This is a genomic window from Brevibacterium sp. RIT 803 (assembly GCF_016892625.1).
Classification (GTDB): Bacteria; Actinomycetota; Actinomycetes; order Actinomycetales; family Brevibacteriaceae; genus Brevibacterium.
This window is the reverse complement of record NZ_JAFEMW010000002.1, coordinates 576,717-634,387: the sequence shown is the minus strand read 5'-3', so window position 1 is coordinate 634,387 and position 57,671 is coordinate 576,717. Positions and strand designations below refer to the sequence as shown.

The following is a 57,671-nucleotide window of genomic DNA, read 5'->3' as shown; positions in this document are numbered from 1 at the left end:
TGCTGACTGGGCTGCTGTCGATGATCGGTTCCAGGTCAGAGCGCAACAAGGACTATCAGGGGGCCCGAGGCACCCGCTTCGCGATCTTCCCCGGTTCTGGTCTGTTCAAGAAGAAGCCCGACTTCGTCATGGCCGCGGAGCTGGTCGAAACCTCCAGGCTGTGGGCACGCACCGTCTCAGCGATCGAACCCGATTGGGTCGTCGAGGCGGCCGGTGACCTGGTGACCAGACAGTATTCGGACCCGCACTGGTCGAAGAAGGCCGGCGGCTCGATGGTCTACGAGAAGATCTCGCTCTACGGCGTCACCCTCGTCTCCGACCGTCGCGTCGGATACGGCGCCTTCGACCGGGAGGCCGCGCGCGACATGTTCATCCGCAAGGGCCTCATCGAAGGTGACTGGCACGAACGCTTCGGATTCCTCGACCACAATGCGACGGTCATCGATGAGGCAGAGGCGCTGGCCTCACGCACACGCAACCGCAGGGTCCTGGATCAGGACGACGCCCTCTTCGAGTTCTACGATGAGCGGATTCCGGCCACGACCACCTCGGCGGCGGACTTCCGCTCCTGGTGGAAGAAGCAGAAGCGTCGCGACTCGCACCTGCTGGATCTGACCACGTCGATCCTGCTCAGCGACGACAGCGAGGAACTGACCGCCTCGGTGGCCGACGACTTCCCGATGGAATGGGAACTGGTCGACGGTTCGATGGCGAAGCTGCGATACTCCTTCGAACCAGGCAGCACCGAGGACGGGGTGACCGTCGAGCTGCCTGCAGTCTCCGTGCCCCTCGTGGATTCCGACGAATTCTCTTGGCAGGTCCCAGGACTGCGGGAGGAACTCGTCGCAGCCTACATACGGTCGCTGCCGAAGAACAAGCGCCGCTACTTCGTGCCAGCACCGGACGTCGCCCGCGACATCCTGCCGGTCCTCACCCCCTATCGCGGGGCTCTGCCCGAGGTGCTCGCTGCTCAGTTGAGCGAACGCGCAGGCGGGGGAGGTCTGAATGACCTGGTGCCCATCACCGTGACCGCCGAGGACTTCGACCACGACCGCATTCCACCGCACCTGAGGATCCGCTTCCGAGTCATCGACGGGACCACGACAGTCGGTATCGGTGAGGATCTGAGCAAACTGACCGCGACGGCGAAGCCCCAGGTGCGCAAGGCTCGGGCGAAGCAAGCCTCGTTCACTGCCAAGACCGGGCTGACCTCATGGTCGTTCGCCACACTGACTGACCCAGACGAGGCAGACGTCGGTGCCGTACCGGGCCTGGCCGACCGTGGCAGCAGCGTCGACCTCATCGCCTTCGATACAGCTGCCCAGTCCCGCCTGGCCTCGCGTGAGGGACTGATCACCTTGCTGAGCCTGCGTACGAACGAGTCACTGAAATACCTGCGGGACGGACTGACGACCGATGAGAAACTCATCCTCGCCGGCCACCAGAAGTCCTCGGACGAAATGCTCCACGCACTCATCAGGGCCGGTATCCGCACTGTCGTCGAGACTGAATTAGGACCAGCAGAGACCGCCTGGGTGGCAGACGCCGATGAGTTCGGACGGCTCGAAACCACCATGCAGGCCACGCTGACCGACATATGCTCGAGCCTGCTGCCTCACCTGATGAAGTCGCTGCGGTCCACGACCGAACTCGACCGGCGTGTGTCGAGGGCTTCGTCCCTGGCGATCCTGTCCAACCTCGCCGATGTGCAGGCTTGGCGCGGTTCGCGAGTCACGGGTGAGTCGATTGCCGCGATGTCCGGGCAGATGGTTCGCGACCTGCCGAGGTGGGTGCAGGCAGAGGTGGTTCGCATCGACGGAATGCAGAACTCGCCGATGCGTGACAAACAGCTCATGGACCGCGTCAGCGGAAGCGCCGACTCCGTGATGAAGAAGGTCGCTAACAGATTCCCCGAACTGTCCAAGGCAGACTGGTCGACGATCGTGGTCTCTGTGCCCAGTCAGTGGCGGGACGTGATCATCATGCTCGAGGAGCTGCGCGTCAGCCTCTACGCGAACTCGCTGGGAACGGCCCACCCGGTGTCGGAGAAGAGGATCGCAAAGGCCCTCGCGCAACTGTGACGGGCACGCGACCTGCACGCACCCTGCGACGTCAGTCGCTGAACGTACCGCGGCAACGAGATGTTTCGGTGCTGCGGGTGAGGGGGCGCTGTGTAGTGAAGGTGCCGAGTTCCGAATACTGATGGGCACCGGACGACGCGGCTGCGAAGCTAGGCGGGGGCGGAGGTGAAGTAGCCGGCGAACAGCCACCAGATGGGGAGGATGGCCGCAGCCAGGAAGGCCGCGACAGACCACCAGATACGCCACTTCCAGGTGCGCCTTCGGGTGCCGATGAACAGGAACACGAGGTAGAAGACGAGGCAGAATGCACCGGAGAGGCTGAGCATCACCATGCTGAAGGCTTCCAAACCGGAGGTTCCGAGGTCGAAGAGGTAACTGGTGACTTGGCCGATCTCGAGGGAGAACTTGATCGCCAACACGAGGAAGGGGATGCCGAGGATCGCTGCGAGAATCAGCGGTAGGGCCTTGAGCAGGCGTTCCTTCGGTTCAGAGCGTCCGGCGTATTCAACAAATTCCTCATTCATCGCCACCCAGCTTAATCGCAGAATCCGACAGGACGCTGGACGCCCCTGCTGTACCGCTCACGCGGACTGAACTCAGCCGCAGACGCTCGCCCAACTCAGCAGCAGAAGCGCACCGACCACAACTGTGACTGACCGGACACCCGGTCAGAGACAGAAGAGAGATAAGATATTTTGGTGACTTCTGGCCAGTACTCTGACAAGGACATTCGAACCCAGGCGGCTCGCCGCCGGACGTTCGCTGTCATTTCGCACCCCGACGCGGGTAAATCGACGACCACCGAGGCGCTCGCCCTGCACGCGCGAGCCATCGGCAAGGCAGGCGCCACCCACGGCAAGGCCGGTCGCCGCGCGACTGTCTCCGACTGGATGAAGATGGAGCAGGACCGCGGCATCTCGATCTCCTCGGCCGCGCTGCAGTTCGAGTACCGGGATGCGGTCTTCAACCTCGTTGACACCCCGGGCCACGCGGACTTCTCTGAGGACACCTACCGTGTGCTCTCAGCCGTCGACTGCGCCGTGATGCTCATCGATGCGGCCAAGGGCCTCGAGGCGCAGACCATGAAGCTCTTCGAAGTCTGTGCCCACCGCAACATTCCGATCATCACCGTGGTCAACAAATGGGACCGTGCCGGTCTCGACGCTCTTGAGCTCATGGATGAGGTCCAGGAGCGCACCGGCCTCCTGCCCACCCCGCTGACCTGGCCTGTCGGGCAATCCGGTGACTTCAGGGGAGTCCTCGACCGTCTCACCGGTGAATACACGAAGTACGACCGCACCAATGCCGGTGCCGCCATCGCCGGGGAAGAGACCTACGCCGCGGACAAAGCCATCGAGCTCGAAGGTGATGCCTGGCAGACCGCGGTCGACGAATCCGATCTCCTCGACATGGAAGATCAGAACCACGATCAACAGACCTTCCTGGCCGGTAAATCGACCCCGGTGATGTTCGCCTCGGCGGTGCTCAACTTCGGCATCCACAAACTCCTCGACATGCTCGTCGACCTGGCACCTGCTGCAGAGGCCCGGCTGGACAAGGACGATGAACCCCGTGACGTGGCCGACCCGTTCTCCGGATTCGTCTTCAAGGTCCAAGCTGGAATGGACTCCAACCACCGTGACCGGCTGGCCTATATCCGTGTCTGCTCCGGCGTCTTCGAACGCGGTTCCGTGCTCACCCACGCCGCGACCGGCAAACCCTTCGCCACGAAGTACGCGCAGCAGGTCTTCGGCCGGGACCGGGATGTCGTCGACGAAGCATTCCCAGGTGACGTCGTCGGTCTGGTCAACGCCAGTGCTCTGCGAGTCGGCGATTCGCTCTACTTGGACAAGAAGGTCGAATTCCCAGGGATTCCGACGTTCTCTCCCGAACACTTCATGGTGATCCGGGCCAAGGACTCCTCGAAGTACAAGCAGTTCCGCCGCGGCATCGAACAGCTCGACCACGAAGGCGTCATCCAGGTGCTGCGCTCTGACCTGCGCGGCGATCAGGCCCCAGTTCTCGGAGCCGTCGGGCCGATGCAGTTCGAGGTCGCCGAGGACCGGATGAACAACGAATTCCACGCACCCTGTGCGCTGGAGCGCCTCAACTTCTCGTTGGCCAGGCGCACCACACCGGAATGCGTCCCGACTCTGGCAAGGGAACGATCAGTTGAAGTTCTGCACCGGTCCGACGGGGAGCTGCTGGCTCTGTTCTCGGATCGGTGGCGGCTCCAGGGTGTGCAGAAGAATCACCCGGACCTGGTTTTGGAACCGCTCGTCGTCAGCTGAGCGCACATACCGCGATCGGCGGAGGCCAACCGCCAAGCCGATCACACGTCTCGCCGTTTCGACGAAGACGTCTCGCCGTTTTGACGAGGACATTAAGATGAATAGTCGGGGTCATTCCAAGGTGGCCCCAGTCGGGGAGACTCGACGCTCGGGGAGACCCGGAATGACAAAGGAGATATCACAGACGTGGGAACGAAATCGATTCGAGTCGCGATTGCCGGATTGGGCAACTGCGCCTCTTCCCTGATCCAAGGTGTTGAGTATTACCGGGATACAGCCCCGGGCAGTAAAGTACCGGGCCTCATGCACGTTGAATTCGGGGACTATCACGTCGGTGACATCGAATTCGTCGCCGCATTCGATGTCGACGGCAAGAAGGTCGGCGCGGATATTGCTGAGGCGATCACGGCCAGCGAGAACAACACGATCAAGATCGCAGACGTGCCATCGACCGGCGTCGAGGTTCAGCGCGGGCCGACCCTGGACGGACTCGGCGAGTACTACCGCGAGACCATCGACGAATCCGACGCCGAACCGGTTGACGTCGCGCAGGCGCTGCGCGACGCGAAGGCCGATGTTCTCGTCTGCTACCTGCCCGTGGGTTCGCAGGAGGCCGTCGAGTACTACGCGCAGGCCGCAATCGATGCGAAGGTCGCCTTCGTCAACGCCCTGCCCGTCTTCATCGCCGGCACCAAGGAATGGGACGAGAAGTTCCGTGCCGCCGGAGTGCCGATCGTCGGCGACGACATCAAGAGCCAGATTGGTGCGACCATCACCCACCGTGTGATGGCCAAACTGTTCGAAGACCGCGGCGTCGTCCTCGACCGCACATACCAGCTCAACGTCGGTGGCAACATGGACTTCAAGAACATGCTCGAACGCAAGCGCCTCGAATCGAAGAAGATCTCGAAGACCCAGGCCGTGACCTCGAACACGACGGCCGAGCTCGCTCCCCGCAACGTCCACATCGGTCCCAGCGACTACATCGAGTGGCTCGATGACCGCAAGTGGGCCTTCGTCCGTCTTGAGGGACGCAACTTCGGCGATGCTCCGGTGTCGCTGGAGTACAAGCTCGAGGTCTGGGACTCACCGAACTCGGCCGGAGTGATCATCGACGCCGTCCGTGCAGCGAAGATCGGCCTCGACCGAGGTGTCGGCGGAGCTCTCATCTCTGCATCCTCGTACTTCATGAAGTCGCCCCCGGAGCAGAAGGGCGACGACGCAGCACACGACGCCGTCGAAGCCTTCATCCAAGGAAACCTCGACCGCTGAGCTGAACGCCGCAGCAACCTGAGAATGCCGATCGCACCAACGTGTGGTCGGCATTCTCTCTTTCCGGCGGGGCGTCGGTCTCTGCGTCAACCCTGCTCCACTGCGGCGGATACTGTGCGGTTGCGTCTCAGCAGTCGGTCGAGAACCCAGGTGAGGAGCCCGACCCCGGCCCCGACGGCAGTGCCTGTGATCAGGCTCGAGGCAGCGGCGAATGTTCGAACTATCAGGCTCGATACCAACGGATCGAGATCCGAGAGGTTCCCGCCGAGGCGGGGCGGCGCCCCGTCGAACTGCGCAGTCCAGAAGATCTGATGACCCGCAGCCAGGAAGACGCCGTAGAAGACACCGACCGCGAGCAGCGTGAGGAAAGCGTTCGGAACCGCCGCCCACAGTACGACTCCGATCCAGACGAGGAGCGGCACGAAGACGAAGGCAGCGTTGATGAGGGTGCCGGCTGTGATGATGTCGAGGTCGTGGAGGATGACGCGAGGCGCGGCGAGCAGGGCAAGGGCGATGATCGCCCACAGCGGCAGTCCGAGGCGCCGAGGCGGTCGTGGAGGACGTGGCGAACGCTGGGGTGGAAAAGCGGATGGGTGCCCGTCGAAGGCAGCATGTGAACTCATGGTTCGAGCCTAGGATGCGAGGCCGAGCTGCACAGTCCGCGTCCGGCGACACATGGGTACGTCGACGGGCGACACGCACTCACCACCTCGGCGGATGCCCGCAGGCGATCCAGGATATGAGATCGGCTCGCCGCAATCGGCATTGTCCACGACACTGAGAACTTGCACACAGTGGTCCCTGCCACACTCAGGTCTTGACCGGCCGCCGAGGTGAGCGGCTTCGTCCGGCTCATCTGCACACCCCATTGACGAACCACCGAGGAGCATCGATGTCGCGCAACACCGCTGTCACCGACACGAAACAGAAGAAGCCGGCCGAACTCAGTTGGCTGATGCGCCTGTTGGTCGTCATCGAGAAGGCCGGAAACAAGCTTCCTCACCCCTTCTGGCTGTTCCTGTCACTGGCCGTCGTGGTCATGATCCTCTCGGCAATCTTCTCCGCCTCCGGCTTGCAGGCCGTCAATCCGGCCACCGACAAGACGGTGACGGTGACCAACCTCTTCAGCACGGAATCCCTGCGTGAGATCGTTGCCGGAGCCACGAACAACTTCGTCACGTTCCCACCATTGGGCCTGGTCCTCATCGTGCTCATCGGCGTGGCCGTAGCCGAGCAGTCCGGGCTGATCCCGGCAATGCTGCGCGGAACCATCGCCGGTGCCTCACCGAAGTGGATCACGTTCATCGTGGCACTCGCCGGCACTGCCTCGTCGATCGCCTCCGACGCCTCATACATGATCATGATTCCCCTCGGCGGGCTCGCGTTCAAAGCTGTGGGACGCAACCCGCTGCTCGGCTGCCTTGTCGCCTACGCCGCCACCTCAGGCGGATACTCGGCAGCACCCATGGTCAACTCCTTGGATACGATCCTCGGAGGGCTCTCCACGTCTGCGGCTCAGATCATCGACCCGGAATATGTGGTCAGTCCCGTCGCGAACTTCTACTTCAACTTCGTCTCGATGTTCGTCGTCGCGGGCGCCGTCACCCTGGTCACCGAACTCCTGCTGACCAAGCGCGCCGACCAGATCGAACTCGACGAACCGGATGAGAACGACCCCGACAACTTCGACGTCAAGATGGCACTGGACGCCAACGAGAAGCGCGGAGTGCTCTTCGCTGTACTCAGCATCGTTGCCTGCGCTGCCATCCTGTTCTTCCTCGCGCTGCCCGAAGGCTCCTTCCTGCGCGATGAAGCCGGCGGATTCGGCCCCGAATCGGGCCTGATGGCAGGAATCGCTGCCATCATCGGCTTCGGCTTCTTCATCATCGGCATCGTCTATGGCTACGCCACCGGATCGATCAAGAAGACCTCCGACATTCCCGACATGATGGGAAAGGGACTGCTGCCGTTCGTCCCCGTCATCGTCCTATTCTTCGCCGCCAGCCAGTTCCTTGCGCTGTTCAAGATGTCGAGCCTCGGCGAGATCCTGGCGATCCGTGGAGCCGAGTTCTTCGGTTCACTCGAGACGGGGACATTCGTCATCCTCCTCGGCGGATGGCTGCTTGTGGCACTCGGCGCCCTGTTCCTGACCTCCGGATCGGGACTGTGGACGCTCATGGCACCGGTCCTCGTTCCGATGTTCATGCTCCTGTCCATCGCCCCGGAGACCACGCAGGCCCTCTACCGCATCGGCGACTCGACGACGAACATCATCTCCCCGATGAGCCCGTACTTCGTCGTGGTCCTCGGCTTCATCCAGCGGTATAAGAGGGATGCGGGAATCGGCACCGTGCTGTCGTTCACCATTCCGCTCTCATTCGCGATGTTCGTTCTCTGGGGACTGCTCTTCTTCATCTGGTGGGCCACCGGAATTCCATGGGGTCCCGGAGCCGCCACGAACTACCACATGGGCTGAGGCCTCTGGTTCGGCTCGCGAGGTGGGGCGGATACAACGCCTGCCGTGGATGTGGGAATAACCTGGCCGCCGACGAGCGTTACGATCGTGCAACGCTCGTTGGGTTGGGCACTGGTTCTTCAGTGACTGTCCAGCTCAGTTGACTAGACTGAGACCATGATTCAACTCTCGTGTGGCATTTCGTCTGCGCGAGCAACCTGCTCAGATCGAAAGGATCTCGACCGTGAGTAACCCCATGATGAACCGGGCGATCAACCAGGGCGCCCAGGCCGGACGCAACGAACCGGTCATGTCCGACCAGGATCTCAACAACCTGTTCAGCCAGCCAGCTGCTGAGAACCGTAACGCTGGGCCGCAGGTCGCTGACCGGGCGATGACCTACGACGACGTCATGATGAAGACCGGCATTCTCTTCACCATCCTCCTCGCCGGTGCTGTGCTCGGTTGGTTCGTTCCGCCACTCGCTTTGCCCGCGATGCTCATCGCGCTGGTCCTCGGCTTGGTGAACGCCTTCAAGAAGGAACCCAGCAAAGCCCTGATCATCGGCTACGCCGCGTTCGAGGGTGTCTTCCTCGGCGGTATCTCCGGGATCTTCGAGCGGATGTATGACGGCATCGTCGTCCAGGCCGTGCTCGCCACACTCTGTGTCTTCGGCGTCATGCTCGCCCTGTTCAAGTTCAAGGGCGTGCGCTACGGCTCGAAGATGAAGAAGTTCATGTTCATCGCCATCGGCGGTTACGCGATCTTCTCCCTGATCAACTTCGGCGTCGCCATGTTCACCGGCACCGGAGGAGCTCGCAGCATCGAGGTCTTCGGCATACCGCTGGGAATCGTCATCGGCATCGTCGCCACAGTGCTCGCAGCCATGACGCTGATCATGGACTTCCAGATGATAGAAGAGGGCGTCAAGCACAAGATCCCGGAGAAGTACTCCTGGATGTGCGCATTCTCCCTCATGGTCACCCTCGTGTGGCTCTACATTGAAATCCTGCGCCTCATCTCCTACTTCAGGAACTAGACGCCCCAGATCCCGGGACCACCCCAGCTGCGTGGTCCCGGGAGCGGTGTCTATGATTGAGCCATGAACAACGTCACGGCGGACCTCGACACAGAGGTCCGCCGTCTGCGTATCCGCATCATCGGACTCAACCCGCGACAGCTCGCCGAGGCGGGCCCGAATTCCCGTGTCACTGCAGCGGGTGCGCACTCCCGCAGAGACACGATCGCCGAGGCACTCGCAGAGTTCTCGTCCATCGGCTCCGGTGACCGTACGGTCCCGGATCTGGGTGATCAGAGTCTGGCCGACCAGGTCGTCGTCCTCATCGAAGAGGGCACGGCCTCGGCCAGAGACCTCCCGGAGGCGCAACAGCAGGAGCGATTGGCTCAGCTTCTCGACGCGGCAGTGCGACTGCGTCGACGCCTTGCCTAGGATCGATCGGACCTCATCGTCGAGTACCGTCGAGTTCGGCCCGTGAACCCACCCGTCACCGTTCTGTAAGGTTTCTCGCCCCCACCGCCAGGCGCAGACGAGGATAATCAACAGCACCATCCGCCGCTCTGAGAAGGTGCCACACTGACGATGACAGATCGCCGCCCGCTGCTCTTCACCCTCGCCGGAATCGTCGCGACCCTCGTGTACTTCGGCGCCGCCGAGTTCATCGCCGGTGCCTTCTCCGCCACCTCGGCGCCTTTGCTGATCCTGGGGCAGACGATCATCCCGCTCGTGCCGACAGCCGTGATCAAGGCCGCGATCAGCATCTTCGGCACGAACGACAAACTCGCCCTCGTCATCACTCTGGTCATCGTCGGAGCGATCCTCGGAGGCGTGATCGGACGAATCGGCCTGCACCGGCGCACCCTGTCCTTCATCCTGCTCATCGGCCTCGGGATCCTACCCGTGGTTCTGCTGCTGAGCACCGGCGGATCGCTCCTGGACGCGATCCCGGCCCTTGGGGGAGTGGCACTGGGCTGCGCGGCATACGCCGGGTTGATCCGCCTCGGCGATGGCCGAGAACCGCGAGTCGAGGACTCTCAGGAGACAGACCGGAGTGCTGATATCGATGGCCAGCCGGGCAGCGACCGTCGTGCCTTCTTCGGCCTCGCCGCAGGACTGAGCGCGGTGGGCATCGCCGCGATCGCTGCGGGGCAGTCGGCATCGATTCTCGCCCGGAATGCGGCAGGAGCGGTGACGAAGCTCGTGCTGCCACGGCCGGCCACCTCGGCGCCTAAGATCCCAGCCGGAGCCGAGCTGGACATCGACGGACTCGCGCCGATCATGACACCCACTGACGACTTCTACCGCATCGACACCGCGCTCATCCCACCCTCCGTCGACGCTTCCTCCTGGTCGCTGCGAATCCACGGCATGGTCGACGAGGAAGTGACGATCACCATGGCAGAACTGCTCAAGCTGCCGTTGGAGGAGCACCGCGTGAGCTTGACCTGTGTGTCGAACGAAGTGGGCGGAGACCTCGTGGGCAATGCCACCTGGCTGGGCTACCCGGTCCGAGACCTGCTCAAACGTGCGCAGCCGAAGGACGGGGCCGATATGGTGCTCTCGACATCCGATGACGGCTTCACCGCCTCGACACCCCTCGAGGTGCTCACCGACGACCGAGCGTCCCTGCTTGCGGTCGGCATGAACGGCGAACCGCTGCCCCGCGACCACGGATTCCCCGCCAGGCTCGTTGTGCCCGGACTCTACGGTTTCGTGTCGGCGACGAAATGGGTGACGGAACTCGAAGTCACTCGATTCGCCGACAAGGAGGCCTATTGGACGAAGCGCGGCTGGTCCACACATGGGCCCATCCTCGTGGCCTCCCGTGTGGATGTTCCCCGCGCCGGTGTTCATGTCAGCCCGAACAAGGACGGGCAGATCATCACCGCGGGAATGGCCTGGGCTCAGCACGTCGGCATCGCTGAGGTGCGAGTGCGCATCGACAACGGCGGCTGGCACACAGCAGAGCTGGGTGAGGAGCTGACTGCCGATACCTGGCGACAATGGCGATGCCCCTTCGATGACGTGGAACCGGGCACCCACACCGTGACGGTCAGAGCGGTCGACCGAGATGGCAACGAACAGATCGCCGAACGCCGCCCCGCGATCCCCGGCAGCGCCACCGGCCTCCACGAACGGGACTTCACCGTCGACTGAGCTCCCGGATTGCAGGGACTGGCCGGGCGAGTAGGCCGGATTGCAGGGCCCAGCCGGGCGAGTGGGCCGGACGCCCGTGCCAACTATGACGTGCGGCCAATTTACTGTGGACAAGTGGTCGTTTCGGCCGATGAAATCGACCATCTGCGGACAGTGAAATGCGTTTGTCGACAGCGATTAACGATGTCGCCGGCACTCTGGGCCGAGAAGCTTGAGAACTATCTGACAAAACGTTGTATCCTCGCCTCAACATGGTGGTGAGCCCCGTGGAAGCACAGGTCGCCCCGCGCAGCCTGTGGTCGACACGGTTCTGATACCGCCGCAACCTGTTCAGCGTCACAATGAGGTGGTCTCAATGTTCGGTCTCCCGACGGCAACTGTCGCCGTCATCTTCGGCATCCCCGCGATATGGGTGATCTACACGTTGGTCTTCGTCTACCTCTCGCGCGGTTGGAAGGCCGAGGACGTCGCCGAAGACCAGGAACTGATCTCACGCAATGCCAGCGGAGGGAACAGGCCAAACGGCCCGGCCACCTCGGCGAATCAAGACCGCAGGTCCGGGACTGAGAACGGGGGACTGGCATGAACCTCGAAACCTGGTTCCTCGTCATCTACTTCGTTGCCATGGCCGGCATCGGCGTGTGGACGCTCAAGATCGGCAACAAGGACAGCGAAGGCTACCTGCTGGGCGGGCGCAGCCTGGGCCCGGCCGTGACAGCGCTGCGCCTGCAGAGTTCGTCGATGTCGGGGTATATGTTCCTCGGTGCCGGATCGCTGGCGTACACCAAGGGCTACTTCTCGCTCTGGTACGCGATGGGCGACATCGGCGGCGGAGTGCTCAACCTGTCGATCCTGGGTCGCCGGATGCGCAAACTCTCCCAGATCTTGGGGTCCCTGACCTCGATCGAATACCTCGAGCACCGCTACCCGTCGCCGTGGATCCGCGCCATCGCGGCCCCTGTCGCCGTATTCTGCATCTTCTTCTACGTCATGAGCCAGTTCATCGCCGGGGGCCGCGGCCTCGAGATGGTCACCGGCATCCCCTATGCATGGGCGCTGCTCATCGCCGTCGGCGTCATCGTCTTCTACACGTTCCTCGGCGGCTACCTTGCCGTGGCCTACACCGACTTCGTGCAGGCCATCATCATGCTCATCGGCATGGTCTGGATTCTCATCGGCACGCTGCAGGCAGTCGGCGGTTGGACGGCCGGCAACAATGCCGTCGGTGAGATCAACCCGAACCTGCTGACCATGTGGGGCCCCGAGGGCATCGGCTCCGTCCAGTGGGGCGTCATCATCGGCGCGGTCCTCGTATTCTCCATCGGCTACATGGGCTGGCCGCACGTCAACGTCAGCCACATGGCCATGAAGCGGCCCTCGGTCGCGCGCACAGCGAGCATGTACGCCACCGGCTTCAACCTCCTGTTCATCCCCGCCCCCTACATCGTGGGCATCATGGCGCTCATCATCCTGCCCAACCTCGACAACCCTGAACTCGCGGTGTTCCAAGTCGCAGACACGGTGCTGCCGAACTTCGCCGTCGGCATCGTCATGGCCGGCATCATGGCGGCCATCATGTCGACCGCGGACGCACTGCTTCTGCAGTCGGGCACGATCGCCAGCCAGGACCTGTTCCAGCGCTTCATCAAAAAGGACATGTCCGACAGCCAGTCCGTGTGGGTCTCGCGCTTCACCGTCCTCATCCTCGCCATCATCGGCTATATCGTCGCCGTCAACGATCCGCCGGCCGTCGCCGAGGTGGTCATCTTCTCCACGACCGTGCTCGGTGCCGCATTCGTTCCCGTCTACGTGGCCGCAGCGTGGTGGAAGAAGGCCAATGTTCCTGGTGCGATCTCCTCGATGGTGCTCGGAACCGTGTCCTCGGTCGTCTGGCAGCTGACCGGACTCGTCGACGCCACTGGCGTCGACCCGATGGGAATCGGCATCGTCTGCTCAACCCTGGCACTCATCCTCGTGTCTCTGGCCACCCAGAAGTCCCACCCAGTGCCCGCACACGTCGTCGCCGCATTGAAAGAGACAGACAAGATCGGCGCCATCCCAGCCCACATGCTCACCGGCCAGAACGATGCGCTGGCAGCACAGGTGCCCAAAGATGCGTGAGCATTCTGTGTCCGGTTCTGCTGGCGAGTCCAGTCTGATCGCTCCTGATTCTGTGCTGAAGCTGGCACCGAACATCACCGCCGCCGAGGCGCTCGCCGTATTCCAGCGCAAGCTCCCCGACGCGGAGGCTGAGGTCAGGGAAGTGCTCCACCCGTTCTGGTGGACGGCGCTGCGCGCACGGACCCGCGGCGTATTCACCCGATCCGCGAAACCAGGGTCTGCGGTGTCGCCGGGCCAACGGATGAACGTTCTGGTCAACGCCTACTCGGGCAAGGGCTACATCGCGGACTTCGAACCCCGTGGAGAAGGTGTGGCCGTCGCTGACTGGGTTGATGCCTTCGAATCCTCGGATCAGGGCGGCCGCCAGCCGGGTGTGGACCAGGTGAGACGAACAGCGCGTTCACTGGTGCGCACGAAGGTTGTGAAGACGGTGAAGCTGGGTATGGGCATCAGTATTGACGAAGCCGCTGCACCCAGCGGAGTCCTCAAGCCGAATTGGATCGTGACCGGAGCCAACGATAAGTATTCGGCGACGATCCTCGTCGACGGCCTCGATTCCTCCCACTACATCGTTCGGGTCGAGAAGCTGATCCAGGACTGAGACGCGCCCCCGCGGGGACACCTGACGCCTTGGTGAGACAACACAGATGTGTCAGCCCCAGTTCTTCGCGTCAGAGAGGCAGAATGGGTGCCCTGCGGGATCGATGAGCACCACCCAGGTTTCGCCTGGCTGTGGATCGGCGCGGGCGCTCCTAGTTCGATGCAGCGAGCGGCCGCAGCTTCGATGTCATCGGCGGCGAGATCGAGGTGGAACTGCTTGTGCCCGTCGTCGGGCCAATCCGGGCGTTTGTAGTCCGGGATCGTCCCGATGCCCAGAGCGTTGCTGGGGCCGGTGAGCATTGCGTAGTTCTCATCTGAGTACGCCACCGGCCACCCCAGCACCGCGGAATAGAAGTCGCCGAGCGCCGAAGCGTCCGGGGCATCGAGCGTGACCATCGCGAGCTTCGCGACAGGGGCCGTCGAGGTGGTGGAATCGGAAACGTTCATCTCTGTGTCAGTCATGTCTGTCATTCTTGTTCTATGGACGAGGTCGTCGATAGGAAAAACCCGCCACGCGGCGAATCACCGCCCGAGCACTTCTACGGACGGGTGCTCAAACCGGCAGAGTTGCTCGAGCACGCTCACTACTGTGCCGTGACGGATGTTGCCGAAGCGCTGCGGCCGTGGGTGAAGCGCTATTGGTCGGTGAACTGGGATCTGGCCGCTGACGAGCGTTATCAGACGGCGACGGTTTCGGAGCCTACGATCAATCTCACTCTCGAATACGGCGACATCGTCCGAGCAAACACGAACGGTACAGGAATCTGGCTGACCGGACCGGTGACCGGACGTCGATTCGATGTCGGACTCTTCGGTCGCGGCGGCGTCATCGGAGTCAATTTCCACCTCGGCGGCACAGTGGCCTTCGCGAACAAATCACCCGCGACGATTCGAGACACGACCGTGCCTGCTCGGACCTGGTTCCCGGGCATCGACGGCGACCTGCCTGTCCACGACGACCTGCTTGTCGGCGATCACCTGAAAACCGAGGACGGCATGGCCGCTGTCGTGATCGCGATCGAGAGTTGGCTGCTGTCCTTTCGCCCGCAGATGACCGAGGGCTATGCCAGGTTCCGCCAGATCCTCGGCCGACTCGACGACCCGACGATCATCAACCTCGGCGAATTGGCGCTGCACGCCGGGACAAGCGAGCGTTCGCTGCAGCGACTGTTCCAGGATCACTGCGGTGTCGGGGTCAAGCAGATCCTGGTCCGGGCACGGATCAGGGACGCCATCGCCGCATTCGACCGGGGATGGGACGGAGCATTCGGTGACCTGGCTGCGGAGCTCGGGTGGTTCGACCAATCACACTTCACAGCGGATTTCCACCGCGTCACCGGATACACGCCGGCCGAATACCTCCGTGCTCACGAGAGGAGCAGCCAGACACGGCAGTGATTCAGAGCGGGGCGCATAGAGCCGGGCCGGCCGGAACCGGGACCATCGCAGGTCAGCGGCGTTTGGCGATGCCGATTCCGGTATAGCCGAGGATGATTGCGAAGGCGAAGCCGACATAGCAGAATACCGCCCACGGGGCGTAGTCGAGGACGGAGACTCCCAGCACTCCGGCCATGTAGACGCCTGCCGAGGACCAGGGAATGAGCGGAACGACGACCGTGCCGGAATCCTCCAGCGTCCGGGAGAGGTTCTTCGCGTCGAGACCCCGATCGGCGTAAGCCTTCTTGAACAGTTCGCCCGGGACGATGATCGACAGGTAGGAATTGCCGGTCACGACGGCCATCGTGAGGCATGAGACCACTGTGGAGAGGACGAGGTCACCTGTGCGCTTCACGAACTTCAGCAGAGACCGGATGATGGTCTCGAGAGCACCGGACTTGGACATGATGCCGGCGAAGGCGAAGGCACTGAAGGCGATGAGGATGACTCCGGTCATCGATGCCATCCCACCCTGGGAGACCAACTCGACGACCTGAGGATCCAGATTCTTCAGAGTCGAGGCCCCGACCTCGAGCATGTCCGGGGTGAATCCGTCGACGGTAGAGGCGAAGATCGATTCGATGCTGACCTTCTGGAAGATCGCGGAGAGGATGCCGGCGACCAGTGATGAACCGATGATCGTCGGAAGAGTGGGCAGTTTGAGAATCGCTCCGCCGAGGACGATGAGCATCGGCAGGAGCAGAAGGACGTTGAAGGAGAAGAGACTGTCCAAGGTTCCGGTGACGGCAGTGATCTGGTCCGAATCGGTCCCACCAGACTGCTGATTGATGCCGACGAACAGGTAGAGCGCCAGCGCTACGACCGTGGCCGGGATCGTGGTGTAGAGCATGTGCCGAATGTGTTCCCACAAGGTGGTGCCGGCAGCGATCGGAGCCAGGTTCGTCGTGTCCGAGAGTGGTGAGAGTTTGTCACCGAAGTACGAACCAGCGACGATGGCGCCGGCGGTGGCCGCCAGCGGCGCGTCCAAGCCCGCGGCGATTCCCATGAGGGCGACTCCCACCGTTCCGGCCGAGCCCCAGGAGGTGCCGGTGATGACGGAGACGATCGCGGAGATGACGAAGGCGATGAGGACGATGAATTGTGCGCTGATGAGCCCCAGGCCGTAGTAGATCATCATCGGTATGGTGCCGGCGATCATCCACGTGCCGATGAGGATGCCGATCGAGATGAGCACGAGCAGTGCCGGCATCGCAGTGTCGAGCTTCTCCCTGATCCCGAGGAGCATCTCCTCCCAGCTCAGCCCCATCCGCAGAGCCACCAGACCGGCGATGATCGCGGAGAGGATCAGGAGCGGTTCGGGTGCGAGCCCGAGGACGCCGTAGCCCACCGCCAACAGGACGAGCATCGCGGCCAGGGGGACGAGCGACCATCCCAAGGGCGGACGCTTCTCCTCCACATCGGCGGAGGTGGAAGTCGTCGTGTCGTGCTCGTAGCTCATTCGAAAGTTCCTTGGATCTGCGGGGCGCCGCTGCGGACGCTCTCTCGTCCTCGGGCAAAGGCGAGCGCAATGGTGTGGCTGTCATCGGTGAGGAGGATGTCGGCATCTGCTCCCACGCGCAGGCGTCCCTTGTGCTCGAGGCCGAGGACATCTGCCGTATTGGAGGTGACGAGGGAGATGGCCTGAGACAGGTCGACACCAGGCAGGTCGGCACACGCCCACACCTGCTCGTACAGAGTCGTCTGCTTGGCAACATCCATGCCGATGAGCCGTCCGTCGGAGTCGAACTCCGGCAGGCTGCCGTTGGCATCGGAGGAGAGAGTGAGACGGCCGAGATCCCCGCCGAGGTCGATGTAGCGTTTCAGCGACTGCGTCGTCGTCGACGAGGCCGTCATATCGACCATGGCGCCCTTGGCGGCCAGATCGACCGCGTCGGCCAGTAGCTCAGGAGACCGGGTGATGTGCGTGGCGTACACGGCCTGGGGCGCGATTGGATACTCGTCGAGGAGCCGGTGCAGCGGGGCAAGTCGAGTCGAGTAGGGACCGACATGGAAATGAGTGATTCCGGCTTTGCCGGAAAGCAGCCCACCGACATGTGACTGGCTGACGAGCTCGGCCAGAGCCTCGACGGTGGGTTGGAACGACCGCCGATCCGAGATCGCGACCTCTCCGACGCCGATGACCTTGTCGATGAGGACGACATCATCGACAACAGCACCGGTCAAGGTCCGGGCCGGGACCTGGTAACTGCCCGTATAGATATAGGTGGTGATGCCCTCGGTCTCGAGAGCTCGGGCCTTGGCGAGGAGATCGGCGTGGCTGCGGGTGACTCCGTCGGTTCCCAAGCAGCCGATGACCGTGGTGACTCCGGCGCTCACGATGTCGCTGATGCGGATCTCGGGGGTGCGGTTTGCGTACCCGCCTTCGCCCCCGCCGCCGGCGATGTGGACATGTGGGTCGATGAAACCGGGCGTGGCGATCAGCCCCTGGGCATCAATGACTGTGGCGTTGGGAAGACCCTGGAGCGCCTCGGGTGGTAGGTCACCGATGAAGGTGATCTGCTGCCCCTCGATGAGGATGTCCTGCTTCCCGAGCCGTTCCGGGGCGCAGATGTCTGCTCCGCGCAGCAATATCACCATGTTTCGCTTTCTCCTTGCGACGTTTCTTGCAGCACTTACCCGGGAATGATCCCCTTGCCGTCGACCTTCGGGATGGCCGCGAGCAGCTTCTTCGTATAGGGATGCTGCGGGTCATTCCAGATCTGTTCTGTCGAACCGACCTCGACAATGTTACCTGCCTCCATCACAGCCACACGGTCCGCGATATCACGGACGACGGAGAGGTCGTGGCTGATGAAGATCATGGACGCACCGGAGTCGATGGCCAGGTCCCTCATCATCCGCGCGATTCTGGCTTGGAGAAACGCATCCAGGGAGGCGATCGGCTCATCACCGACGAGCACCTTGGGCCCGGCAGCCAGCGCACGCGCAATGGCGATGCGCTGCCGCTGTCCGCCCGAGAACGAATGCGAGAACCTCTGCGCAGCATCGACGGGCAGATCGACCGCTTCGAGGAGGGACTCCACGGTCCAGTTGTGTTTCGGGTCGAGGGTGAGCGCGTCGGTGAGCTGATCCCTGATGCGTCTGCGCGGATTCAACGATGCGTAGGGGTTCTGAAAGACCATTTGGACTCCCAGGAGATTCTTGGGCCGACGGCCAAGGCCTAAGGGCTTCACCGGGTGGGATTCGAAGGTGATAGTGCCGCCTGCGGTCTTCTCGAGACCGCAGATGAGCTTGGCCAGCGTGGACTTCCCGCAACCGGATTCGCCCACGAGTCCCAGCACCTCTGAGTGACCCAACTGCAGTGAAACGTTGCTGACGGCACGGAATCGGCCGCCGCCATTGAGCTTGTATTCGCAGGAGACGTTGTCGAGTTCGAGCAGTGGATCTTTGGATGCACGAGGAGAGTCCTCGGTCGTTGTCGTGGTTGTCATCAGCGTGAGACCTCCGCTCCAGGCAGTGATTCGATGAGCGACCTGGTGTACTCATGCTTCGGTGCGGTGATGACAGGTTCACGATCTCCCGTCTCCACCACCAACCCGTTCTTCATCACGACGATGGTGTCGGCCACCGAGGACAGCACACCGAAGTCGTGAGTGACAAGGAGGACAGCCAAGTTGAGGTCATCGCAGAGTTCGCGCAGCAGGCGCAGGATTCCGGCCTGCACAGTCACATCGAGGGCGGTGGTCGGTTCATCGGCGATGAGCACGTTCGGTTCGCAGATGATCGCCGAGGCGAAGGCGATGCGCTGCAGCTGCCCACCGGAGAACTGGTGCGGGTATTTCCCGATCGCCTCATCGGGGTGGGGGACGTGAGTGCGTTCGAGGATGTGGACGGCGCGCTCAATGGCGTCCTTCTTCGACGCCTTCGTGTGATGTCGGTAGTGATCGGTCATCTGATCGCCGATGGTGAGCATGGGATGGAATGCTGAAGCTGGATCCTGGAACACCATCGACAGCTGCACGCCGCGCAGGCGGTTGTGGACCTTGGCAGGCATCCCCACCAACTCGGTGCCGTCGAAGTCGATGCTGCCGCTGAGTTGGGCACCGGCGGGAGAGAGACCCATGATCGCCAGTCCTGTCTGCGTCTTGCCCGAACCGGAGGCACCTGCGACACCGGTGATCTCTCCGGCCTCCAGATCGAACGAGACATTGCGCAAGATGTGCTTCTCCACCTTGCCCGTCGTTACCGATAGGTTGAGGTCGTTGATGCTGATCATGCTCATGAGGTGGTTTCTCCCACTTCCTGTGCGGTATGCGGGTCAAGGGAGTCGCGCAGGCTGTCTCCGATGAAGTTGAAGGCCATGACGATCGTGAGGATGCACAGGCCGGGGAAGAACGCGATCCACCAGGCGGCGAACTGCGAGACCCCCTCGCTGATCATGGCACCCCAGTCCGGTGTCGGTGGGACGACGCCCAGGGAGAGGAATGAGAGGCCGGCCATCGTGAGAATCGCCGAACCAACATCGAGGGTGGCAAGAACCACGACGGGGGAGAGCACATTCGGTGAGATCTCCCGGATGAGGGACTTTCCGGCGCTGAAGCCGAGCAGGCGTCCGGCGACGACGTATTCGCTGTTGCGAGCAGACATGACCAGAGATCTGGTGACACGGGCGTATGAAGGCCAGGAGACGAGGAGGATGGCGATGATCGCGTTCTTCAGGCCCGGTCCCAATGCTGCGGCGATGACCATGGCGAGGATGATCGTCGGGAAGGCGAAGACGAGGTCGGCAATGCGCATGATGATCTCGTCGACGGCTCGTCCGAAGTAGCCAGCGATCGCACCGAGGACGGAACCGAGCACGGCCGAGCAGATGACGACGAAGACGGCTGCCGGCAGCGTGGTGCGTGCGGCCACGATGAGTCGCGACAGAACATCACGACCCAGGGTGTCGGTGCCCAGGAGGTTTTCGCCTCCGGGAGCACTGAGCCGGGGGAAATCCTGCGCCAGCGGGTTGAACGGTGCCAGAAGTGGTGCGAAGACCGCCACGATCAGCCAGATGCTCAGGATGATGGCTCCGATGAATCCCAGCGGAGTGCGCAGTGCCTTTGGAAAGCGCAACTGCCACCGTTTGACTCCGCGGTCGACGGGATTGCGATCTGCCACCTCGGCGCTGGCAGATGTGGTGTTCGTCGGCGGCTGTTTGGGGGTCCCGATGCTCATCGCACCCTCACTCTCGGATCCACGAAGCCGTAGATCAGGTCGACGATGAAATTGACGATGATGTAGACGATGCCGATGACGAGTCCGACTCCCATGATGACGGGCAGGTCGAGCGTCGTCGCACCGCGGAATGCGTACTGTCCCAGGCCGTTCCAAGCGAACACGGTCTCTGTCAGGACCGCGCCGGACAGGAGCGAACCGAAGGCCAGGCCGACGACTGTGATGATGGGGACGAGAGCACCGCGGAAGATATATTTGAAGACGACCGTGCGAGCCGGCAGCCCCTTGGCTCTGGCAGCGGTGACGTAATCGAGTCGGATGATGTCGAGAACGCTTGAGCGGCTGAACCGGGTGAGCAGGCCGATCGTGAACAGGGCCAGCACACACGAAGGCAGAATCAGATGTCCGAATGCGTTGATGAACGTCGACATCTGACCGGCCAAAAGAGAGTCGACGGTGTAGAGGCCGGTGACCCTCGGCGGCGGGGTGATCCACGGATCAAGGCGCCCAGCGCCGGGAACGACGCGGAGCTTGAAGAAGAAGACGTAGTAGCCGACCGCAGCGATCCAGAATGTGGGTGCCGAGATGCCGATGAGGCTCAAGGCGCGGATGGCGTGATCGAGGATCGTGTTCTGCTTGAGCGCGCTTGCCAGTCCAAGCAGCAGACCGATGATGACCGAGATCAGGATGGCTCCGATACCCAGCTCGATCGAGGCAGGGAAGACCTGGCCGATCGACTGGAGGACTGGTGTCCGGGTCTGGTTGGATACACCCATGTCGCCCTGGAGCAGGTTGCTCAGATACGTGAAGTACTGGACGATGAGTGGTTGGTCGAGGCCGAGGCGCTCACGGGTCGCGGCGACGATCTCCGGATCCGCCGCCGCCCGGTCGCCGAGGATGGCGGCGACCGGGTCGGTGGGGACCAGGTTTGTCATCAGGAACGTCACAACAGTGACACCCCAGATGAGGATGAGGCTGATCCCGATCCGGATGAGGATGTAGCGCAGCAGCGGGGGCAGCAGCGGTGGTTTGATGCGCTGTGCTTCGTCGCTGCTCGGCGGGTGGGCGGTGGAGCTATCGGTGGTTGAGACCGACATCCTCACTCAGCTTTCGCGAAGTCGAATGTGATGTCGGCATTGGAGACGTACTTGTTGATGCTCGATCCCACCGCCACTGTGTTGACGGGCTGGACGAGAGGAATCCAGACTCCGGTGTCCGTGGTCGCCTTGTACAGCTTGGCGTAGGCTGCGTCACGGTCGCCGTCCTTGGCCTTCTCCGCTTCGGCTGCGAGCTTCTTCAGCTTCGGATCGGACTTCCAGTTGACGCGGTCGGCAACGCTGCCGCCGGGGATGAAGACGTTGTAGTTCGTGGGATCCGGGTAGTCCGCACCCCAGGTGCCGATGCCCATGGGCTGCTTGGCTGAGCGGAAGCCGTCGAGCTGTGTCGAACTGGGTGCCGGCTTCAGTGCGAGGTTGATGTCGGCCTCCTTCAGCTGAGCCTGCAGGGTCTCCGCCAGCTGAGCCAGGTCGACTCCGTTGACTGACTGGTCGCTCGAGTAGTGGAAGGGGATCTTCTCACCGTCGTAGCCGGCTTTCTTCAGCAGTTTCTTCGTCGTGGCCAGGTCCTTCTCTGGTGCCTGATCCTTCGGCACGGCACCGACGAACTCGTTGGGGACGAGGCTTGCCATGCGCTGCGATCCTTCTCCGGCGAGGTCGGTGAGCTTGTCGTAGTCGATGGCAGACATGACGGCCTTGCGGAAGTTCGGATCGGCGGCAGGTCCGCCGAGCTTCTCGTCGGTGTTGTTGAAGATGTAGAGGCTGCGCGTTGAGGGCAGGCTCGCGATCTCACCCATGGAGTCATCGATCTGCTTCGCCTGCTCGGAGTTGAGGTCGTAGGCGACCTGTGCCTGGCCGGACTGGATGTCGGTCAGCTGGGTCTCTGCGGAGACGTTGCGCAGTACGACGCGTTTGTACTTCGGTTCCGGGCCGTTGTAGTGCTCGTTCGCCGTCAGCACCACCTGACTGTCGGCATCGTACTTCTCGACCTTGTACGGTCCCGAGCCCTGCGAGTTCTCGTTGAGGAAGGCTTCTGCGCCGTCCTTCTCGTCGGTGGTGCCTTCGTTCTCCTTCACGACCTTCGAGTTCACGATTCCGATCGAGGCGTTGGGGAGAATGTAGGGGAGTGCAGGATTGGGCTTCTTGCTGGTCAGCTCGACGGTCTCCTCGTCGACCTTCTTGATGGAGACACCGTCGAGGAAGAACGAAGGATTGCCCTTGATGCCCTTGAGCCGTTCAAAGGAGAAGACGACGTCATCCATGGTGACAGGATCGCCGTTGGAGAACTTCGCGTCCTTCTGCTTGAGCTTCAGCGTCATCTTCTTGTCGTCATCGGACATCTCGAAGGAGCACAGGCCGTCGGTCGGCTTGGTCAGGTCGCCGTCCTTGAATTCCAAGGCGGTCTGATAGATGGCAGTGTCGATCGTCGACCCGGTGAACTCGAACTGCCGGTGGGGATCGATCGTCTTGAGGTTGAACGCGGTCTCAGCCACGATCGTGTCGCCGGCCTCGCCTCCTCCCTGGTCTCCTCCGCTGCAAGCAGCCAGACCGAAGGTGAGAGCGAGAGCTGATCCGATTGCGAGCGCTCGGCGAGGGAGGCGGACCTTCATGTGAGATTCCTTACAGTAGGTGTTGTAGCTCACACTAAATCCCAACCGGCCCCCGTTCAATCAGCCATGCCACAACGCTGAGTGTTTTCTGCTGTGGCATTCTGCCAATGTCTCACCAGGTGGGAGCCTTGACCCGACGGCACCCCAGGCAGGCGTCGCGCCCCTGGCACGGCTCCGGCCGCAACCGCTAGGCAGACGTGTATTTGTGCGTCACTTGTGCTCGACATCCACACTTTTGGCCAGCGGTCGCAGCGTACGGGCCCGGGAGGAGGGCTCGATCTCGCTGAGTCGGACGCGCATGCCGTGCGTGCTGCGCAGTGTTGCACGGGGTGCGCAGAGTTGCATGGAGTTGCCCAGGTTCGCATGTAAGCGCCCAGGTCCGATGCGCAATGGTCGGTCGCGCCCAGGTCCGATGCGCCCAGGTCAGATGCGCATTGGTCAGGCGCGCCCCAGGTCCGATGTCCCCACGCCGGAAGCGCCCAGGTGGGATGTGTCCAGCCCGAGGGCGACGTCGGTGGCCGCAGAGCTGGCACCAACTGCCTCGGCGTCCCAGTCAGTCCTGTCGATGTCGGGGATCGCTTGGCTCATGACGTCCTTCCAGCCGCGATGCCACTGGGCGGGGAAGGCCGAACGCAGCAGGTCGAGCATGATCGGCACGGCCGTGGACGCGCCGGGCGAAGCTCCGAGCAGTCCGGCGATCGACCCGTCCGCGCCGACGACGAGCTCGGTGCCCTGCTGCAGGGCGCCGACGCGTTTCGGGTCAGGTTTCACCAGCTGCGCACGCTGCCCGGCGGGCACCAGCGTCCATTCGTTGAACCTGGCCTTCGGGTAGAAGCGGCGCAAGTGGGAGAACTTCTTCTTCGGTCCCGCCGCCAGCTCTGTGACGAGGAACTTCACAAGGTCGAGGTTCTGCAGGCCGGCCGCCGCGATCACATGGAGATTATCGGGCCGCAGGGTCGTGAAGAAGTCTCTGAGGTGACCGTGCTTGAGCAGCTTGGTGCTGAACGTCGCATAGGGGCCGAACAGCAGGTGCTCCTCATCGTCGATGATGCGTTTGTCGAGGTGAGGCACCGACATCGGGGGAGCGCCGACATCGGCTTGCCCGTAGACCTTGGCGTCGTGGCGGCTGACGACGGCAGGAGTGGCGCTGCGGTAGAACGAAGCTCCGACGGGCAGCACGGCATAGCCTCTGACTTCGGGGATTCCGCTCTTCTGCAGGAGTTTGAGGGCAAACCCGCCGGCGCCGACGAAGACGTGCTTCGCTTTGATCGAGAAAGGTCGGGCCGGCCTCGACGCTGTGCCCGAGGCTGTTGCCGGTCCATCGGTCTTGCCTCTGACAGTCCAGCCTGCTGCTGTGCTGTGCAGTCCGGTGACTTCATGGTTGGTGTGGACCTCGTTACGGGCGTGGTCTGAGACGATGTCCAGCAGGCCTCGGGTCAAGGCGCCGAAGTCGACATCCGTGCCGCGCGGATTCCTGGTCGCGGCAATCGGCGCACCGTCATCGGGTCGGCCCTCCATCGTCAACGGCGCCCACTGTGCTATCTCATCGCGATCGGTGGTGAAGTCCATGTCTGCGAACAGGGGGTCAGCACGCAGCGTCTCCACGCGCTGTCGTAGGTAGTCCACGTCGCGGTCACCGAAGACGAGGTTCATGTGAGTCGTGGCGTGAACGAATTCGGTGGGGTCCAAGCGCCCAGTCTGGGCCAGGTGGGCCCACCACTGCCGGCTGAGGTGAAACTGCTCTGCGATCGAGGCGGCCTTCGTGCCATCGGCGGGGTCAGGCATGTAGTTGAGTTCGCAGAAACCGGAATGTCCGGTGCCTGCATTGTTCCAGGCTCGGCTGCTTTCACCGGCGATGTCGCTGGCCCTCTCAAAGATGACGACGCGCATGTCGGGGTCGAGATCGGCGAGCATCGATCCCAATGTCGCCGACATGATGCCCGCACCGATGAGAACGACATCGGCGTCGGGCAGGTGCTGTGGTGTGACGGAGCTTCGCTTCATATATCCACCATGAGCTCTGAAGAATCATCCGTCCAATGAATAAGAACATCGATACAATCCGTACATGGATGAATTGCTTTCCGGTCAGGCCCCGCAGCTGGCGGCCCTGCTCGAGCTCGTCGAACAGGGCGGGCATATGACCGATGCGGCGGCAATCCTCGGCATTCCGCAGTCGACGATGAGCCGACGCATCCACGGCCTGGAGGACCGCCTCGGCGTACCCCTCATCGTTCCCGACGGTCGGGCGGTCAGCCTGACTGCCGCTGCCCGCGAACTCGCGGATTCGATCAGGGGACCGCTGCGAGAGGTCGAGATCGCGATCACGGACATCGCCGAGGCGGCCGACCCTGATCATGGTGCTATCCGGTTCGGCTTTCCGCTCACAATGGGAGCGGGTCAGATCCCCGATCTGCTGGCCGCCTTCAGTTCCCGGTATCCGGGCATCAGACTCGACCTCAAGCAGGCTCACGGCGCTGAGCTCGCCCGCGACCTGCAGAAGGGAGGACTGGATCTGGCAATCATCATTCCGCCCCCGGTTGAGCTGCAACATGAGGTTCTCGCCTCACAGGAAATCGTGGCCGCACTCCCTGTTGACCATCGGTTTGCCGGCAGGCGCAGCATCACCGTTGCTCAGTTGGCGAGCGAGGAGTTCATCGCCAACCCTGCGACCTACAATCTGCGCAGCCTCACTGATCTGTGGTGTGCAGACGCCGGGTTCGTCCCGCGGGTCAAGACCGAGGTCACCGAGTTCTCAACGATCCGCGAATTCGTTGGCCGGGGGATGGGAGTGGCGCTGATCCCGCGCAATGTTCGCTTCATGGAGGGCATCGCCGAGGTTGAGCTGCGTGGCGGTGACTATGTCCGTGAGGTCTCACTGTGCTCCGCGGTGCGCCGGCCCAGTCGAGTCGTCGCTCGTCTGCGCGACTTCATCCGCGAACGTGCCCAGGGGTGGGCGGCTCCGTAGTCGCGGTTCCGGCAGTCGCATCAGCTGTGCCATTCCTTCGAGCTGCTGACCCTGCGGAAGGAGCGGACCAGAGCCAGTACGGCCGGCGACGGGACGCGCTCGGGCAGCTGTGACAGCACGATCCGACGCGGCGCAGGGTTGCCTCTGATCGAGACCACCTTGACGTCGGATCCATGTGAGCGCACGGCCAGGCTCGGAGCGATGGCGACACCGAGGCCGGCCGAGACCATTCCCAGCAGCTCCTGATAGTCGTTGGCTTCGAAGACGATGCGCGGGTCGAATCCGGCCTCGTGGCAGATGCGGCCGAGCACCGAGGCGACAGGGTGGGAGGAGCGGGTGATCCAGGGTTCGTCTGCGACTTCTTCGAGTTTGATGACTCTGCGTCTGGCGAGAGGATGCGATGTGGGGATGAGCAGCTTCGTGGGCTCTTTGAGCAGGGTCGTCCGGACAGGGATCTCCTGATCGATCGGTGTCCAGGGGTAGTCCCACAGAGTTGCCAAGTCGACTTCGCGTCGTTCCAGTGCCTCCTGGATCCGGCCGAGCCGGTAGCTCTTCACCGTCACGTCCACTTCGGGATGGAGGTCGTGGAAATGTTGGAGGACCTTCGGCATCACCGATGCTGCGAATGTCGGGAACGTCGCAATTCGAACCTCGCCGCGTTCGAGCTGCGCGAACGCCGACATGTCATTGCGTGCGGCGGTGAGGGCATTGTCGATCGTCGTTGCGTACGTGGAGAGCTTGACCCCGGCGTCGGTGAGCCGCATTCCCTTCGGGTGTCGGACCACGAGCGGCAGTCCCACTTCGCGTTCGAGTTTGCTGATCTGCTGCGACACAGCCGAGGTGGATAGGGTCAGTTCGTCCGCCGCTGCCGACAAGCTGCCGGTCCGATAGACGAGAAGCAGCAAGAGGAGCCGATCGACGTTGTAGGGCGCTGAACTCATGGTTTAAGCATAGCTTATAGAGATATAAATAAGTTTTGATTGAACTTAATATGCCGATGTGGAAACTTGATTCCTGTCGTCGCAGACAGCGGCGAGGGAACAAGGAGACTCGAGTGGCTCATCAGCTCCACGGCCAGTGGTACAGAGGCGGAACGTCCAAGTGCTGGCTGTTCGCCAATGACGAGATGCCCGCCGATAGGGTCGGCATTGCGCAGGCCCTGGCCGCGGCGTTCGGCTCCGGCGACGAGCGTCAGCTCAACGGCGTGGGCGGCGCTTCGTCGACGACATCGAAGGCTGCCGTCATCTCGCCGTCCGCGATTCCCGGCATCGACATCAGCTATCTGTTCGCACAGGTCGGGATCGGAGCGTCTGGCGTCGAGTTCACCTCGAACTGCGGAAACTGCGCCTCCGCAGTGGCGCTCTACGCGATTCAGAACGGACTGGTCCGCCCGCACGGTGACATCACCCAAGTGCGGATGGTCAATGAGAACACTCGATCGGTCCTCGTCGCCGATGTGGCAACGCCGAACAAGAGGATCCCGTCGAACGGTGCTGAGACCATCCCCGGCTCGTCGATGCCCGGCGTGCCCGTCAACGTCTTCTTCGAAAACGTCGATGGTGCGTCCACTGGAGAGCTGCTGCCAACTGGGGGCGCTATGACCCAGCTGGCGTTCGCCGACGACTTCGTCGGGGCCAGTTGCATCGATGCCGGCGCCCCTGCCTGCTTCGTCGAAGCAGCCGAGCTCGGCATGACCGGAACCGAATCAGTTGCCGAAACGCGTCTGCGGCTGGGCGAGCTCATCGCCATTCGGTCTGCTGCATCCGTGGCCATGGGGCTCTCTGCTGAAGACGAAGTGCCGAGTCCAGCCGTTCCCAAGATTGGGCTCGTCGCAGCACCGGCAGATTACACAAGCATCTCCGGGGAGACGATCCCGGCGAATGCATATGACATCTCGGCTCGGATGGTGTCGATGTTCGATCCGCATCCAGCGATCGGAATCACCTCGGCGATCGCTTTGGCCAGGGACGCCTTCGTCGAAGACAGCCTGGTCAATTCGATCATCGCGGACACAGTGCTCGTACCCGTCGACGAGAGCCGGGAAATCTCCATCCGCATCGGAACCCCGGTTGGAGTCATCTCCTGCCAGGTCCAGCTCGGCGAACTCGGACACGTTGCTCGTCTCGGAGTCAGACGAGTGGCCAGACGAATTGCGAATGCAGACATCGATCTCCCTCTGGTCGGCTAAGCGACCAGTACCCGGACACTCTGAGTCTTCTCAACGAAGATCAGCTGACAATGAAGTTGGAGGAACACCAATGACGATGATTCAAATTCTTATGCTCGTGGTGCTGGTGGTGATGTTCATCGCCGCGACGAAGTGGCCGATCAACATCGGAGTCATGGGGCTTGTCGCCGCATTCGCCTTCGGGACCTTCGTGTTCGGGATGGATGACAAGGAGATACTCGAGGAGTTTCCGGCCAGCATCGTCCTCACGATCGTCGGAGTGACCTTCTTCTTCAGCATCGCGCAGAAGAATGGGACCATCAGGATCCTCGTCGATCTCGCCATCCGCGCGGTGCATGGGCGCATCAACGTCGTGCCCTGGATCTTCTTCGTGATCTCCTCACTCCTCACCGCCTTGGGCACATTCTCCCCGGCAGCGGTAGCGCTGCTGGCACCGGCAGCCATGGGCTTCTGTGCGACGACGGGCTACAGCGGCGTCGTCATGGCGGCAATGGTCATCAACGGTGCTCATGCCGGCGGGTTCTCACCGATCTCGGTTTCGGGAAACATCGTTCGTGACATTGCAGAATCCAACGGCTTCCACATCGATGGCGGTGCGCTCTTCGTCGCTGCCTACGTCGTGAACCTGATTGTCACTATCCTCACTGTCGTCGTGATGAAGGCACTCAATCGGCTGCGCACAACGCCTGAGCCAGAGGACTTCATCGCTGGATCCGGCCCGCTGGCAAGCGGTTCAACCCCGAGGGACACAGGTTCGACCGGCAGCTCTGTTTCAGGCAGTGGGCAAAGGACTGCTGTGGCCGTGGCTGCACCGGCTACGGCGCCGACCGTACGCTCGCAGATGACCGGGCACGTGTGGCTGACAATCTCCCTCATCTGTGTCATGGTCATCGGTGCCGTCGGCTTCGAACTGCCGATCGGGTTCCTCGCGCTGGCCTGCGGGCTTGTGTTGGCGTTCACCTCATTGAAGAATTCGGAGAGTCTGGTCTCGGGAATCTCGTGGTCCACCGTCCTGCTCGTGACGGGAATGATCATCTACGTCAGCTTGCTCACTCACGCCGGGGTCATCGACTCGCTGTCGACGATGGCAGTGGCCATGGGAGCGCCGCTCCTCGTTGCCATCGTCCTCTGCTACGTGATCGGCATCAGCTCAGCCTTCGCTTCCTCGACGGCGCTGCTGACGGCTCTGATCCCGTTGTCGATTCCACTGCTCGAACAGAGCGATCTCAGTGCGACAGCGGTGATGGCCGCACTCGCCGTGTCAGCCACCATCGTCGATGTCTCTCCGTTCTCGACGGATGGAGCACTGATCATTGCGAATACACAGGGCAAAGAGGCTAAGACCATCTGGCGCGATCTCATGATCTACGCGGGCTTCGTCGTACTCAGCGCGCCGCTGCTGTCGTGGGCTCTGCTGGTCCCCACCGGCATCATGTGACGTGCAGTTCGCGACCTGGCCGGTGAGCGCTGTGAGCGCCCACCGGCCAGTTGCGTTCTCTCACGCCTTCGAACGTGCCAGCAGGTACACGAAGTAAGGGGCACCGATGAGAGCGACGATGAGACCGGCGGGAATCTGCGCAGGAGCGATGACCGTGCGGCCCAATGCGTCGGCGACGACAAGGCCGAGGGCGCCGAGGAGCATGGCCGTCGGGACCACACGGGCGTGCTGAGCGCCGACCAGCGCCCTGGCGGCGTGCGGGGCGACGAGGCCGATGAACCCGACCACCCCGACTGCGGAGACGCTGACTGCGGCGAGCACAGCGGCCGTGACGAGCACACCCAGACGAACGGGTTCACGTGGGACTCCGACCAGCCTCGGCGTATCGTCGTCGAGGGCCAACAGATCCAGCTCACGCATCCACACGAAGGCCAGGGGAACTGCAGCCAGGAGGACGAGTGCGACGGGCGCGACATCGGCCCAGACTCGGCCGTAGGTGGAGCCGGAGAGCCAGGTGAAGAGTGCCGGTGTATCCCACGGGTTCGCACGAACGAGGAACAGCGTGGTCAGTGCGGTGAAGCCGAACCACATGCCGATGCCGGTGAGCACGAGCCTGTCGGTGTTCATCCCTCCGCGCCAGGAGAGTCCGTAGACGATGGCGAAGGCCACGAGCGCGCCAGCGACTCCTGCACTTGAGATCAGCACGACGGTGGCGCCGGGAACAAGGGTGATGACGATGACGGCACCAAGCCCGGCGCCGCCGGTGATGCCGAGCAGGCCCGGCTCCGCCAAGGGGTTGCGGGCGCTGGCCTGGACAAATGTTCCCGACAGTCCGAGGGCGGCGCCGGCGGCAAGTGCGGCGGCCACGCGGGGAGCCCGGGAATCGAAGGCGAAGGAGATCACCGGTGCCGCCTGGTCCTGCATCCACAGCATCACATCACCGAGGAGATAGAACCGTTCTCCCGTGAGCAGCGAGAGGACCGCACCCACGATGAGCGCGACCGTACCCATCACGATGACGAGCACGGCGCGACGTGGTCCGTGGACCCGGGACCGAGCCGCAGACGTCGCCTGAGCGGGACCCGAAGACCGCATGGACCGTGCAAGTAGGACGAGGACGATCGCTCCGAGCACCGTCGTCGTCACCCCCGATGGCAGAGTGATCGCTTCGGTGGCTCCGACGATGGCGCGCAGTACGGCGTCGGCGAGGATGACGATGATTGCGCCGATGAGCGCCGTGGCCGGAATCATCACTGCATGTCGGCCCAACACCGGCACCAGCCGAGAGAGCAATCGGGCGATGACCGGTGCGCACAGGCCGACGAATCCGATCGGCCCGGCCAAAGTCACAGCCGTTGCGGTGAGGATGACTGCGAGCAGAATCCCGATCGCGCGAGTCGACCGGATCGGCACACCGAGGACAGAGGCGGCATCATCGCCGAGGCTGAGCAGATCGAGGCGTCGCGACAGCAGGACAGCAGCAGCGACGATGATGGTGATGATGGGAATGCTGCGGATCGCTGCGGTCCCATCGAGCTGGTTCAAGGTGCCTGAACCCCAAGAGTAGAGACTCGTCGTCTCCTCCTGGAACAGGATGAGCAGGGTCGAGGTGCCGGCTTGCAACGCCAAGGCAGTCGCAGTGCCGGCGAGCACGAGTCGGGTCGTCGACGATGCCGCACCACCGGCAAGCCCGAGCACCAGAGCCGCGGCGAGCAGCCCGCCCATGAATGCGACGCCTCCGGAGGCCCATACCGGAATCGCGATGCCGAAGGCGGTGACCACGGTGACAGCGAAGTACGAACCAGCGGTCACGGCAAGGGTGTCTGGTGAGGCCAGCGGGTTGCGGGCCAGCGATTGGAACAGCGCACCGGCAACGCCGAGGGCGACGCCGACGAGTATTCCCGCACCCACGCGCGGAAGCCGGGATCCGACGAGGATGTCACGGGCACTCGGACCAGCCTCGGCGGGGGAAGACAAGGAACCGGTCAGGGCCGCGAACAGGTCGCGGAATCCGATCCCCGAGGTGCCCTGCGTGATGTGCCATGCCGAGAGCAGAGCAAGGACGATGACCAGGCTGAGCAGGATTCCGGTGGCCGAGAGCGCGCTGAGGAGTCCAGCCTTCCGCGCGGGTGCGGCAGGCTTCGACTCTGAGGAATCGCTTGCCGAGGTTGTCGTGGGCATGGTCGTAGGTGCGGGAGGAGCCATGGACTACTTGGTCAGTGCCTCGACGTAGGCGTCGAGAGCCTGTTCGGACGACTTCGGTCCACCGAAGGTCCAGATCCCGGAGGGGAACGCAACGGTGCGGTCATCCTTGACGGCGGGAATGTTGGACCAGATGTCGTTCTTCTGCAGCAGCTTCACAAAGTCCTCGGACTCGGGATCATCGGTGCCGGTGTAGAAGAAGTTCGCGTCGCCGACCTTCGAGATGCCCTCGATGTCTGTCTGGCCCAGTCCGTATGCGGGATCGACCTCTCCGGTCCACACGTTCTTCAGGCCCAGTTCCTCGCCGAGTTCACCGAAGAGTGATCCCTGGCCGAAGGGACGCAGCGCCACATTCGAGCCGTTGACCCAGCCGTCGAAGTAGACGAATTCCTTGGTGTCGAGCTCGGCGGATTCGAACGCCTTCTTCGACTCCTCGACCTTCGCATCGAATTCGGCCAGTACGGAATCCGCGCGCTCGCTGCGGCCGGTGACCTCGGCGACGGTGGAGAAGGTGTCCTTCATGTAGGCGATCGGGTCCTTGCCGTCGGCTCCGGTCATCGCCATGACAGGGATGCCCTGGTCCTCGAGCTGGCCGACGATCTTGTCGTCACGGGACGTTGTCTCGATGATGACGAGGTCAGGGTTGGCCGAGAGGATCGACTCCACGTTCGGCTCCTGCCGGGTGCCGACGTCGGTCGTGTTCTCGGGCAGCTTCTCTGCCGTATCCCAGGTGGTGAAGCCCTTCGCATCGGCGACGGCAGCAGGATCGACGCACAGGGAGAGCAGGTCTTCGGTGTACTGCCATTCGAGCGAGACGACCGTCGATGCAGGCTTGTCGAGTTTGATCTGGTGGCCGGTGTCGTCCTTGACGGAGACCGGGTCCGCCGAGGTGGTGCTCGAGTCGTCCGCGCATGCTTCGGAGGTCGATTCGGAGTCCCCGTCATCGGACGAAGCGTCGGTGCCTGTGGTGCCGCAGGCAGACAGCGCGAGGGCGCAAACGGCGGAGAGGGAAGCCAGGGCGAAGAGGGGCTTGCGCAGAGGTGCAGAGGGCGGAGTTGTCACAGAGGTATCTCTTTCTTGGGAGGTGAAACGGCGGTATTTCAGTGAAGAGGTCAGGAGGCCGCGGCGAGGGTGCGACGGAGACGGCGAGGCAGTGCTTCGATGCGCACCATCCCGGTGTCCTCATCGACGTGCGTGCGGATCGGCAGTCCATAGACCTCGGTGAGCACCTCGGCGGTGAAGACCTCTTCGCAGGTGCCCGTGGATCTGACTCGGCCCTGGCTGAGCAGGACGATGTCATCGGCGACGGAGGCTGCATGGTTGAGATCGTGGAGAACGACGCCGACGGCCGTTCCGTGATCGTCGGCGAGGTCGCGCATGAGGTCGAGAATCTCGGCCTGATAGCGCAGATCGAGGTGATTCGTCGGTTCGTCGAGGAGGAGAACCCCGGTCTCCTGGGCCAGGCAGGTGGCCAGCCAGACGCGCTGGAGCTCGCCACCAGAAAGCTGATCGACGGAACGCTCGGCCATCGAGTCGGTGCCGGTCAGTTCCAGAGCCTGATCGATCGCGGCCCTGTCGGCATCGGTGAGGGAGGCGAAGCGGCGACGGTGCGGGTGGCGACCGAACGCGACGATCTCGCGCACACTCAGTCCGGAGGGATGCGGTCGGGACTGGGAGAGTAGGGTGACCGTACGAGCGAATTCGCGTGCCGACAGTGCAGGCGTCGGAGAGCTCGACCCCGCCGAAGCGATGGTGACCTCACCGGAGCTGATCGGATGCAGACGAGCCAGGGACCGCAGCACGGTCGACTTTCCGCTGCCGTTGGGTCCGATGAGTGCCGTGACCCGACCGGGAGTGATCGAGACAGACACGTCATGGACAACCGGAGCACGTTCATAGCCCAAGTGCAGGCCCGAGGCGTGCAGCGCAATGGAGTTCATCGTCCCCGTCGTGTTCATAGTGCATAGCCTAACCTAAGTAAGGGTGGGCTGGGTCTCACATCGAGGCGGTGACGGTCCGAGGAACCTGCAGGAGCGGCGGAATCGCTGACTTCGCGCGTGTGCACCATGACGTACCTCACGTTCCATGTCAGTGCCCGTCCGTAGGGTGGATGTGCATACATAGGATGGGGGAGAGCCTAGGAGGAACCCATGAGATTCGTCGCCACCGGAGACTGGCAGTTGGGCATGACGGCGCACTATCTCAGTGCCGAAGCCCGCCCGCGGTTTCACCGTGCCCGCCTCGATGCCGTCAAACGCATCGGTGAGATCGCTGCCGAGCAGTCATGCGAATTCGTCGTCGTCTGCGGTGACGTGTTCGAGTCCAACCAACTCGACCGAGCCATCATCTCCCGCACCTTCGAGGTTCTGGCCGCCTTCACCGTGCCCGTCGTCCTGCTGCCGGGCAATCACGATCCCCTCGACGCCGCCTCCATCTACGATTCCCCCGCCTTCACCTCAAGGCAGCCTGGCCACGTCCACGTCCTGCGCGACAGCGAACCGCTCGAAGTCATCCCGGGCGTTGAAATCGTCGGTGCTCCGTGGTTTTCGAAACGTCCCCAAGGTGACCTGGTGGACCAGGCAACTCAGAATCTCGCCGAGGTGGCCCCAGGGCGCGTGCGCATCGTCGCCGGTCACGGTGCCGTGAGCACCTTGGACCCCGACCGGGAGTCTTTGGCCACGATCGACACCGACAGCCTCAAGGCTGTGGTGAAAGAGGGCCGTGCCCAGTTCGTCGCACTCGGTGACAGGCACGCCACCTACTCCGTCGACGAGACGATCTGGTACCCCGGTGCCCCGGAGGTCACCTCTCGACGCGAGGACGATCCCGGCAACGTCCTCCTCGTCGATGTCGACCCCCAGACGCATGCAAGCACGGTGGAGAAGGTGCACATCGGCCGCTGGACCTACCTCGTCGTCGAGGAGGACGTGAACTCGGATGAGGACGTCACCCGCCTCGAACAGCGACTGACGGACATCCCCAATAAGGACAGCACCGCAGTCTGGCTCGTCCTCAGAGGCACCCTGACCACAGCAGCGAAGGCGCGCCTCGACGAAGTCCTCGACCATGCCGCAGACCTGTTCGCCCTCGTCTCCCTGTGGGAGCGGCATACGGACATGGCAGTGGTCGCCGCCGACGAAGACTTCGCCGGCCTCGGTCTGAGCGGGTACCTGCAGGAGACCCTCGACGAATTGGCGGAATCCGCGGCAGGAGAGGACCCAACTGCTGCAGCGGCACAGGACGCTCTGGGGCTGCTGTATCGATTTGCGAGGAGCAGATCATGAAATTCCATTCCATCCACCTGCGCAATTACCGCGGTATAGCGGACTCCCGGGTTGAGTTCGGCGATGGCGTCACCGTCGTCGAAGGACCCAACGAGGTCGGCAAGTCCTCAATCCATGAAGCCATCACCCATCTGCGCGAAGACAAATCGAGCTCACGCAAAGCCAGCGTCAAAGAGACCCAACCCGTCGGTGTCGATGCCGGACCCGAGGTGGAACTGCACCTGAGCACAGGGGACTACGAACTCAAGTACCGGAAACGGTGGATCAAACAGCCTTTCACCGAACTCAACGTGATCAGACCCCGACCGGAACAGCTGAGCAGCGATGATGCTCACGACCGGTTCCTGTCTATTCTCGCCGACACCGTCGATGTCGATCTGCTCATCGCCCTCGACGTGGCACAGGGAGAAAGCCTGGCCCAGGCACCGCTGGCTCAGATCAAGGCACTGCACTCCGCGCTCAACGACTCGGGCATCGAGGTCGCCGACCACGATGACTTCCTTGATCGGATCGAAGCCGAATATTCGAAGTACTTCACAAAGTCCGGAAAGGAGACCGGTGACTACAAGGCGGCGAACGCTGACGTCCCCAGTGCCGAAGCTGCGTTTGAAGAGCTGCGCGAACGCAGCCACGGGATGGACGAGCTCGTCGACAACCACGCTAGGGCGGCTGCCCGCCTGGAATCTGTCCGAGGGCAGCTGACGCAGGCACTGAACGACCGTGACGAAGCCGAACAGGCGGCGAAGGCCGTGGCTGAGCTCAAGGCGGTGCTCGATCAGACAATGGAACAGGCGAAGTCGGCGCAGCGTGATGAACAGATCGCACGGGAAGCTCTGGACCGACGCACACAGCTCATCGATGATGTCGCTTCGGTCGAGGAGACCGTGACTGCGACTCGGTCTTCGGTCACTGACCTTGAAGCGACGCAAAATGACACTGACTCGGACTTCGCACACGCGCAGAAGACCCTCGAGGACAAGCAGCGCGCGCTCGAGGAGGCACGTGCATTGGCGAAGGCTGCAGTCAAAGACGTGACCGAGGCGCGTGCTCGCACTGAACTCACTGAACTCACGCGTCGACTCGACACTATTCGTGACCAGGATGAGAAGAAGAGCCGGGCGCAGGCGACGATCGGCTCGATTGCGGTCACCACCAAGGACGTCGAGGCGCTGATCTCGCTGGAGACAGAGGTGAGGATCGCGGAGAACGCGAAGACCTCCGCCGCGGCACAGATCGTCGCGAAACGCCTCGGCTCGCAGGCCGTCGATGTCGATGGAACCGAGCTGGGTGATGGTGCAACTGGAGAATTCGCCGCGCTCAAGGATGTGCGAATCACGATCGAGGGCATCGCTGACATCACCGTGCGCCCGGGAGCATCACCCGTCGAGTTGGACAAGGCACTGATCTCGGCTCAACAGGCATTCGACGCAGAGCTGCAACGTCTCGACGTCGACTCCGTGGCCCAAGCCAGGGAAAGGGCCGATGTTCGTGCTGATGCAGAAGCAGTCAAGGCAGAGGCTGATTCGACGCTCAAGGTACTCCTGGGCCAGGATAGGCGCGACGAGCTTGAAGCCGCGCTGGCTCGGGCACAGCAGATCCTCGGAACCGAGGGAACCGGGCCGATCTCCGGTGGCAAACCTGAGGTCGGCGCCGAGGCAGAAGGCAGTCATGATGGGAAGAGCCTTCGCGAACTCGAAGCGGCAGTCACCGAGTCCGAGAAGACTGCCGACGACGCTCAGTCCGCGGTGGATGCCGTCCGCGTCGAACTCGAACGAACTCGCACGAACAGAGATGACGGGCGTGTGGAGACGGTCCGGGCGCAGACCAGGCTGAAAGAAGCCGAAACTCAGCACGAGCGATTGACGAGCAGTCTGGCTGAGGCAAGGATGACGAACTCTGACGCCGATCTGGAAGAGGCGATGAAGTCTGCGAAGGCTCGAGCGTCGAATGTCGACTCACAAGTGAGCGAAGCACGAGTCGCCTACGAGGCTGCCGATCCCGAGTCCTTGGAGATGCAGCTGCAGAACGTGCGGCAGCTCGTCGGCAGCAAGGAAGCCCAGCGGGAGGAAGTGCGGCAGGAGGTCGATCGTCTCTCGGCCCTCATCGACGATCGTGCCAGCGAAGGCATCTACGAAAAGCTTGCGGCTGCCGAAGAAGCGCTGGAATCGGCCCTGAGGAAGCAGGCACGGCTTGCCCGTCAGGCCACGGCAATCAACCTGCTGCGCACTACAGTCCTCAAACACAAGGAAGAATCCCAACGCAAGTACGTGGCTCCTTTCAAGGAGCAGATCGAGCGTCTGGGCAGGCTGGTGTTCGGGCAGGGACTGTCGGTTGAGGTCTCCGAGGACCTTGAGATCGTCTCACGCACCTTGAACGAACGAACCGTGCCCTTCGAATCACTGTCAGGCGGAACGAAGGAACAGCTCGCGCTCATCGGCAGACTCGCAGTGGCAACACTCGTCGACAGCGAATCGGGGGCGCCAGTGGTCCTCGACGATGCCTTCGGCTTCGCCGATGCGCAGCGGCTCAACGCGCTCAACGTCATCCTCTCCACGGTGGGCCAGAGCGCCCAGGTCATACTGCTCACCTGCCAACCGGACCGTTTCGCCCGCCTCGGCGGAGCGAAGACCGTGAGCCTGACGTAACCCAGCATCGCGCAGACAGACCCAGACGGACCCACCAGCTGCAGTCTGCGAAAACAAACACGGCCGCCGCGTCAAGCAGACGTGGCGGCCGTGACAGGCTGACGTCATTGGCAGCGTGCAGTCGACTCGCAGATCAGTCGGTACCAGCTGCGCCCGCTTTCGCCTCCTGCGCCGCAGCAACGGCATCGGCGCGAATGGTGCGGCGCAGGATCTTGCCTGAACTGGTTTTGGGCAGCTCGTCGATGATGGTCACCTTCCGTGGCGCCTTGTACGAGGCCAACTTCTCGCGACAGAACTCGACGATCGCAGCCTCGGTGACCTCGTCGGCTTCGGGACCCGACTGAAGAGTCACGAACGCGGCAACACTCTCGCCGCGATACTCGTCGGGAATGCCGACGACTGCTGCCTCCTGGATTGCAGGGTGTGTGTAGAGGACGTCCTCCACTTCCCGCGGCCACACCTTGAAGCCGGAGGCGTTGATCATGTCCTTCTTACGATCGACGATGAAGAGCCATCCCTCCTCATTCATGTACCCGACGTCGCCGGTGCGCAGCTCCCCGTTCGGGATCTGTTCGGCGGTGGCCTTCTCATTGTTGATGTATTCGGAAACGACCTCAGGTCCCGAGATGGCAACTTCGCCGATCTCGTTGGGGCCCAGTGGTTCGCCGAGATCATCGAGGATGCGGATCATGGTGTCCGGCTGGGGCAGACCGCAGGAGAGATTGCCGCTGTCAGGGTCAACCGGTGCTCGCAGTCCAGGTGGGACGGTGGCGACCTGCGCGCAGGTCTCCGTCAGGCCATATCCCTGGCCGATGTACACGCCGGTCTTCTGCTCGAACTTGTTGACCAATCCCTCGGGCAGCGGCGCACCCCCGGACATGATGCGTTTGAATGAGGAGAAGTGATCGGGTGTCGCAGACGGATGAGCCAACATCGCGGTGTAGACCGTCGCCGGTCCGGCCATATATGTCGGCCTCTCGCGCAGGAAGAGTTCGAGAAGTGATCCGGGGTCGAAACGATAGTTAAGCACCAGACGTGCGCCACCGCTGACTCCGGCGATGAACTGGCAGACGAACCCGGTGATGTGGAAGATGGGGGCCAAGGTGAGGAAGCCATCGCCTGGCTCGAACGACGGTGTCCGCACACAGTAGCGGGAGTTGCTCGACACGGAGGCGTGAGTCCCCGATGCTCCCTTCGACCGGCCCGAAGTTCCCGAGGTGTAGACGACAATCGCTCTGTCGTCGGGATTCGGAGCGGCCGGTGTGAAATCGGTATCCAGCCTCGACTGGACGACGGCCTGGAAATCGGGGAGATTCGGCACCTGATCCGCGCCGGGATTCTCACCAGGAGTTCCGGGCAGCTCATCGAACATGGAGAAGATCGCCTCGGGGCCATCGGTCTGGAAGCCGCGATCATCGTTGAGCACAACCACAGGAAGCGACGCCGCATAAGGAGCGACGCGATTCAGGAATGCAGCCTTCGAGACCATGAGCCCCTTCACCTCCGCATCGGCGAATATGTGCTCGAGCTCGCCCCGATACATGGGATTGAGCGGCACAACCACGCCACCGACCTTCCAGATGCCGTAGGTGGCGATCATGAAGGCGGGAGTGTTCTGATCATAGATGGCGACCCGGTCGCCGAACCCGATGCCCTGCTCCGACAGATAAGCAGCGAACGCGGTGGAGTATCGGTCGAATTCCGACCAGGTCAGCGTGAACCCGTAGTAGCTGATGGCCTCTTCGCCACCGTACGTTGCAACCGTCGCGGCCAGGTCGCGCAGAGTTGTGGACTTCTCCAAGGTGTACGGCTCGTTCGCAAGATCTCCCCAGGTATTCAGCCAGGGACGGGTGTCTGTCCACGTGCTCATCTCTTCACTTCCTTCATCGTTGAATGGGGTGTTGTTGCACAGCTTGTCCAGCTACTTGTGGTACTTCTTCATCTCGTTCCGAGCGATTGAGCGTTTGTGCACCTCATCGGGGCCATCGGCCAGACGCAGCGTGCGCATGTGCGCCCACATGCTGGCCAGCGGGAAGTCGGCAGTGACACCGGCGCCGCCGTGGACCTGGATCGCGCGATCGATGATCTTCAATGCCATGGCGGGTGCGACGACCTTGATCTCAGCGATCTCGTTCTTCGCGACCTTGTTGCCGTGCTTGTCCATCATGTCCGCCGCATGCAGCGTCAGCAGCCTGGCCTGATCGATCTCGATCCGGGCCTCGGCGATCCAGTCCTGGATGTTCGCCCGAGACGACAGCTTCTCACCGAAGGTCACCCGTTCTTCGGCGCGCCTGACCATGAGCTCAAGTGCCCGTTCGGCCGCGCCGATCGCACGCATGCAGTGGTGGATTCGACCCGGGCCCAGACGGGCCTGACTGATCGCGAAGCCCTCGCCTTCGCCTTTGAGGATGTCGCTGGCGGGGACGCGGACGTCGTCGAAGGTGATCTCGGCGTGGCCCTCCCGATCGTGGTAGCCGAAGACGGGAAGGTTGCGCACCACGGTGACACCGGGGGCATCGATCGGGACGACGAGCATCGACTGCTGACGGTGCACCTCGGCGTCGGGGGAGGTTTTGCCCATGACGATGAGGACACGGCAGTGAGGGTGCATGCCGTTCGAGGCGAACCATTTGCGGCCGTTGAGGACGAACCCGTCATCGGTGGGTTCCATGCGCATCTCGACGTTCGTGGCATCGGAGCTGGCAACAGCGGGTTCGGTCATGGCGAATGCCGAGGCGATCTCACCGTTGAGCAGAGGCTTGAGGTATTTCTCCTTGTGCTCATCGGTGCCGAATCGGGTGAAGACTTCCATGTTGCCCGTGTCAGGGGCGTTGCAGTTGATGGATTCGGGGGCGATCTCGATGCTGTGCCCGGTGATCTCAGCCAGGGGAGCGTATTCGAGGTTCGTCAGCCCCGGCCCCCACTGGGGATCGGGGTGGAAGAGGTTCCACAGTCCCTGGCTCTTGGCCTCGGCCTTGAGGTCCTCGAGGATCTGCGGCTGAATATGCGGGCTGTCTGCCGCGGCCATCTGTTCGGCATAGACGGACTCAGCGGGGTAGACGAAGTCATCCATGAACCTTCTCAGACGTTCCTGATAGTCGCGGCCGCGTTCAGTCGTTTCCAGCATGTGTGGTCTCCTCTTTGAGTCGGTTCGCTTCGTTGAGACGGTGCTGATACCGGCTCATGCCTTTGAGCCAGCGGTCGTAGTCGCTGCCCTTCATGCGGTACATGTCGAGCACCTCGGGATGGGGGAGGATGAGGAACTGCTCTGCTTCGACGGCATCGAGGGCGACATTCGCGACGGCGCTGGGTGTGAGCACCGTGCCGGCTTCGGTGACTGCTGCCTGTGCGGGCCCGTCGGCACCACTGGCGCGCAGCAGGTCGGTGTCGACGCCCATCGGAGCGATGACCGAGGCCCGGATTCCGTCATCGCGGTAGGTCAGGGACAGCCATTCGGCGAACCCGACCGAGGCGTGCTTCGTCACCGAATACGCGGCCGAGCCGATCTGTGTGAGCAGGCCCGCCGCCGAGGCGGTCGCAACGAAATATCCTGCCCCGGCGTTCTGCCAGCGGGGGATGAGGGCTTGGGCTGCACGAATGTGGGCGCGCAGGTTGACGTCGATGATCGCGTCCCAATCGCCGTCGGAATCACCGAGTCCCGCGGGGCCGATGATGCCGGCGTTCGCGAAGTATATGTCGACCCCGCCGAGGCGGTCGTCGGCGAAGGCGATGAGATCGTCGATTCCGTCGACCGAGGATACGTCGCCCACCCACGCGTGGACTGCGGCGGGGGAGCCGAGACCCAGAGCGGTGTCGGTGACTGCGGGGGCGAGATCGGCGAGGACCACTCGGGCACCGCGGGCGATCAGTTCGGTCGCCAACGCCGCACCGATCCCGCCGGCGCCGCCGGTGACGATGACGCGCTTGTCTGCAAGGGGGCTCTTCACACCGTCGCCGGAGGCCCTCATGTCACCGATGGTGGCCTTCGTGTTGTCCTCAGGCGCGGTCATGATTTCTCCAGAAGCGTCAGAGCCTGGCGAGCGAGGTCTTCGACACCGGCGCCGGCGGTTTCCGGATCGAGGTCGAGGTCGCCCATCTTGCCGGTCACCAGGCGAGTGTAGACACCTTCGCGGATGCATGCGAGCTTCCACATCGCGAAGGCCTCGTAGTAGCCGACGTCGTGAACCTCGTGTCCGCTGACCTCTTGGTAGTGGTCGATGATCTCCTCTGCCTCCGGGAAACCGAGTTCGGGGGTCGGCACCCAGATGCTCGTGTAGTCCGTGGGCACTGTGAGCATCGCGACGAAGTACCCCAGGTCGGTGAGCACCTCGCCGACTGCTGTGAGCTCCCAATCGACGACCGCGTTGACACCGCCGTCGGGGGCGAAGATCATGTTGTTGGGTTTGAAGTCGCCGTGAGCCAGGCCAACGGGGCTGCCAGCCGGATCTGGCATTCTCTGGGCCAGAGCGTCGTGGACCTCACGGATGATGGGGATATCGCGCATGGAGATCTCTTCGACCTGCCCAAGCCAGCGTCGCAGCTGCCGTTCGATGAGGCCGCCGTTTCGGCGCAGGTCACCGAGCCCCACCTCGTCGATGTCGACTCGATGGATCGCCGCCAGCGTATCGACCATGCCGAACGCGCACGAACGCTTGTCGTCCGGTCCCGGTCCGGCAGGTATCCGCGCCCAATCAGAGGGTTCATTGATGGCGAACCCGGGGCAGTGATCCATGAAGACGAAGGGCACGTCGAGGACCTCAGGATCGTCGACGATGTCGATGACGTGGGGGACGGGCACGCGGCTGTCAGACAGCGCTGCCATGATCCGACCCTCCCGGGAGACGTTGTGGGCACTTCCACCGGAGTGACCGAGCGGTGGACGTCGGAGCACCCAGCGCGGGAGTCCGTCCACGGTGATCGTGAAGGTGAGATTTGAGCGTCCGATGGACATGACTTCGACGTCGAAGTCCGTGACTCCGAACCGGTCCTCAAGCCATCGCCCGATGGCTGAGGGATCGAATCCTGCAGGTGCTGTGGTCAACATCGACCCTCCCGAGTGAACAATCGTTCAGTTTCAATCACAGTATTCAACCCGGGCGTGGGAGTCAAGCTGAAATCGTGATGCCGGTCACCACCGAATGTGATAGTGATGAGTGGGTCATCCCACGCCTCTTTCATCCACAGTGAGGAAATCATGAGAGCCATTCGCGTTGCGACCCTGACCGGACCAGACGATGTCGAGTTTGCCGAAGTCGACCGGCCGACTCCGGGGCAGGGCGAGGTCCTTATCGAGGTCGCCTATGCCGGTGTGACTTTCCCTGAACTGCTCCAGACTAGGGGCATGTACCAGGTCAAGCACGACCTGCCCTTCGTCCTCGGGTCGGAGGCCGCCGGCATCGTCGCCGAAACGGGTCCTGGGTCCCGGTTCTCCGTCGGTGACCGTGTGGCTGCGATTCCCGGCAAAGGCTCATTCGCGGAGTTCATGGTCGCCTCCGACGAGCAGACAGTGCCTGTGCCTGATGAAATCAGCCTGGCGCACGCTGCTGGAATGCCGATGAACGTGCTCACCGCGGACTTCGCGCTGCGCTTGAGGGCGCAGGCGAAGGCCGGACAGTCCATCCTCGTCCATGGCGCAGCCGGGGGACTCGGATCGGCGGCGGTGCAGATGGCGCTGGCCATCGGCCTCGAGGTCATCGGCGTGGTCTCGACTGAGGCGAAGGCCCAGACCGTGCGCGAGCTCGGCGCCACACATGTGGTCATGGCAGAGGGCTTCAAGGACGCGACCAAGGAGATCTGCCCGAACGGAGTCGACTATGTCTTCGACCCGGTCGGCGGGGACCGCTTCACGGACTCGACCCGAGTCCTCGCGCCCTACGGCCGACTGCTCGTCCTCGGATTCACCGCTGGTGAGATCCCCTCGGTGAAGGTCAACCGTCTGCTGCTGAAGAACATCTCCGTCGACGGTGTGGCTTGGGGTGCCGCGACCCGCGAGCGGCCAGGCTACATCGCCGAACAGTGGGATGCGATCGCTGAGTATGTGGCTGCGGGCAAGCTCAATCCCGCGATCCACGGTACCTACCCGCTCAGCGACGCTGCGACCGCGATCGGCGAACTCGACTCCCGCAGCGTCCAGGGAAAGGTCCTCCTCGAAATCAACGGCGAGTGACTACTTCCTGCGGTAGCGCTTGGCGATATCGCGGCCGACGAGTTCCTTCATCACCTCGTTCGACCCGCCGAAGATCGCTTGGACCCGGCTGTCCTTGAACGCTCGGGTGATCGGGTATTCGAGCATGTAGCCATAGCCGCCGAACAGCTGCAGGCACCGGTTGATGACCTCGATCTCGAGATCAGACCCGAGGTACTTCGCCTTGGCCGCATCGACGGGAGACAGTTCTCCGGCGTTGAGCGCCAGGGCGCAGCGGTCGACGAATGCTTCGAGGGCATCGACGCGAGTCTCGAGCTCGGCGAGCTCGAAACGGGTGTTCTGGAAGTCACCGATCGTCTGCCCGAAAGCCGGCCTGGTGAAGACGTACTCGCCTGTCCAGGCAAGTGCTGCTCTGGCGCCCGCCAAAGTCCCGGATCCGATGAGCATGCGTTCGGTCGGCAGATTGACCATAAGGTGGATGAAGCCTTGGTCGAGCTCGCCGAGGAGGGCATCGGCGGGCACGCGCACATCGGAGAACGACAGCTCCGAGGTGTCCTGGGCATCCATGCCCAGCTTCTTGAGCTTGCGTCCTCGTTCGAAGCCCGGTGTGCCGTCATCGACGATGAACAGGGACGTGCCCTGGGACGGTTTGGCATCGGGGTTGGTGCGTGCGACGACGATGACGAAGTCGCAGTGACAGCCGTTGGTGATGAAGGTCTTCGCGCCGTTGATCACCCAGCTCTCGCCGTCGCGTACGGCCTTGGTCGTGATGCCCTGGAGGTCCGAGCCGGCATTCGGTTCGGTCATGGCGATCGCACCGATCGATTCGCCCGAGGCCAGGCGCGGCAGGTACTTCTCTTTCTGAGCCTGGGTGCCGAAGGCCAGAAGATAGCCGGGAACGATGCCGTCGGACACGCCCCATCCACTCGTCGTCCCGCCGACGCCTCGGCGGGCGATCTCTTCGCTGCGGACCATCTCGAACCGGAAGTCATCGACCCCGGCCCCACCGAATTCCTCGGGGATGGTCAGGCCGATGACGCCCGCCTCGGCGGCCTTCTTCCACATCGATCTGTCGACGAGATGGTCTTCCTCCCAGGCCTCGACATGGGGTACGACTTCACGGTCGAGGAAAGTCGCGACGGTGCTGCGGAAGGCTTCGTGGTCCTCGTTGTACAGGTGTCTCTTCACAGGTGGTGTCCTCTTCGTCGATCGGGTTCAAGCAGTTTCAGAGCAGTTCGAGGATGGTGGCGTTGGCCTGTCCGCCGCCCTCGCACATCGATTGCAGGCCGTAGCGGATCCCCTGCTGCTGCATGTGGTGGATCATCGTCGTCATCAGCCTCGCACCCGAGCCGCCGAGGGGGTGGCCCAGTGCGATGGCCCCGCCATTGGGGTTGAGGCGGTTGATGTCAGCACCAGTCTCGGCCAGCCAAGCCAGGGGCACCGAAGCGAAGGCTTCGTTGATCTCGAAGACTCCGATGTCGTCGATGGAGAGCCCGGACCTCTTCAGCGCCTTCGCAGTCGCGAGGATGGGGCCGGTGAGCATGATGAGGGGATCGGAGCCGGCGAGGACGGCTGTATGCACCTTCGCGATCGGAGTCAGGCCCAATTCCTTGGCCTTGGCCGAGGTCATCAGCAGCAGGGCTGCCGAACCGTCGGAGATCTGGGAGGCGTTGCCTGCAGTGACGACGCCGTCCTGTTTGAATACGGTGTCGAGGCCGGCCAGCGTGTCCACGCTGGTGCCACGGCGGATGCCCTCATCGGTTCCGACCTCTCCGGCCTGCGTGGGGACGGGAATGACCTGTGAGTCGAAGCGACCGGCATCGGTGGCAGCGGCTGCGAGTTCATGGGAGCGCACGGCGAGTTCGTCGAGCTGGGTGCGGCTGAGCTTCCACTGTTCGGCGATCATCTCAGCGCCGATGCCCTGGTTCGGCTTGACGTTGTCATAGCGGGCGTTGAACTTCTCACCGTGGGGGGACGCGCCGGCGGCAGATGAGCCCATGGGTACGCGGGACATGGACTCGACGCCGCCTGCGACGACGACATCGTACTGACCGGCGATGAGCCCGGCGGCAGCGAAGTGCACGGCCTGCTGCGAGGAGCCGCATTGTCGGTCGACGGTCACGCCGGGCACTGACTCGGGGAGTCCGGCGGAGAGGGCGACGGTGCGTGCGATGTCACCGGTCTGTTCGCCGGACTGGGATACGCATCCGAAGATGACGTCGTCGATGGCTGCCGGATCGATTCCTGTCTGGGCAACGACGTCGGCCACGGCGGTGGCGCCCAGGTCGGCCGGGTGGATGCCCGAGAGCATGCCCTTGCGCTTGCCGGTCGGTGTGCGTCGCGCGGCGACGATGACTGCGTCGTTCAACTGTGCTCCTCTGTGACGGTGATCGTGCGGTGCGGGTACCTACGCCAGCTTCAGCGCCGGTTCCTGCGCCGGTTTCAGCGCCGGGTGGCGAGGAAATCCGCTGCGGAAAATGTGACCCAGATAACTGATCGTGCGTTAAGATTTTCACGAAGATGAGAAACAGTCAAGACAGACCGTAAGTTCGCCAGGTGGTGGTCTCGGCGGATGCAGAGTCGAACGCAGAGGAGTCATCAGATGGAGATTCACGACCAGGTTGCTTTCATCACCGGCGGAGCCTCAGGGCTCGGCCTGGCCACGGCGACGCGACTGCTGGCGGCAGGGGGCAAAGTGCTCATTGTCGACCTGCCGAGCTCACTCGGGGACGATGCCGCACCCGAACTCGGCGAGAACGCGAGTTTCTTCGCAGCCGACGTCACCAGTGATGAGCAGGTCCAGGACGCTGTCGATGCCGCCGCTGCGATGGGTCCGCTGCGCGTCGTCGTCAACTGTGCTGGCATTGGGGGTGCGACTCTGCCGGTCGCCCGCGATCTGGCCAGCAGCAAGATCCGGGTGATTTCCATCGGTCCCGGCACGTTCAAGACACCGCTGATGCAGGGGGCCTCCGAGGAGACGCTGACGAGCCTGGGGGCCCCGAAGTGACTGTGAGTCAGCCCGACCGCGTGGGTCAGGCGGATCGGACCGCACGATCGAAGGAGCTCATCCTCGATGCGACGATCGAATGCCTTCTCGCCGAAGGATATTCGGCGACGACCACGATGAAGATCCAGGCCAGGGCCGGCGTGACCCGGGGCAGGCTTCTACACCATTTTCCGTCGAAGCGGGAGCTGCTCACGGCCGCGGTCGCGCGACTCGGGCAACAGCGTCTGAACCGGAATCTCGAAGACCGCACCGACGACTTTAGCCGGTCCCTGGTCAGAGGGCATCCGCCCGCCGGCGAGGCGGGGCCTCGCTCCGACTGGGCCGTAACGACCCTGTGGGCGGGACTGATGCACTCGAGTTTCTTCACCGCACTCGAGCTGTGGATCGCGTCGCGGACCGACGATGCGCTCGCCGACAAGGTCAGAGCGCACGAGAAGAACGTGTTCGAGAGAGTGAGGGACAACGCCCGCGAGCTGTTCGGCCCGGTCATCGCAGCACAGCCAGGGTATGACCACATGTTCTCCGTGCTCTTCTCGAGCATGCGGGGAATGGCCGTAACCTACACGTTCTCTCATCTCGACCCCCAAACCGAACCGATGATCGCAACCTGGCAGCAGATCGCCAGATCACTCCTGACCGATGCACCTGCCGAGGACCGAGCCTGAACCGAGCCGATGACCACCGATGTCGACGATGACAAGGAAGTGACATGTATCCAGGAAAATGGGCCGCGAAGAATCGCGACAAACCCGCGATCATCATGGCTGACACCGAGGCGGTGCTCACCTTCGGCGAACTCGAGGACCGGTCCCTGCGGTTGGCCAACCACCTGCGCTCGATCGGCTTTGAGAAGGGCGATCACATTGCGGTCATGGCGGAGAACCGGTTCGAGATCATTGAGGCACTGTGGGCAGCACTGCGCACCGGAGCGATCATCACGGTCGTCAATTCTCACCTGACTGCAGCGGAGTCGGCCTACATCGTCGATGACTGCGACGCTCGAGCCATCCTCCTCTCAACCCGATTGGAGAAATCGAGCGAGGTCGCCGCCGGGTGCCAGCAGGTCGAGAACCGGATTCGCATCGATGACCTCCCCGGCGGTGAGGCGGGGGAGGTCTTCGCAGACTGGGATGAGTATGAAGCGGTGCTCGCGGCCGCCTCGGCAGATCAGCCCGAGACCGAGCCTCGCGGTGACGACATGCTCTACTCTTCGGGCACGACCGGACGACCGAAGGGCATCCTGCCCGGAGCCACCGATCTGCTCATCGGGGACGAGGACGTTCCGCTCATCAGCCTGTTCCGCACCCTCTACGGATTCGACGATGAGACGGTCTACCTCTCGCCCGCGCCTCTCTACCACGCGGCACCTCTGAGGTTCGTGATGACGACGCACTCACAGGGCGGCACCGTCGTCGTCATGCCCCGCTTCGACGCCGAGGAGGCTCTGGGCCTGATCGAGAAGCACCGTATCACGCACTCGCAGTGGGTGCCCACGATGTTCATCCGGATGCTCAAACTGCCCGACGAAGTGCGATGCTCCTTCGACGTCTCCAGTCTCAAAGTCGTCATCCACGCCGCCGCACCCTGCCCGCCCGAGGTCAAACGGGCCATGATCGAGTGGTGGGGCCCTGTGATCTATGAGTACTATGCCGCGACCGAGAGCAACGGCATGACTATCATCGACAGCCAGCAGGCGCTGGAAAGACCGGGCTCGGTCGGCCGTGACGGAGTCAAAGGCGTCGTCCACATCTGCGGACCAGATGGAGAGGAGCTGCCTGCCGGTGAGGTCGGAGTCATCTACTTCGAAGCCACGTCGGCACTGTTCGAGTACTACAAGGACCCGTCGAAGACCGCGGCCTCCAGACACCCGGATCATCCGGACACGTGGGCGACGACAGGGGACATGGGCTACCTCGACGAGGACAGATTCCTCTACATCGCCGAGCGCAGCACGGGCCTCATCATCGCCGGGGGAGTCAACATCTACCCGCAGGAGATCGAGAACGCGCTCGCCCTGCGGCCCCAGGTCGCCGATGTGGCTGTGGTGGGGAGGGCCGACGACGAGCTGGGTCAGGTTCCCGTCGCATTTGTGCAGTTGGCCGATGGAGTTCCCGAGGCAGGGCAGGCCGACGAGATCAGCAGCTGGCTGGTCGATCGCGTGGCCCGGTTCAAGATTCCCCGCGAGTTCTACTTCGTGTCCGAACTGCCGCGGACTCCGACCGGGAAACTGGTCAAGCGGAGGCTGCCAGACCCTGCGACCTTGGCAGGGTGAATCGCACTGTGCTGCGCGAGTCGTGACTCGTTCTCAGGTGCCGAAGATCTGGTCTCAGGCACTCATGTCACCGACAATGACGAGTTTCGTCGTCGCGCGCGACATTCCGACGTAGAGCATGTCCAATGCTCGGTCGGGGTCGCGGAAGCCGTTGATGCACAGCACCACGACGGGGCGTTCGAGGCCCTTGAAGCCGAGGACATGGCCGTAGAAGACGTCCTCGGCGGCGAAGAACTGATCCCAATAGGCCGAGGTGCCTTCGGTCTCGACGATCTCTCGTTGGACCGGGTGCCTGCTGCCGGTCGTCAGCAGTGCGATGTCGCCGGGGTTCCATCCGGCGTCCATGAGCGATTCCACTTGGGAATCCGCCTCGGCGAGGGCATCGTCGATGTCGACCTCGCTCCACTCGATCTCCTCACCGGGCCCGTTGCGGGGGATGGGTGGTTCGAACGCGAGGTCAGCGAAGCCGGCGACGATCTGTTCGGCGTTGCGCAGATTCTCGTCGAGTTGGATGGGATTCATCGTGATCGGTGAGGCTCCCTCACGGCCGAAGATCCGCTGTCTCTCATCGGTGAAGACGTAGAGGATGCCCTCGACCTGATTGCGCAGACAGGACTGGACCGCCTCCCACCACAGCAGGCTGAAATCCTGGCCCTCGTCGATGACGATCGCGTCGAAGAGACTCGTGCGCGGCCGCTCGTCGGCGAGATCCTTGAGCTGCATCGGCAGGCGGCGCTCCCAGTAGTCGGAATCGTCATCGCTGCCGGGCGCCGCTCCCCACGAGATCGGCAGATCATGGAACAGGCCCACGTAGGCGGGGCGATCGTCGTAGGGCCATTGGGCGGTGAAGAGCTGGAGGAACCGGCCCAGGCCGCGGGAATAGCACATGAGGGCTACCCGTCTGCCTTCGCGAGTGAGCGATTGGGCCTTGAGCTGTGAGATTCAAGAATGAATGGCGGTGTTCTTTCATCGCAACGTGGCGGTCACTTGCTTTCCGTTGATCAAGGCCCGAGATCCGCCGGTGAGGGTAGGCTGTTGCTGACCATTCTTCAAGGGGAACCATGGGTCAGACACCGAAACTCGTGCAGCGGCATATCAGTGCTTTCAACGATCACGACGTCGATGCGCTACTCGCAGACTTTGCGCCTTCGGCCGCTTGGGTAACCGGCGACTACACGGTGCCCGAAGGACAACTGCGCGAATTTTTCACCTCCGCAATGGAAACGCTCACACCCCAGCTCACACTCCGTCGCGCTATCGACGGAGGAAACGTTGTTGCCATCGAGATGACCGAGAAATGGACCCACGACGCCGCCGCAAGATCTGCTGACCTGATTGCGGTTTTCGATCTCGACGCCGGAAAGATCACACGAGCGAGGATCTACCGCGAGGGTACGGCCGATCCTTAAGCTGGCGCAATTGTCCCTAGCCTCATCATTCTGGGATACACGCGAGTTAGTGCCGCATTGTTGCCTTCGGTCGGAAGTAGGGTGGGCCCATGACGAGTCGAATTGGGGACCTCGTTGTCAAGGCCCAGGACCCAGATCGGTTGAGCCGATTTTGGTGCGAAGCGCTCGGATACGAGGTTTCGGCCAAGGACGAAACTGGAGTCGCGATCTCCGGAGCGTCGAATGCTCCGACGATTCTCTTCGAGCGCTCGGACAATTCTTTCGCGGATGGAACTCTGCATCTCGATCTGTGTCCTACCGACCGGAGTCAAGCAGACGAGCTCGAGAGGCTCTTGTCTCTAGGTGCGAAACCAACTGACGTGGTGCCGTTAGGTAGCTGGTACGTCCTCGCGGATCCGGAAGGCAATAGATTCTGTCTCATGGCCAGGCGCATTCCAAGGGAGCCTGAAGACTTTCACGATTGATGCGGGCTAGTCGCGCAGGGCGGGAGGGAGCTCGACATTCAATTCTTGTCGGGTAGTCCATAAAAGAATGCGGAGATCGTGAACTCAGTACCGCCACGAAGTGTTGACAGAACACCGCCAATTGTCGCGGAAGCTCACAGAACTCAGTTCGGCCCGAAAGCTCAGAATCGGTGTATTGATGAGACGTCGCGTATCCCTAGGGTTATGCGACTCCTGGTCGCGTCTATTGCCGAGCTGGAAACCAGATGGTCAATATCGGCGGTGGCTAAGTCAGATGCAGGCCCCACCGTGCATATGTTGGATGGCGTCTCTAGATCGGACAGGAGGAATCGCGATAATTGACGCGCTACTAGCGAGAACCGGATCGTCCCGTCGTTCAGGTGCGTCCTCGACAATCGTTCAGGTGCGTCCTCGACAAAAGGTTTGGCGCCGTCATCGGCAGTATGGTTACTGTGCCCTGACAGTGCGGCTCTACCACCCAATCAACTGTGCAGGACCCCCTTGAGCGGGTCCGGGGTATGGGAAATTGGTGTTGAGCGTTAGGCTTTGTTGCCAGCCAAGACTAGTGCCCCGCCGAGACCGATCATCAACCCTCCACCTCGACCGAGTGAAAGCGACCGGCCGATAACGAATATGACGCTAGGCCCGGGGATGGCAACCAACAGGACGGAGGCAAGAATGAACGCGAGTAAGACTTCCCCTGACAACGTGTCCCTAGCATATATGGATGCCCATCACATACATGTGAACGGGTCCGCCTTCCTCCGGGCGGAGAGACTTATTACCGCCCGGAGGAAGGCGGATTACGAAATCGGTAGTCGTCGGTGGAGTCCCATCGCGGTGAGTCTGGTGACATTGGCCGTGGAAAGGTCGTAGAACAAGCCCACCAAATGGAGCGATCCAGATTCGACCCGTTGGCGCAACCTGGGGTGAGCTGCCAACGTCTCCAGCTGCATCGCGACATTCACTAACGCCAGCTGGTCCACCTCTCCGTAACCCGCTTCAGCCGCATCCCGGCGCACCGGGTGATCGGCTGTGAGGGCAGCACGGGAGTGATGCATTCCATCCACCCACCGGCGCACGGGGTAGTCGTCAATATCGTGTTGGATCGTCGGATCGGTCGTCAGCAGCGCCTGCATCGCACCGCAGTTGGAATGCCCACATACGGTGATCGTGTCGACTGCGAGATTGTCGACGGCAAACTCCAAGGCCGCCTCGAAGGATAGGTCGGCACCAGTCCGGTCTACCGTGTTGCCGACGTTGCGCACGGTGAGCAGGTCACCGGGCCCGCTCGAGGTGATCACATTGGGCACGATGCGTGAGTCCACACACGTGAGGAACAAAGTGGTTGGATCCTGCCTACCAGCAATCGCCTCCGTGTCGTCACGGACCATGGCGGCGTGCCGCTGCTGGTAGTTTTCCACACCCTGCAGCACAGGGAGAGTCTCTGGCGCGCCGGTAGGTTCGTCGACGTTTGTTCGAGCCTGCCAGTGCTTCCAGGGAGCCAACCCACTACTGACAGAAGATCGGAAGACTCCACGTCGCGGTGTCCCGTCGGCAGCATCATCTAGCGGAAACGTCCCGTGGTCCTTCACAGTCACGCTTCCTCCTGTGGCTTCGTGCTGGGCTCGCCAAGACGCCACGGACTCGTAGACCGACAGATCGATGAAATCGGCTTCCAGACGCACGGTCACCTTGGCACCGGCCGGAACCGAATACAACGTGTGGTTGAGTCGGGGCAAGGTGAGGAAGCTGCACGAACCCTCGATGTTGACCGTCCATACCTGCTGCCCTACGTCATCACTTGAATGCTCTGCGTGGATAGAGCTTCGCACAACGCGGACGAGGACTAACAGGACCGCCAATGCGAGACCGACCAGGACGCCCTCGAGTAGATTCGAGAACACTACAAGTGTCACGGTCACGGCATAGATCAGAAAGTCGCCTGTACGCAGGGCCGCCTTTATGTGGGCGAATTTCACCAACTGCACACCGATGACGACGAGGAGCCCGGCGAGCACTGCCTGCGGGATCATCATGATGACGGGTGCAAGGAAGACAGAGAAGAGCAAGACCCATACTCCGTGCAGGATGGACGATGAACGGGTGCGGGCGCCGGCTTCCACGTTGGTGGCGCTGCGAACGATCACACCGGTCACAGGCAGGCCACCCAACAGGCCGGAGGTGACATTGGCAGCGCCCTGACCGAAGAGCTCGCGGTTGAAGTGGGTTCGTGGGCCGAACTGCATCTTGTCGACTGCTACAGCGGACAGCAGAGATTCGACGCTGGCGATCAGGGCCATGGTCAAGACCCCGATGCCCACTGCGCCCCAAGCACCGTCGGGTAGTACAGGTGCGCCGACTGCTTCGAGCAGGGAACCGTCCAGGGTGATGCGGTCCACGGAGCCACCCCAGGCTAGGGAAAGCACGGTGGCAAGGATGACGGCGACGAGCTGGCCGGGGAACTTTTGCACCTTTCGGGGGAGCTTCTTCCATAACAGCAGAAGTGCGATCACAGTCGAACCTAGCACCACCGCCAGTGGGTTCATGGACGTGAAACTGGCGGGAAGATTGCTGATGTTCTCTATGGCATTGCTTCCCGGTTCGGAGCCGAGTACTACGTGGAATTGCTGCAGTACGATTGTGATGCCGATTCCGGCGAGCATGGCGTGTACGACGACGGGGGAGATGGCCAGGGCTAATCGGCCCACCCGGCTGAGACCCAGCAGGATTTGGAGACAGCCCGCGGCAACGGTGATGGCACATGTCGCCTGCCAGCCGAACTGCTCGATGAGCCCGGCGACGATCACGGTCAGCCCTGCGGCTGGCCCGCTGACCTGCAGCGGCGAACCGCCTAGGCTGCCGGCAACGATCCCGCCTACGGCGGCCGCTATGAGTCCTGCCATGACGGGGGCTCCGGAGGCGACGGCGATGCCGAGGGAAAGCGGCAAGGCGACGAGGAAGACGACTAGTGAGGCGGGGATGTCTCGACGCAGGTTCGCGCGAGAGGGTAGTGAGGGCAATTTTCGCGATCGCGTAGTGGTTGCGGTGTGTTCATGCATGACAGTCCTTCGGTCGGTGTTCCTCAGGGCTCTTGAGTGGACAGTGGCCGCGATGGCCCGCAAAACGGATCAAGCTCCAGGTCAGGCATTCTCCCGATGGGCTGTAATCAATCGGCAGGACAACGGATAAAACAAGCGTACTTTCTATGTGACGAGTGTTGATTGTGGAATGAATCACTCCACGTGCGGTTGGGTACAGAAGTCGACAGCGGGAGACTTTCTTGATTCCCTGATGCCTCTTGCGACAATGTTCCGAACATTTCTAGCGGCCTGAGGCTTTGCGACTGACCACTTGGGCCGGGCTCGAACGAGCCGAGGCGTCACCGAATGAAGTTCGAGCTTATGAGCCGAAAGTGACAGCTGGTTATTCGGTGAACTGACAGCAGAAGTGCTCGTCCTGATGATTGGCCAGGTTACTGCTTGGCAATTCGCATCCGGTGCGCTCAGGGGCCCTGCGCCAGATAGGCCGTGGCCCGCATTCCACATTCAATAGCACTGGGCCTTGCGATCACTTCCGTCAGAGCCCTTGTCGGTGCCGTGAAGAACGACGCAGCGCTGCCTTCTTCTAGACCCGCAAGAAGGTTGAAAGTGTCTCACAACTAAAGTGCGTCAAACCCATGTGATATGAGGCGCTGTGCGGTGAGTGGCGGTGCCTTAATGCCACTGCGGCCCCTTTAACCATCGACGGTCGGCCCCTTTCGGCGCCTACCGCAGGGCCGACCGTGCCGGGGTCAAGATGCGTGCGCGGGTCGACTCGCATGAGTGGATTCAGCCGAAGAGCGCGGCGACCTTCGGCGCAGCATCCATGTCGAAGTGGACGGCCCCAACCGGGACTGCAGGACCGATCGCCTCGCGGACGGTCTGTACGTCGACGGCGGCGAATGCCCCACAAAGCTCGATGGACTGCGCGCCGTCTGTCACGAGCTCCGCGGCGATGGACGCGACCTGATGCCGGTCGGGGATTGCTACGATCACCGTGCGCAATCCGCCTCGCTCAATAACAGCGCGATCGACGGCAGGGTCCTCCTCGCCGGTGCCAAGGTAAATGAACGCGTATCCGGTGAAACTCATCGTCTATTCCCCTCGTCGTGGTGTGCCTCCAGTCAAACCGTCGCGTCGCCGATGGTCAAGGGGCGACCTACCTCAGTGAAATAGCCCGCTTGCCACAGACCTTGATCAATTGGTGCCTCACCAATCCCATGTGAGCTTCAACGAAAAATGACGGAGGAAAGCGAGTGACCGCCACATAGCGATCAAAGAACACCGCCATTTTTCGCTGAAGCTCACAGCCTTGAGCAGCGCTAGGCAGGTCTTTCCCGAACCCGCACCGCCGCTGATCTCAGCCCGGTTCTGATGACGCAGAATGCTGATGAGCTTCGCCTGTTCCCGGCTCAGCGCATCGGCGCGATCGGAGATCTCTGAGGCTGACGTTCTCCACCGCTTGATGAGTCCGGCGCAGGTTCTTCAGTGCGAACTCGTGGGGTGTATTGAGGTTGTCATGCGCAGGATCGAAGTCGAAGCGCAGCTGAGTGGGGATCGCCGCCGCGATCGAATTGAGCTGAGTGGAGTTGACGAGCTGCCGCCTCGGCGCATCCGGTTGGTCCCAATCCGGCGGCAGCTGCGTGTACGGGACGACGGCGAGGTGGCTGATGGGGCCCGGCATTGCCGAGACCCGCGTACGCAGATAGTCGACAAGTGTGTGCTTGGCGACCATCGCCTGCTCAAGAGGGGAGACCTTGAGTCGATTGCGGTGCCCCTGAGAATCCTGTGTGATCCAACGAGCATCCTCGACTCCGACCCGACCGCCCTTGACTCGACGACGGCGATGCCGATACCGGGCCAGAGCACTAAGATGTCGATCTCGACATCCTTATCGTCTCCGGTCAGGCGCTGGCCGTGAACCATCGTCGTCTCGTCGGGAAGCTGCTCGCACAGGGAATTCCACACTGCCTCCTCGGCGGTGGAACCATTGAAATCAGGTTGCTGCGGGATCAACGTGACCATGGTCTGAGACTAACCGAGTGTGGGCCTATTTCTCAGCAAATACGGGTTCTTCACGCTCTGCGTCTTTGTCGATTTCCATTGCCTGGTGGTCGCTTCCTTTGTTCCAGAATCGAGTGAGCACGAAGCAGGCTGCACCGAGTACGATGCCGATGATGCAATAGATGAGTTCCGGCGAGAAGGTCAGCAGTCCTGCCACGATGAGCACTGCGCGGACCAGCCAGTTCGGACGCCGTCCGACGATGACCAGCCAGCCTTCGAAGGCGCAGCCGAGGAAGAACACACCGATGAGGGCGAAGCAGAAGGCGCTGAGAACGGCGGGCAGCGGGGCCTGTGCGACCAAGGCGGGATTGAGAACGAATGCGAAAGGGACCACGTACTTCACTGCGCCGAGGCGCATCGCTGTCAGCGAGGTCTGCATCGGTGGTGTTCGGGCAATGTTCGCCGCGGCGAACGATGCGAGAGCCACCGGGGGAGTGATGTAGGAAACCGTAGCCCAGTAGATGACGAAGAGGTGACCGGCGATCGGATTGATTCCCAAGTCCACGAGGGCCGGGGCCATGACGATGGCCAGGAAGACGTACACGGCGGAAACCGTCATGCCCATGCCCAGGACAAACGACGTGATGGCGGCGGCAATCAGGACAAGAAGAAGGTTGCCTGAGAATGCATTGACGAGTTCGCGGGCAAGCGACAAGCTCACACCGGTCATCGACAGGCCACCGACGATCAGGCCGACGCCGGCGATGATGCCGAGAATCTCGGCAATCGTCTTGCCGGAGCTGTAGAGGAACTCGCCGAATCCCTTGATACTCATGCGGTCCTTCTTGGAGAAGACCGCCACGACGAGGAGGAACCCAACGATCCAATACGGAGCCTGGCTCTCATTCTTCTGGATCACCAGGAGGAGGACAAGGCCGACAAGGGCAGCCAAATATGCCCAACCGAGCACGACGACTTTGCCGACGTCGGGAAGAAGACTCTTCGCAACGCCTTTCAGACCCGCCTTGGCAGAATAGGCGTCAGCCTGAACGAAGATTCCAATGTAGTACAGAAGCGCCGGAATGACAGCGGCAAGTGCAATCTGTCCGTAGGGGACGCCGACGAAGGACACCATAAGGAAGGCGGCGGTGCCCATGATCGGCGGCATGATCGTACCGCCGGTGGCAGCTGTCGCTTCGATGCCAGCCGCGTAGCGTCCGGTGAAGCCCGCCTTCTTCATCGCCGGGATAGTCATCGGACCAGTGGTGAGCACGTTGGAGACAGCCGACCCGCTCATCATTCCCATGAAGGCCGACGAGATGACTG

Annotated in this window: 48 protein-coding genes (2 of these 48 cut by a window edge); 22 read left to right on the top strand and 26 right to left on the bottom strand. The window is 62.6% G+C overall.

Annotation, left to right across the window (positions count from 1 at the left end):
• On the top strand, positions 1 to 2,081 hold the end of the coding sequence (hrpA, locus tag JTF07_RS10135; RefSeq protein ID WP_252199683.1) for an ATP-dependent RNA helicase HrpA. The gene continues 2,203 nt to the left of window position 1, outside the view; the window shows 2,081 of its 4,284 coding nt (coding positions 2,204-4,284); its start codon lies beyond the left edge, outside the window; its stop codon occupies positions 2,079 to 2,081.
• Positions 2,082 to 2,230: 149 nt separating this feature from the next.
• Here the strand turns inward: hrpA and JTF07_RS10130 are convergent, their stop codons facing one another.
• The gene (locus tag JTF07_RS10130; RefSeq protein ID WP_143921066.1) at positions 2,231 to 2,605 is read right to left on the bottom strand and encodes a hypothetical protein; all 375 of its coding nucleotides are present in this window, start codon (positions 2,603 to 2,605) and stop codon (positions 2,231 to 2,233) included.
• 174 nt (positions 2,606 to 2,779) lie between these two features.
• Here JTF07_RS10130 and JTF07_RS10125 point away from each other — a divergent pair, with 174 nt between their 5' ends.
• The gene (locus tag JTF07_RS10125; protein ID WP_204234099.1) at positions 2,780 to 4,372 is read left to right on the top strand and encodes a peptide chain release factor 3; all 1,593 of its coding nucleotides are present in this window, start codon (positions 2,780 to 2,782) and stop codon (positions 4,370 to 4,372) included.
• A 186-nt stretch (positions 4,373 to 4,558) separates the two neighbouring features.
• Positions 4,559 to 5,644: an inositol-3-phosphate synthase gene (locus tag JTF07_RS10120; RefSeq protein ID WP_204234098.1), complete on the top strand. Its 1,086-nt coding sequence runs from the start codon at positions 4,559 to 4,561 to the stop codon at positions 5,642 to 5,644.
• An 86-nt stretch (positions 5,645 to 5,730) separates the two neighbouring features.
• Here the strand turns inward: JTF07_RS10120 and JTF07_RS10115 are convergent, their stop codons facing one another.
• The gene (locus JTF07_RS10115) at positions 5,731 to 6,267 is read right to left on the bottom strand and encodes a hypothetical protein (protein ID WP_252199682.1); all 537 of its coding nucleotides are present in this window, start codon (positions 6,265 to 6,267) and stop codon (positions 5,731 to 5,733) included.
• 269 nt (positions 6,268 to 6,536) lie between these two features.
• Here JTF07_RS10115 and JTF07_RS10110 point away from each other — a divergent pair, with 269 nt between their 5' ends.
• The 7 genes from JTF07_RS10110 (at position 6,537) to JTF07_RS10080 (ending at position 13,996) form a co-directional block, all read left to right on the top strand.
• The gene (locus JTF07_RS10110; RefSeq protein ID WP_204234097.1) at positions 6,537 to 8,120 is read left to right on the top strand and encodes an AbgT family transporter; all 1,584 of its coding nucleotides are present in this window, start codon (positions 6,537 to 6,539) and stop codon (positions 8,118 to 8,120) included.
• 235 nt (positions 8,121 to 8,355) lie between these two features.
• Complete coding sequence (locus tag JTF07_RS10105) at positions 8,356 to 9,138, top strand: Bax inhibitor-1/YccA family protein (RefSeq protein WP_204234214.1); 783 nt, start codon at positions 8,356 to 8,358, stop codon at positions 9,136 to 9,138.
• 63 nt (positions 9,139 to 9,201) lie between these two features.
• Positions 9,202 to 9,549 (top strand): hypothetical protein, encoded by a 348-nt coding sequence (locus JTF07_RS10100; RefSeq protein WP_204234096.1) that lies wholly within the window; start codon positions 9,202 to 9,204, stop codon positions 9,547 to 9,549.
• Positions 9,550 to 9,699: 150 nt separating this feature from the next.
• The gene (locus tag JTF07_RS10095) at positions 9,700 to 11,274 is read left to right on the top strand and encodes a molybdopterin-dependent oxidoreductase (RefSeq protein ID WP_204234095.1); all 1,575 of its coding nucleotides are present in this window, start codon (positions 9,700 to 9,702) and stop codon (positions 11,272 to 11,274) included.
• Between the two features lie 355 nt (positions 11,275 to 11,629).
• A complete protein-coding gene (locus tag JTF07_RS10090) occupies positions 11,630 to 11,860 on the top strand; it encodes a hypothetical protein (RefSeq protein ID WP_204234094.1) in 231 nt (76 codons plus the stop codon).
• Positions 11,857 to 13,395: a sodium/proline symporter gene (locus JTF07_RS10085; protein ID WP_204234093.1), complete on the top strand. Its 1,539-nt coding sequence runs from the start codon at positions 11,857 to 11,859 to the stop codon at positions 13,393 to 13,395. Before JTF07_RS10090 ends, JTF07_RS10085 begins: the two co-directional genes overlap by 4 nt.
• Positions 13,388 to 13,996, top strand: coding sequence for a hypothetical protein (locus tag JTF07_RS10080; RefSeq protein ID WP_204234092.1), 609 nt, complete (start codon positions 13,388 to 13,390; stop codon positions 13,994 to 13,996). The genes JTF07_RS10085 and JTF07_RS10080 overlap by 8 nt, the downstream gene beginning before the upstream one ends.
• On the opposite strand, the gene JTF07_RS10075 is transcribed toward JTF07_RS10080, so the two are convergent.
• Positions 13,960 to 14,457: a VOC family protein gene (locus JTF07_RS10075; protein ID WP_252199681.1), complete on the bottom strand. Its 498-nt coding sequence runs from the start codon at positions 14,455 to 14,457 to the stop codon at positions 13,960 to 13,962. The two genes, JTF07_RS10080 and JTF07_RS10075, sit on opposite strands and share 37 nt — an antisense overlap.
• Before the next feature lie 18 nt (positions 14,458 to 14,475).
• Here JTF07_RS10075 and JTF07_RS10070 point away from each other — a divergent pair, with 18 nt between their 5' ends.
• Positions 14,476 to 15,393, top strand: a complete 918-nt coding sequence (locus JTF07_RS10070; protein ID WP_204234091.1) for a helix-turn-helix transcriptional regulator — start codon at positions 14,476 to 14,478, stop codon at positions 15,391 to 15,393.
• Positions 15,394 to 15,445: 52 nt separating this feature from the next.
• Here the strand turns inward: JTF07_RS10070 and nhaC are convergent, their stop codons facing one another.
• From nhaC to JTF07_RS10030, 8 genes are all read right to left on the bottom strand, one after another.
• Entirely contained in the window at positions 15,446 to 16,891 is a 1,446-nt protein-coding gene (nhaC, locus tag JTF07_RS10065) for a Na+/H+ antiporter NhaC (RefSeq protein WP_204234090.1), read from the bottom strand.
• A complete protein-coding gene (gene iadA, locus JTF07_RS10060; RefSeq protein WP_204234089.1) occupies positions 16,888 to 18,030 on the bottom strand; it encodes a beta-aspartyl-peptidase in 1,143 nt (380 codons plus the stop codon). Before iadA ends, nhaC begins: the two co-directional genes overlap by 4 nt.
• Before the next feature lie 35 nt (positions 18,031 to 18,065).
• Positions 18,066 to 18,884 (bottom strand): ABC transporter ATP-binding protein, encoded by an 819-nt coding sequence (locus JTF07_RS10055; protein WP_204234088.1) that lies wholly within the window; start codon positions 18,882 to 18,884, stop codon positions 18,066 to 18,068.
• On the bottom strand, positions 18,884 to 19,675 hold the full coding sequence (locus JTF07_RS10050) for an ABC transporter ATP-binding protein (RefSeq protein ID WP_204234087.1): 792 nt from the start codon (positions 19,673 to 19,675) through the stop codon (positions 18,884 to 18,886). Before JTF07_RS10050 ends, JTF07_RS10055 begins: the two co-directional genes overlap by 1 nt.
• Positions 19,672 to 20,613, bottom strand: coding sequence for an ABC transporter permease (locus JTF07_RS10045; protein WP_204234086.1), 942 nt, complete (start codon positions 20,611 to 20,613; stop codon positions 19,672 to 19,674). The genes JTF07_RS10050 and JTF07_RS10045 overlap by 4 nt, the downstream gene beginning before the upstream one ends.
• Positions 20,610 to 21,710, bottom strand: a complete 1,101-nt coding sequence (locus tag JTF07_RS10040; protein WP_252199680.1) for an ABC transporter permease — start codon at positions 21,708 to 21,710, stop codon at positions 20,610 to 20,612. The genes JTF07_RS10045 and JTF07_RS10040 overlap by 4 nt, the downstream gene beginning before the upstream one ends.
• Positions 21,711 to 21,712: 2 nt before the next feature.
• Positions 21,713 to 23,278 (bottom strand): ABC transporter substrate-binding protein, encoded by a 1,566-nt coding sequence (locus JTF07_RS10035; RefSeq protein ID WP_204234085.1) that lies wholly within the window; start codon positions 23,276 to 23,278, stop codon positions 21,713 to 21,715.
• Positions 23,279 to 23,716: 438 nt separating this feature from the next.
• Positions 23,717 to 25,282 (bottom strand): malate:quinone oxidoreductase, encoded by a 1,566-nt coding sequence (locus tag JTF07_RS10030; protein ID WP_204234084.1) that lies wholly within the window; start codon positions 25,280 to 25,282, stop codon positions 23,717 to 23,719.
• Between the two features lie 64 nt (positions 25,283 to 25,346).
• On the opposite strand from JTF07_RS10030, the gene JTF07_RS10025 reads away from it, so the two are divergent.
• Positions 25,347 to 26,246 (top strand): LysR substrate-binding domain-containing protein, encoded by a 900-nt coding sequence (locus JTF07_RS10025; RefSeq protein WP_204234083.1) that lies wholly within the window; start codon positions 25,347 to 25,349, stop codon positions 26,244 to 26,246.
• Positions 26,247 to 26,266: 20 nt separating this feature from the next.
• On the opposite strand, the gene JTF07_RS10020 is transcribed toward JTF07_RS10025, so the two are convergent.
• Positions 26,267 to 27,187, bottom strand: a complete 921-nt coding sequence (locus JTF07_RS10020; protein WP_204234082.1) for a LysR family transcriptional regulator — start codon at positions 27,185 to 27,187, stop codon at positions 26,267 to 26,269.
• A gap of 113 nt (positions 27,188 to 27,300) precedes the next feature.
• Here JTF07_RS10020 and JTF07_RS10015 point away from each other — a divergent pair, with 113 nt between their 5' ends.
• The gene (locus JTF07_RS10015) at positions 27,301 to 28,434 is read left to right on the top strand and encodes a PrpF domain-containing protein (protein ID WP_204234081.1); all 1,134 of its coding nucleotides are present in this window, start codon (positions 27,301 to 27,303) and stop codon (positions 28,432 to 28,434) included.
• Between the two features lie 70 nt (positions 28,435 to 28,504).
• Positions 28,505 to 29,872: an SLC13 family permease gene (locus JTF07_RS10010; RefSeq protein WP_204234080.1), complete on the top strand. Its 1,368-nt coding sequence runs from the start codon at positions 28,505 to 28,507 to the stop codon at positions 29,870 to 29,872.
• Positions 29,873 to 29,932: 60 nt separating this feature from the next.
• Here the strand turns inward: JTF07_RS10010 and JTF07_RS10005 are convergent, their stop codons facing one another.
• The 3 genes from JTF07_RS10005 to JTF07_RS09995 are packed head-to-tail and all read right to left on the bottom strand — an operon-like array spanning position 29,933 to position 34,032.
• On the bottom strand, positions 29,933 to 32,077 hold the full coding sequence (locus JTF07_RS10005) for an iron ABC transporter permease (RefSeq protein WP_252199679.1): 2,145 nt from the start codon (positions 32,075 to 32,077) through the stop codon (positions 29,933 to 29,935).
• 3 nt (positions 32,078 to 32,080) lie between these two features.
• Positions 32,081 to 33,136: an ABC transporter substrate-binding protein gene (locus JTF07_RS10000; protein ID WP_353843928.1), complete on the bottom strand. Its 1,056-nt coding sequence runs from the start codon at positions 33,134 to 33,136 to the stop codon at positions 32,081 to 32,083.
• A gap of 50 nt (positions 33,137 to 33,186) precedes the next feature.
• Complete coding sequence (locus JTF07_RS09995) at positions 33,187 to 34,032, bottom strand: ABC transporter ATP-binding protein (RefSeq protein ID WP_252199678.1); 846 nt, start codon at positions 34,030 to 34,032, stop codon at positions 33,187 to 33,189.
• Between the two features lie 192 nt (positions 34,033 to 34,224).
• On the opposite strand from JTF07_RS09995, the gene JTF07_RS09990 reads away from it, so the two are divergent.
• Both JTF07_RS09990 and JTF07_RS09985 read left to right on the top strand, forming a co-directional pair.
• Complete coding sequence (locus tag JTF07_RS09990) at positions 34,225 to 35,358, top strand: metallophosphoesterase family protein (protein ID WP_204234079.1); 1,134 nt, start codon at positions 34,225 to 34,227, stop codon at positions 35,356 to 35,358.
• Positions 35,355 to 38,003: an AAA family ATPase gene (locus JTF07_RS09985; protein WP_204234078.1), complete on the top strand. Its 2,649-nt coding sequence runs from the start codon at positions 35,355 to 35,357 to the stop codon at positions 38,001 to 38,003. Before JTF07_RS09990 ends, JTF07_RS09985 begins: the two co-directional genes overlap by 4 nt.
• Before the next feature lie 133 nt (positions 38,004 to 38,136).
• Here JTF07_RS09985 and JTF07_RS09980 read toward each other — a convergent pair whose 3' ends face one another.
• Genes JTF07_RS09980 through JTF07_RS09965 form a run of 4 tightly spaced genes read right to left on the bottom strand, consistent with a single transcriptional unit; the run spans position 38,137 to position 43,047 of the window.
• Positions 38,137 to 39,873 (bottom strand): class I adenylate-forming enzyme family protein, encoded by a 1,737-nt coding sequence (locus JTF07_RS09980; RefSeq protein WP_204234077.1) that lies wholly within the window; start codon positions 39,871 to 39,873, stop codon positions 38,137 to 38,139.
• A 51-nt stretch (positions 39,874 to 39,924) separates the two neighbouring features.
• The gene (locus tag JTF07_RS09975) at positions 39,925 to 41,130 is read right to left on the bottom strand and encodes an acyl-CoA dehydrogenase family protein (RefSeq protein WP_204234076.1); all 1,206 of its coding nucleotides are present in this window, start codon (positions 41,128 to 41,130) and stop codon (positions 39,925 to 39,927) included.
• Entirely contained in the window at positions 41,114 to 42,013 is a 900-nt protein-coding gene (locus JTF07_RS09970) for an SDR family oxidoreductase (protein WP_252199677.1), read from the bottom strand. Before JTF07_RS09970 ends, JTF07_RS09975 begins: the two co-directional genes overlap by 17 nt.
• On the bottom strand, positions 42,010 to 43,047 hold the full coding sequence (locus tag JTF07_RS09965; RefSeq protein WP_252199676.1) for a phosphotransferase family protein: 1,038 nt from the start codon (positions 43,045 to 43,047) through the stop codon (positions 42,010 to 42,012). The genes JTF07_RS09970 and JTF07_RS09965 overlap by 4 nt, the downstream gene beginning before the upstream one ends.
• 150 nt (positions 43,048 to 43,197) lie before the next feature.
• Between JTF07_RS09965 and JTF07_RS09960 the strand changes: the two genes are divergently transcribed.
• Positions 43,198 to 44,169 carry an NADPH:quinone oxidoreductase family protein gene (locus tag JTF07_RS09960; protein ID WP_204234075.1) on the top strand — a complete coding sequence of 324 codons (972 nt, stop codon included), beginning with the start codon at positions 43,198 to 43,200 and terminating at the stop codon, positions 44,167 to 44,169.
• Here the strand turns inward: JTF07_RS09960 and JTF07_RS09955 are convergent, their stop codons facing one another.
• Both JTF07_RS09955 and JTF07_RS09950 read right to left on the bottom strand, forming a co-directional pair.
• A complete protein-coding gene (locus JTF07_RS09955) occupies positions 44,170 to 45,336 on the bottom strand; it encodes an acyl-CoA dehydrogenase family protein (RefSeq protein WP_204234074.1) in 1,167 nt (388 codons plus the stop codon). It lies immediately after the preceding gene.
• 37 nt (positions 45,337 to 45,373) lie between these two features.
• Positions 45,374 to 46,516: a thiolase family protein gene (locus JTF07_RS09950; protein WP_204234073.1), complete on the bottom strand. Its 1,143-nt coding sequence runs from the start codon at positions 46,514 to 46,516 to the stop codon at positions 45,374 to 45,376.
• A gap of 234 nt (positions 46,517 to 46,750) precedes the next feature.
• On the opposite strand from JTF07_RS09950, the gene JTF07_RS09945 reads away from it, so the two are divergent.
• From JTF07_RS09945 to JTF07_RS09935, 3 genes are read left to right on the top strand one after another with little or no spacing between them, the layout of a single operon-like run.
• Positions 46,751 to 47,155, top strand: a complete 405-nt coding sequence (locus JTF07_RS09945; RefSeq protein ID WP_204234072.1) for an SDR family NAD(P)-dependent oxidoreductase — start codon at positions 46,751 to 46,753, stop codon at positions 47,153 to 47,155.
• Between the two features lie 2 nt (positions 47,156 to 47,157).
• A complete protein-coding gene (locus JTF07_RS09940; RefSeq protein WP_204234071.1) occupies positions 47,158 to 47,820 on the top strand; it encodes a TetR/AcrR family transcriptional regulator in 663 nt (220 codons plus the stop codon).
• A gap of 44 nt (positions 47,821 to 47,864) precedes the next feature.
• Entirely contained in the window at positions 47,865 to 49,427 is a 1,563-nt protein-coding gene (locus tag JTF07_RS09935) for an AMP-binding protein (RefSeq protein ID WP_204234070.1), read from the top strand.
• 54 nt (positions 49,428 to 49,481) lie between these two features.
• On the opposite strand, the gene JTF07_RS09930 is transcribed toward JTF07_RS09935, so the two are convergent.
• Positions 49,482 to 50,315, bottom strand: coding sequence for an ATP-binding domain-containing protein (locus JTF07_RS09930; protein ID WP_204234069.1), 834 nt, complete (start codon positions 50,313 to 50,315; stop codon positions 49,482 to 49,484).
• Positions 50,316 to 50,488: 173 nt separating this feature from the next.
• Between JTF07_RS09930 and JTF07_RS09925 the strand changes: the two genes are divergently transcribed.
• Both JTF07_RS09925 and JTF07_RS09920 read left to right on the top strand, forming a co-directional pair.
• Positions 50,489 to 50,836, top strand: coding sequence for a nuclear transport factor 2 family protein (locus JTF07_RS09925; RefSeq protein WP_204234068.1), 348 nt, complete (start codon positions 50,489 to 50,491; stop codon positions 50,834 to 50,836).
• 89 nt (positions 50,837 to 50,925) lie between these two features.
• A complete protein-coding gene (locus tag JTF07_RS09920; protein WP_204234067.1) occupies positions 50,926 to 51,300 on the top strand; it encodes a VOC family protein in 375 nt (124 codons plus the stop codon).
• 803 nt (positions 51,301 to 52,103) lie between these two features.
• On the opposite strand, the gene JTF07_RS09915 is transcribed toward JTF07_RS09920, so the two are convergent.
• The 4 genes from JTF07_RS09915 to JTF07_RS09895 form a co-directional block, all read right to left on the bottom strand.
• Complete coding sequence (locus JTF07_RS09915) at positions 52,104 to 54,362, bottom strand: solute carrier family 23 protein (protein ID WP_204234066.1); 2,259 nt, start codon at positions 54,360 to 54,362, stop codon at positions 52,104 to 52,106.
• Between the two features lie 768 nt (positions 54,363 to 55,130).
• Positions 55,131 to 55,433, bottom strand: a complete 303-nt coding sequence (locus JTF07_RS09910; protein WP_204234065.1) for a DUF6506 family protein — start codon at positions 55,431 to 55,433, stop codon at positions 55,131 to 55,133.
• A 268-nt stretch (positions 55,434 to 55,701) separates the two neighbouring features.
• A complete protein-coding gene (locus tag JTF07_RS20345) occupies positions 55,702 to 56,076 on the bottom strand; it encodes a hypothetical protein (RefSeq protein WP_252199675.1) in 375 nt (124 codons plus the stop codon).
• Between the two features lie 315 nt (positions 56,077 to 56,391).
• Positions 56,392 to 57,671, bottom strand: the 3' portion of a protein-coding gene (locus JTF07_RS09895) for a TRAP transporter permease (protein ID WP_204234063.1). Its footprint extends 670 nt past the window's final position; only the last 1,280 of its 1,950 coding nucleotides appear in the window; its start codon lies off the right edge, out of view; it ends in the stop codon at positions 56,392 to 56,394.

Coding starts and splice junctions, on each gene's coding strand:
- JTF07_RS09920 (WP_204234067.1), top strand. CDS start 50,926: ATGACGAGTCGAATTGGGGACCTCGTTGTCAAGGCCCAGGACCCAGAT.
- JTF07_RS09925 (WP_204234068.1), top strand. CDS start 50,489: ATGGGTCAGACACCGAAACTCGTGCAGCGGCATATCAGTGCTTTCAAC.
- JTF07_RS20345 (WP_252199675.1), bottom strand. CDS start 56,076: ATGGTCGCCAAGCACACACTTGTCGACTATCTGCGTACGCGGGTCTCG.
- JTF07_RS09975 (WP_204234076.1), bottom strand. CDS start 41,130: ATGCTGGAAACGACTGAACGCGGCCGCGACTATCAGGAACGTCTGAGA.
- JTF07_RS10115 (WP_252199682.1), bottom strand. CDS start 6,267: ATGAGTTCACATGCTGCCTTCGACGGGCACCCATCCGCTTTTCCACCC.
- JTF07_RS10110 (WP_204234097.1), top strand. CDS start 6,537: ATGTCGCGCAACACCGCTGTCACCGACACGAAACAGAAGAAGCCGGCC.
- JTF07_RS10100 (WP_204234096.1), top strand. CDS start 9,202: ATGAACAACGTCACGGCGGACCTCGACACAGAGGTCCGCCGTCTGCGT.
- JTF07_RS10090 (WP_204234094.1), top strand. CDS start 11,630: ATGTTCGGTCTCCCGACGGCAACTGTCGCCGTCATCTTCGGCATCCCC.
- JTF07_RS10105 (WP_204234214.1), top strand. CDS start 8,356: ATGATGAACCGGGCGATCAACCAGGGCGCCCAGGCCGGACGCAACGAA.
- nhaC (WP_204234090.1), bottom strand. CDS start 16,891: ATGAGCTACGAGCACGACACGACGACTTCCACCTCCGCCGATGTGGAG.
- JTF07_RS09935 (WP_204234070.1), top strand. CDS start 47,865: ATGTATCCAGGAAAATGGGCCGCGAAGAATCGCGACAAACCCGCGATC.
- JTF07_RS10080 (WP_204234092.1), top strand. CDS start 13,388: ATGCGTGAGCATTCTGTGTCCGGTTCTGCTGGCGAGTCCAGTCTGATC.
- JTF07_RS09995 (WP_252199678.1), bottom strand. CDS start 34,032: ATGAACACGACGGGGACGATGAACTCCATTGCGCTGCACGCCTCGGGC.
- JTF07_RS09990 (WP_204234079.1), top strand. CDS start 34,225: ATGAGATTCGTCGCCACCGGAGACTGGCAGTTGGGCATGACGGCGCAC.
- JTF07_RS10040 (WP_252199680.1), bottom strand. CDS start 21,710: ATGTCGGTCTCAACCACCGATAGCTCCACCGCCCACCCGCCGAGCAGC.
- JTF07_RS10050 (WP_204234087.1), bottom strand. CDS start 19,675: ATGAGCATGATCAGCATCAACGACCTCAACCTATCGGTAACGACGGGC.
- JTF07_RS10025 (WP_204234083.1), top strand. CDS start 25,347: ATGGATGAATTGCTTTCCGGTCAGGCCCCGCAGCTGGCGGCCCTGCTC.
- JTF07_RS09960 (WP_204234075.1), top strand. CDS start 43,198: ATGAGAGCCATTCGCGTTGCGACCCTGACCGGACCAGACGATGTCGAG.
- JTF07_RS10070 (WP_204234091.1), top strand. CDS start 14,476: ATGGACGAGGTCGTCGATAGGAAAAACCCGCCACGCGGCGAATCACCG.
- JTF07_RS10045 (WP_204234086.1), bottom strand. CDS start 20,613: ATGAGCATCGGGACCCCCAAACAGCCGCCGACGAACACCACATCTGCC.
- JTF07_RS09965 (WP_252199676.1), bottom strand. CDS start 43,047: ATGTTGACCACAGCACCTGCAGGATTCGATCCCTCAGCCATCGGGCGA.
- JTF07_RS10030 (WP_204234084.1), bottom strand. CDS start 25,282: ATGAAGCGAAGCTCCGTCACACCACAGCACCTGCCCGACGCCGATGTC.
- JTF07_RS09980 (WP_204234077.1), bottom strand. CDS start 39,873: ATGAGCACGTGGACAGACACCCGTCCCTGGCTGAATACCTGGGGAGAT.
- JTF07_RS10085 (WP_204234093.1), top strand. CDS start 11,857: ATGAACCTCGAAACCTGGTTCCTCGTCATCTACTTCGTTGCCATGGCC.
- JTF07_RS09915 (WP_204234066.1), bottom strand. CDS start 54,362: ATGCATGAACACACCGCAACCACTACGCGATCGCGAAAATTGCCCTCA.
- JTF07_RS10005 (WP_252199679.1), bottom strand. CDS start 32,077: ATGGCTCCTCCCGCACCTACGACCATGCCCACGACAACCTCGGCAAGC.
- iadA (WP_204234089.1), bottom strand. CDS start 18,030: ATGGTGATATTGCTGCGCGGAGCAGACATCTGCGCCCCGGAACGGCTC.
- JTF07_RS10095 (WP_204234095.1), top strand. CDS start 9,700: ATGACAGATCGCCGCCCGCTGCTCTTCACCCTCGCCGGAATCGTCGCG.
- JTF07_RS10020 (WP_204234082.1), bottom strand. CDS start 27,187: ATGAGTTCAGCGCCCTACAACGTCGATCGGCTCCTCTTGCTGCTTCTC.
- JTF07_RS10075 (WP_252199681.1), bottom strand. CDS start 14,457: ATGACTGACACAGAGATGAACGTTTCCGATTCCACCACCTCGACGGCC.
- JTF07_RS09945 (WP_204234072.1), top strand. CDS start 46,751: ATGGAGATTCACGACCAGGTTGCTTTCATCACCGGCGGAGCCTCAGGG.
- JTF07_RS09910 (WP_204234065.1), bottom strand. CDS start 55,433: ATGAGTTTCACCGGATACGCGTTCATTTACCTTGGCACCGGCGAGGAG.
- JTF07_RS09970 (WP_252199677.1), bottom strand. CDS start 42,013: ATGACCGCGCCTGAGGACAACACGAAGGCCACCATCGGTGACATGAGG.
- JTF07_RS10010 (WP_204234080.1), top strand. CDS start 28,505: ATGACGATGATTCAAATTCTTATGCTCGTGGTGCTGGTGGTGATGTTC.
- JTF07_RS09930 (WP_204234069.1), bottom strand. CDS start 50,315: ATGTGCTATTCCCGCGGCCTGGGCCGGTTCCTCCAGCTCTTCACCGCC.
- JTF07_RS09985 (WP_204234078.1), top strand. CDS start 35,355: ATGAAATTCCATTCCATCCACCTGCGCAATTACCGCGGTATAGCGGAC.
- JTF07_RS10055 (WP_204234088.1), bottom strand. CDS start 18,884: ATGACAACCACGACAACGACCGAGGACTCTCCTCGTGCATCCAAAGAT.
- JTF07_RS10130 (WP_143921066.1), bottom strand. CDS start 2,605: ATGAATGAGGAATTTGTTGAATACGCCGGACGCTCTGAACCGAAGGAA.
- JTF07_RS10035 (WP_204234085.1), bottom strand. CDS start 23,278: ATGAAGGTCCGCCTCCCTCGCCGAGCGCTCGCAATCGGATCAGCTCTC.